Origin of the sequence: uncultured Bacteroides sp., assembly GCF_905207245.1 — a bacterium.
In the GTDB taxonomy this organism is placed as follows: Bacteria; Bacteroidota; Bacteroidia; order Bacteroidales; family Bacteroidaceae; genus Bacteroides.
This window is the reverse complement of record NZ_CAJLKP010000004.1, coordinates 1-57,671: the sequence shown is the minus strand read 5'-3', so window position 1 is coordinate 57,671 and position 57,671 is coordinate 1. Positions and strand designations below refer to the sequence as shown.

General features: G+C 43.0%; 33 protein-coding genes (1 of these 33 running past the window's edge). 14 read left to right on the top strand and 19 right to left on the bottom strand.

The features are described from left to right. From QZ135_RS02310 to QZ135_RS02260, 11 genes are all read right to left on the bottom strand, one after another. A protein-coding gene (locus tag QZ135_RS02310; RefSeq protein ID WP_009132002.1) for a DUF5107 domain-containing protein crosses the window boundary here: on the bottom strand, positions 1–29 show its 5' portion. Its footprint begins 1,786 nt before the window's first position; 29 of the gene's 1,815 nt are visible here — the first part of the coding sequence; it begins with the start codon at positions 27–29; its stop codon lies beyond the left edge, outside the window. 13 nt (positions 30–42) lie between these two features. Beyond that, positions 43–2,445, bottom strand: coding sequence for a beta-galactosidase (locus tag QZ135_RS02305; RefSeq protein ID WP_294605584.1), 2,403 nt, complete (start codon positions 2,443–2,445; stop codon positions 43–45). A 5-nt stretch (positions 2,446–2,450) separates the two neighbouring features. Then, the gene (locus QZ135_RS02300) at positions 2,451–3,845 is read right to left on the bottom strand and encodes a right-handed parallel beta-helix repeat-containing protein (protein ID WP_294605583.1); all 1,395 of its coding nucleotides are present in this window, start codon (positions 3,843–3,845) and stop codon (positions 2,451–2,453) included. A gap of 14 nt (positions 3,846–3,859) precedes the next feature. Next, a complete protein-coding gene (locus tag QZ135_RS02295) occupies positions 3,860–6,154 on the bottom strand; it encodes a family 20 glycosylhydrolase (RefSeq protein WP_294605581.1) in 2,295 nt (764 codons plus the stop codon). A 33-nt stretch (positions 6,155–6,187) separates the two neighbouring features. Beyond that, on the bottom strand, positions 6,188–7,717 hold the full coding sequence (locus QZ135_RS02290) for a right-handed parallel beta-helix repeat-containing protein (protein ID WP_294605580.1): 1,530 nt from the start codon (positions 7,715–7,717) through the stop codon (positions 6,188–6,190). A 25-nt stretch (positions 7,718–7,742) separates the two neighbouring features. After that, a complete protein-coding gene (locus tag QZ135_RS02285) occupies positions 7,743–9,158 on the bottom strand; it encodes a sialate O-acetylesterase (protein WP_294605578.1) in 1,416 nt (471 codons plus the stop codon). 4 nt (positions 9,159–9,162) lie between these two features. Next, positions 9,163–11,907 carry a beta-galactosidase gene (locus tag QZ135_RS02280; RefSeq protein WP_294605576.1) on the bottom strand — a complete coding sequence of 915 codons (2,745 nt, stop codon included), beginning with the start codon at positions 11,905–11,907 and terminating at the stop codon, positions 9,163–9,165. 18 nt (positions 11,908–11,925) lie between these two features. After that, the gene (locus QZ135_RS02275) at positions 11,926–15,366 is read right to left on the bottom strand and encodes a glycoside hydrolase family 2 TIM barrel-domain containing protein (RefSeq protein WP_294605574.1); all 3,441 of its coding nucleotides are present in this window, start codon (positions 15,364–15,366) and stop codon (positions 11,926–11,928) included. 187 nt (positions 15,367–15,553) lie between these two features. Next, the gene (locus QZ135_RS02270) at positions 15,554–17,959 is read right to left on the bottom strand and encodes a glycoside hydrolase family 2 TIM barrel-domain containing protein (RefSeq protein WP_294605572.1); all 2,406 of its coding nucleotides are present in this window, start codon (positions 17,957–17,959) and stop codon (positions 15,554–15,556) included. An 80-nt stretch (positions 17,960–18,039) separates the two neighbouring features. Beyond that, positions 18,040–19,593: a RagB/SusD family nutrient uptake outer membrane protein gene (locus tag QZ135_RS02265; protein ID WP_009132011.1), complete on the bottom strand. Its 1,554-nt coding sequence runs from the start codon at positions 19,591–19,593 to the stop codon at positions 18,040–18,042. Positions 19,594–19,611: 18 nt separating this feature from the next. After that, on the bottom strand, positions 19,612–22,689 hold the full coding sequence (locus tag QZ135_RS02260) for a TonB-dependent receptor (protein WP_294605568.1): 3,078 nt from the start codon (positions 22,687–22,689) through the stop codon (positions 19,612–19,614). A 217-nt stretch (positions 22,690–22,906) separates the two neighbouring features. Between QZ135_RS02260 and QZ135_RS02255 the strand changes: the two genes are divergently transcribed. Both QZ135_RS02255 and QZ135_RS02250 read left to right on the top strand, forming a co-directional pair. Next, positions 22,907–23,905, top strand: coding sequence for a nucleoside hydrolase (locus tag QZ135_RS02255; protein ID WP_294605565.1), 999 nt, complete (start codon positions 22,907–22,909; stop codon positions 23,903–23,905). A gap of 4 nt (positions 23,906–23,909) precedes the next feature. Continuing rightward, positions 23,910–27,830: a two-component regulator propeller domain-containing protein gene (locus tag QZ135_RS02250; RefSeq protein WP_294605563.1), complete on the top strand. Its 3,921-nt coding sequence runs from the start codon at positions 23,910–23,912 to the stop codon at positions 27,828–27,830. 51 nt (positions 27,831–27,881) lie between these two features. Here QZ135_RS02250 and QZ135_RS02245 read toward each other — a convergent pair whose 3' ends face one another. Genes QZ135_RS02245 through QZ135_RS02235 form a run of 3 tightly spaced genes read right to left on the bottom strand, consistent with a single transcriptional unit; the run spans position 27,882 to position 33,381 of the window. Next, positions 27,882–29,678, bottom strand: a complete 1,797-nt coding sequence (locus QZ135_RS02245; protein ID WP_294605561.1) for a hypothetical protein — start codon at positions 29,676–29,678, stop codon at positions 27,882–27,884. Positions 29,679–29,723: 45 nt separating this feature from the next. Further along, a complete protein-coding gene (locus QZ135_RS02240) occupies positions 29,724–31,925 on the bottom strand; it encodes a glycoside hydrolase family 3 N-terminal domain-containing protein (protein WP_294605558.1) in 2,202 nt (733 codons plus the stop codon). Positions 31,926–31,941: 16 nt separating this feature from the next. After that, positions 31,942–33,381, bottom strand: a complete 1,440-nt coding sequence (locus tag QZ135_RS02235) for a sialate O-acetylesterase (protein WP_294605556.1) — start codon at positions 33,379–33,381, stop codon at positions 31,942–31,944. A gap of 429 nt (positions 33,382–33,810) precedes the next feature. On the opposite strand from QZ135_RS02235, the gene radA reads away from it, so the two are divergent. From radA to QZ135_RS02175, 12 genes are all read left to right on the top strand, one after another. Further along, entirely contained in the window at positions 33,811–35,178 is a 1,368-nt protein-coding gene (radA, locus tag QZ135_RS02230; protein ID WP_294605554.1) for a DNA repair protein RadA, read from the top strand. A 35-nt stretch (positions 35,179–35,213) separates the two neighbouring features. Further along, a complete protein-coding gene (locus QZ135_RS02225; RefSeq protein ID WP_294605552.1) occupies positions 35,214–36,767 on the top strand; it encodes a hypothetical protein in 1,554 nt (517 codons plus the stop codon). Continuing rightward, complete coding sequence (locus QZ135_RS02220; RefSeq protein WP_294605550.1) at positions 36,764–37,450, top strand: hypothetical protein; 687 nt, start codon at positions 36,764–36,766, stop codon at positions 37,448–37,450. Before QZ135_RS02225 ends, QZ135_RS02220 begins: the two co-directional genes overlap by 4 nt. Continuing rightward, on the top strand, positions 37,447–39,051 hold the full coding sequence (locus tag QZ135_RS02215) for an FAD-dependent protein (protein ID WP_294605548.1): 1,605 nt from the start codon (positions 37,447–37,449) through the stop codon (positions 39,049–39,051). The genes QZ135_RS02220 and QZ135_RS02215 overlap by 4 nt, the downstream gene beginning before the upstream one ends. A gap of 289 nt (positions 39,052–39,340) precedes the next feature. Continuing rightward, positions 39,341–39,922, top strand: coding sequence for an RNA polymerase sigma-70 factor (locus tag QZ135_RS02210; protein ID WP_294605546.1), 582 nt, complete (start codon positions 39,341–39,343; stop codon positions 39,920–39,922). Positions 39,923–40,038: 116 nt separating this feature from the next. Further along, on the top strand, positions 40,039–40,983 hold the full coding sequence (locus tag QZ135_RS02205) for a FecR domain-containing protein (protein ID WP_294605544.1): 945 nt from the start codon (positions 40,039–40,041) through the stop codon (positions 40,981–40,983). 282 nt (positions 40,984–41,265) lie between these two features. Continuing rightward, entirely contained in the window at positions 41,266–44,562 is a 3,297-nt protein-coding gene (locus QZ135_RS02200; RefSeq protein ID WP_308757849.1) for a TonB-dependent receptor, read from the top strand. 15 nt (positions 44,563–44,577) lie between these two features. Beyond that, positions 44,578–46,206 carry a RagB/SusD family nutrient uptake outer membrane protein gene (locus tag QZ135_RS02195; protein ID WP_294605540.1) on the top strand — a complete coding sequence of 543 codons (1,629 nt, stop codon included), beginning with the start codon at positions 44,578–44,580 and terminating at the stop codon, positions 46,204–46,206. A 13-nt stretch (positions 46,207–46,219) separates the two neighbouring features. Next, on the top strand, positions 46,220–47,635 hold the full coding sequence (locus QZ135_RS02190; protein ID WP_294605538.1) for a sulfatase-like hydrolase/transferase: 1,416 nt from the start codon (positions 46,220–46,222) through the stop codon (positions 47,633–47,635). 270 nt (positions 47,636–47,905) lie between these two features. Continuing rightward, positions 47,906–48,172 carry a hypothetical protein gene (locus QZ135_RS02185; RefSeq protein WP_294605536.1) on the top strand — a complete coding sequence of 89 codons (267 nt, stop codon included), beginning with the start codon at positions 47,906–47,908 and terminating at the stop codon, positions 48,170–48,172. 65 nt (positions 48,173–48,237) lie between these two features. Then, positions 48,238–49,851, top strand: coding sequence for an alpha-galactosidase (locus QZ135_RS02180; RefSeq protein WP_294605534.1), 1,614 nt, complete (start codon positions 48,238–48,240; stop codon positions 49,849–49,851). Positions 49,852–49,863: 12 nt separating this feature from the next. Continuing rightward, positions 49,864–51,627, top strand: coding sequence for an alpha-L-rhamnosidase (locus QZ135_RS02175; protein ID WP_294605532.1), 1,764 nt, complete (start codon positions 49,864–49,866; stop codon positions 51,625–51,627). A 42-nt stretch (positions 51,628–51,669) separates the two neighbouring features. Here the strand turns inward: QZ135_RS02175 and QZ135_RS02170 are convergent, their stop codons facing one another. The 5 genes from QZ135_RS02170 to lpdA form a co-directional block, all read right to left on the bottom strand. After that, entirely contained in the window at positions 51,670–52,173 is a 504-nt protein-coding gene (locus tag QZ135_RS02170; protein WP_294605531.1) for a flavodoxin, read from the bottom strand. 17 nt (positions 52,174–52,190) lie between these two features. Beyond that, a complete protein-coding gene (locus QZ135_RS02165) occupies positions 52,191–54,227 on the bottom strand; it encodes an alpha-ketoacid dehydrogenase subunit alpha/beta (protein ID WP_294605528.1) in 2,037 nt (678 codons plus the stop codon). 18 nt (positions 54,228–54,245) lie between these two features. Next, the gene (locus QZ135_RS02160) at positions 54,246–55,553 is read right to left on the bottom strand and encodes a dihydrolipoamide acetyltransferase family protein (RefSeq protein WP_294605526.1); all 1,308 of its coding nucleotides are present in this window, start codon (positions 55,551–55,553) and stop codon (positions 54,246–54,248) included. A gap of 69 nt (positions 55,554–55,622) precedes the next feature. Continuing rightward, positions 55,623–56,372 carry a lipoate--protein ligase family protein gene (locus tag QZ135_RS02155; protein WP_294605524.1) on the bottom strand — a complete coding sequence of 250 codons (750 nt, stop codon included), beginning with the start codon at positions 56,370–56,372 and terminating at the stop codon, positions 55,623–55,625. Then, positions 56,372–57,671 (bottom strand): dihydrolipoyl dehydrogenase (gene lpdA / locus QZ135_RS02150; RefSeq protein WP_294605522.1); only part of this gene is annotated, 1,300 nt, incomplete at its 5' end. The genes QZ135_RS02155 and lpdA, both read right to left, overlap by 1 nt.

Sequence of the window (57,671 nt, the reverse complement as noted above, 5' to 3'; positions counted from 1 at the left end):
AACTTCAGGTAAAAATCTATTTGTTTCATATTCTATTCTTTTTTAATCTCCAATAGTAAAAGTTGCATAATATTCAGGAATAACCTGTATCTTATTCAGCCGACATAGCCCTCCTTTTGAGAAATCCAACCTGAGCCCTTCAGGTAAATCTTGCAGGTAAGTAGCATTAGCAAACAATTGTTGCAAGTAGAAATAGATGCCATCGCCCTGAACAGCTTCGGCATATCGCTTCAATCCTATCCGCCACGGGTTTCCATGATAGAAATTATCCGCCACCATCTCTCCATTAATAAATGCAGCACCTGTATCTCCGATATAATCAATAGAAAGAATAAGATCACTCACATCTCTGAAAGCACCTTCCGGCAAATGAACCAGAAAACGCCTCTCACTCGCCATGTGAACCTTGGGGAAAATGTGTACTCCTTTCTTGGTAAATGATATCTCACTGCAATACTTCTTTTTACTGATCTTCGCAGAAGTTTCAGTTATAAAACGAACCGCAGGAAAAGCAACAGCCTTCAATATGGTATCCGTAGATTGAATCCGTACTTTAGCATCTTCCTGCAGCACATCTGCGGAAGTTATCAGTAATTTCTCCTCCTTTTCCACCGTCACTTTACAGGCTGCTAAGGCTTGTTCCCTAGTTAAAGTTGTAATAAGAATCTCTTTCCCTGTTATAGATTTTAGTCTTACCGTGCTGTTAAATCCAGGTACTGGAATCAACTTTTTAGTCCCTCCTTTCACCGTATTCTCTGCGAATATATACTCCGACTTCATTCCTTCGGGTGCAAAAAAGAAATAATGTTTCTTTCCTCCGGAAGTAATTCTTGCCAACGGTTGCAGGGTAGCCGACTTCAATAAGATACCATCTAAATCCATATTAAAAGGAAGAATTATATTGGCATTCTTGGCTACCGTTACGGTTCCCTCCTGTGGAAAACGAACCGTTTCACCGGCCAATTTCAAAGTAAGACTGACATCTCTCAGATCTTCACGTTTACAATGATCCTGGAAATTCGTAATAAAAACAAATCCAGCATTTTCTTTTTTACGCACTGCATATCTAAGGGTATGAGTATTTGAAGGAGTGATCGTATCACTGTTTTCCGGTAACACCACTCCCATAGGTGCCAGCAAATGACCGAAATCATTCACAAAATGATGAATAATGCGCAATGAATGATAAGAAGCGCGCGTATGTCCGAATTCTCCGATAGGAGCCTGAAAATCGTAAGACATCTTTGGCACCCCTGAAGGTTCATCACTAAAGAAACCCTTCTTTCCCTGAGGAGTAATTCCACCATGATACATATAATAGCCTATGCCATTGGCGCCACTTCCTAACGAACGTATCATCAGTCCTTCACCTGCTTCAGCCGGAATGCTCGGTCTTCTACCATAAGTCATCTGAATACCGACTCCCATTTCCGCACAGAAAGAAGGATACCGGTAGCCTTCATATCGTACCGGAGAATAATCGGGAGTAGTGTGAATATCCCTGAATAAATAGAATGGAGACATACCTATATCCGCCCATGTCGGATAAGTATAAGCCGCCGTTACAGGAATAACTTCCTGAGGAATGATCGCAGCATTTCCCCACCCCGTAGCCGTATACAACGGAACTTCCATCCCATGAGACAGTGCTATCTCTTTCAATGTTTTCATGTGCTGATTACCGGCTTCAGGACTCTGGATATCCTGTTCTTGTACCGATACGCCAAATTTGGTATTTTGCACATCATAATCAGCAACAGTATAGTCAATAGGCTGATCAGGGTAGCGAATAGCCCAGGGAGCGGCAGAGTGTTGCAACTCATTTTCCAACTGAATACCAATGATACAACCACCATCTTTATAGAAAAATCCCTTCAGTTGAGAAGCAATGGCAGCATAAAGCCGATCTACATATTTCAAATATTCCCGGTCATTGGTGCGGATCAGGAACGGGCGCCCATAAAGCCAATCCGGTATACCCCCATTTCTAATTTCTCCGTGACAGAAAGGTCCTATACGAACGAGCGTTTTCATATTATGTTTCTGACAAAGAGAGATAAATTTCCGAAGATCTTTATCACCGTTCCAATCAAAAACACCTTCTGTTTCCTCGTGAATATTCCAGAAAACATAAGTGCAAATAACATTCACTCCTCCCGACTTAACCTTCAGTATCTGTTCTTCCCACTGTTCATTTGGAATACGGGCATAATGTATCTCTCCCATAATAGGAATGAAAGGAGACTCATTCAATTCCATATAATAACTATTTACAGATATAGAACCTCCGTCAGGAGCCACTCCACCCAAATCCAAATGACCGGTTTCTATTATTTTATCCGGTATATTCAGATTAATCCGATATGCAGACTGTGCATTTGCCTGGTAGCAATAACCACTTATAAAACTAAGCAGTGTCCACCAGAAAAGACTTCTTTTATACATAGCCCTCATTTTTTTAGGGATATCATATCAGTTATAATTTCTTTCAGCCGAAGTATATCTACACTTACAGGAAGATTATATCCAACCGACTCATAGTTTGCTGTTGCATCCTGAGGTACCCGAGGCTGTCGTTCTCCTTTTTGTCCGGCAGTTTCAGACCAAAATCGATTACCTTTATAAATCGCCATTCCTTTCGTTTCATCCCCATGCAAATGTTCTATTCCTCCATTAGTCAGAATAAACGTATTATTCGCAAATTCCAATCCCGAAGAAAATCCGGTATTAAAAGAGATAGAATACCCCTGATTACTGATAATTAAATTATCGTGTACCTTAGTTTCACATAAAGGAACATCTTTATTATACGGATCACACCAAACATAAATACCCGCATGAGAATTCTTAATCCCGTCATTAATACTCACATTATAGCGTACGATATTATTATTCCATTCTGTTGCGCCGCCAAACTGAAACAAGCCATAGCCAGCCCCCTCATTATTCATAGCAAGATTATACTGCATTAACGAATTCGTTATTCCTCCGTCAAAATCAAATCCGCCTCCGTCTAATCCTTCCGGAGAAGTCTTGTTGTCATGCGAAAAACAATATTGAATAGTTAAACGATCTGATTCGTATCCCCAAATTCCAACCGGTCCATTTCCGGACCTCGGCATATCCCAACCATTCCCCATAGCCTCACAATACTCTATTGTTGCATTGGTTGCATGGCCTACCAATATCCCGCTTCCGCTATGATTGTCCAGAATAGCAGGATTTCCGGCATTATTTTCGGCTACACAATGGCCTATATAAATATTATGCACAGATTTTGTTCCCCATTTACCAGTCACTTCAATACCGTTATAACCATTATCATGTACGTACGAATGAGTTATACGTACATCTCCTCCGCCAGTTACCCCAATGCCATTCATTTGATACCCGGAAGCCTCCACTCTATCAACCTCTATCAACCTCGAATTAACCACCTCTATGCCTGTCCCCGTATTGCCCTTTTTACGCCCCGAACCTTTCACCACTACATTCTTTACATGAATATTCTCACAGGCATCTATTACAATGGCAGAACTATGGACAGAATAAATATGTGAAACTCCCGTCCCGTATGAAGTGATAGTAAGCGGATTCTCAGATGTTGCCTTTACTCCCTTAACATGAATAGTTCCGGTTAATATCTGATTCCCTGCCAGATGAATACAATCACCCGGCAGGAATTTAACACCTTTCAAAGCATCCAAACTTTTAAATGGGGATTCCATACTACCATCAGCAACTTGACTATCGCTAAAAGAATCCACATAAAAATTTCGTATGCCGTTAGCCCAACCCGTTACACAGGTCAATAGCAATATAGAAAAAAATAACAATTTATTCATAACCACACTTCTTATTAGAAAACTTCTATTTCATCTAATGCAATCGAAGGCAAAGCATTCGGATAAGGGTAATCTTCGGGTAATTCAGTTTGCCCGTTTATCACAAGCTTCAAGTATCGTCCGTCTTTCTTGTCCGTCTTCACATAATTATGATAGATCTCTTTCTCTCCTTTGTATACAGGATATGAGAAGGTACTTTCTCCTATCTGCCGGAATTCCTTGCCATCTTTTGAAAGATAACATATCATAGACTTAGCCGGAAGTGTACTGTTTATAGGAGCAACCATAGTGCCGAAGCGAACTCCGGATACTGTTGTATTCTTCTTCAGATCAATCACAATTTCTACACCGGAAGCGATAGCCGCCCATTCGTAATTTGAGGGAGTAAAACCTTGCACACCATCCGTAAACAGAGTAGGTTTCACCGGATACCAATCCAGACTCCAGGCATCGGTGGAAAGTGTATAAGTACATCCCGTTGCTTTATTCACCAGAAAGTTCTTCACCGTCGGAGCTTCTAATATCTGATTATCTTTATCTGTCACCACAGCTTTCACACAAGTATTCTCTGTCAAATAAACCGGGCCTTCATAGATCTCCGATTCCACCGTAGGTTCCGAACCATCCAATGTGTAGCGAATATCAGCATCAGGGCATATAGTCTCAAGTGTAACCGCATACATTCCTTTCTCACTATCCCAACCTCCCTGAATACGAGGTCTGAAATATTCACGGCATGTATTGACATTCCTTTTCCGGAAAAAAGAAAACTCTTTCTTCAGATGAGAAATAAAAAGTTCCCGGTTTTTATTTCCAGGCTGGCTCCAAGCCACTTCTGCAATGGCAAGCAAGCGGGGAAATGCCATATATTCAAATTTCTCAATAGTAGCAACATATTCTCCCCATATATTTCCCTGAATCCCCATAATATGTTTAGTTTCTTCCGCAGTAAGTGCCTCTGGAATAGGTTCGTAATCATATACCTGTTCCAATGATATAAATCCACCGATAGCTAAAGGAGCAAATTCCGGATTCTCCTGATAATAATCCAGATAACAATAAGTATTAGGAGTCATAATCACATTATTACCCAATTGAGCAGCCTTTATGCCTCCCGCTTCCCCTCTCCACGACATTACCGTAGCTTTCAGAGGAAGTCCTCCTTCCAGAACCTCATCCCAACCAATCAGCTTTCGTCCAAGACCTTCCGCAATCTTCTCAACCTGCTGAATAAAATAAGCATGAAGTTCAAACTCGTCTTTCAGATTTTCTTTCCTTATCAAAGCCTGGCAATCCTCACATTGCTCCCAGGATGTTTTAGGGCATTCATCACCGCCAATATGAATATATTCTCCGGGAAACAAGCTTGCAACTTCTGTAAGAATATCCTTTATAAACCGAAATGTCTGAGGTTTGGGACAATACACCTGATCGGAAATGCCGGCTCCTGCCATCAAATCAAGTGAAGAATGAAAACTGCATGCATATTCCGGATAAACGCTCAAAGCCGCCAAGGCGTGCCCCGGCATTTCAATCTCAGGAACAATTGTAATTTGCCTGTCAGCTGCATATCTCACAATATCACGAATTTCATCTTGCGTATAGTATCCTGAATGTTCTTTTCCATCATAATGACGAGGATAATATTGATCCCAGGTGCCAATAGCCGAATTAGAACGTACAGAGCCTTTTTCGGTAAGACGCGGATATTTTTTTATCTCCAACCGCCATCCCTGATCATCGGTCAGATGCCAGTGAAAACGATTCAACTTATAATTAGCAGCCAGGTCAATAGCTTTTTTCACATCTTTCAAAGGTAAATAATAGCGCCCCGCATCAATCAAGAATCCCCGGTAAGAAAAACGAGGTGCATCTTTCACAAAGATGCAAGGAAGTGAAGTATGATTTTCATCCGCCAGAATCAACTGATTAACAGTGCGGAGAGCATAAAAAAAACCGGCAGGTGCAGATGCCTTAATTACCACTTTATTGGCAGCAACAGAAAGTTCATATGCTTCTTCATCCAAGGATTTTTTATCTTGCAGTAATATGCCGGCCTTTTTAGACTTGTTTGCTTGCAAACTCAAACCATAGTCTCCCAACACTTGCTCCATAAAGTTATCAATTATCTGATTTACTTCCAGATGTTTACCGGCATATAGAATATTGTTGTTATGAGCTAAATCGAACGTACCTTGCTTCTCTTGTACATAAGAAGGCTGAGGTATAATATTGGCACCCATGACAGCAGGAACTACCACCCAGAATAATGCCACTAGATTTGCTACACATAATTTGAATAAACTCATATCTAAAGTATTTTAATGATTTAAGATTCTATTTCAATTAGCTCCGATTATATCAAGTACTTTCAGTTCTTTACCATTAACAGGTACAGTTTTATCCTTTAAAAAATCAAGAAGAATATCCCAATTCTTATCTTCCGCGTTATACCAAAGTGATTTATTGAAAGTTCCTTCCTGCTTTGTAAAACCGGTGGCAGGGGTTTTCAAACTACCGATATATACATTTCCGAAATATTGGTTACCCACTGCCTTTTCCTCTTTTACAGCTACAGTCACCTCCGGAGCATAAATATAATTGTTCTTAAAGACATCTCCTTTCCCATAAGATGAATCATGCTTAGTGAAATGGAAAAGCGTACGGTCTATCTGTGGCTCCGGTTTTGGAAACAGGTAAAACAGATTATTCTCTACCAATGTGTTCTGAGTATATCCAGTGAAATGCATTGCAGGACTAAAATAGGCGTCTTTATGGCTGGCATTAGTCAGATAATTGCGTAGTCCATCATTTATACTGACATTGTAACGCACCTTGGTTTCAATATTCCCATTCACACACCAGGCTTCCGGCCAACCATCCGTACCAATTACCAACATGAAGCCGCCATCATTATTATAACTCAGATTATACTGGAATACCGAGTTCCGACATCCCCAGTCCGAATCATAAGCATACCCGTCTATGATAGATTTGTGATCACTTACTACATTAAACTGTACCAATGTATTATCGCTGCACCAAGGCCATATTCCATCGCAAGCTTCCGATTCGGGCAGTGTTTTCGGGCAATTCTTCATCACGTTATATTCTATCAATCCACCATCGCAACCAGCCAGAACAATACCGTCACCCGGCACTCCATCCAATACATTCTTCCTGACGACTACTCCCAAATTAGGATTCCACTGCTTCCTGATCCAGTACCCCCTAAACTTAATTCCATCTCTTTGGCAATCTTTCAGATAGCAATTCTCAATAGTCATTCCAACAAATCGATTCAGAATACTGTCATTATCCCGGCCATTCTGAATGCAAATTCCTATACCGCCACCTTTCTCTATCACCGTACTTCCATATACATCGTGCACGTACAAGTCATCAATGACCATATTATGTGATTCTCCAAACTTATCCAACTCTACCCACAAGCCCAGTAAACCAGCTTTCGGAACATCGGCTTTATTAGAAATTTCAAGATCGCGTATCACCAGATTCTCTGAGTTCAATATATGAACAGCAGCTGTATCAACTCCATTTCCTTTTATATGCGGTTTTTCCAATCCTCCATATTTGCCTAGTACGACAGGATTATTCTCCTCTCCACAACAGGAAAGCAAAAGTTTCTCCGTAAATACAGCACCGGATTTCAACAAAATACTGTCTCCACCTTTTAGAGTTAAAGACTGAAGCTTTGCCAAAGACTTAAAAGGAGTCCCTACAGAGGTTCCATTATTAGCATCGTCACCATTTACAGAATCAAAATAATAATTAGTCGTTGTCATCTGCGAAGAGCAGGAAACTAACATTGCAACCAAACCTCCACAAAGTATTGTCTTTATATTTTTCATATACATATTATTTTAAAGTTTATTATTACCAATTGTCTGTCCGGAAAGAAGATACCGGAAGCCCGCTAAGGCTGAATAGTTCCGGTTCTACATAATTTTTAAAGGCATATCTAACTGCTTTCGGATTCCTCACATATTTAGAAGACACTACTACAACATCTCTTTCTTCATCTACATACGCTTCAGCCGGATGAAAAACTTTACTCTCATCTGCTATTTCAAATAAATGCAGGGGCTTTCCATAACTCGTTAGTCCATAATATAAATCTTTTAAAAAAATCACAGCTTTATCCCCATCGACTTCCATCCTTTCAAAAGCCGGACTCTTATATTCAAATCCCTTCGTATCATACACTTCAGCTAATGCCATCAATCCTAAACGTTCGCCAACTTTCTCTTTGCGTACCGGATGAATTTGTTCTACTTCTCCCACATCCAAAATGACCGCCATACCACTATTCTCAATTCGATCCATACTTTTTCTCTGTTCATCACGCAGATAAGCACCTACATGCTCACCTACCTCACTTGGAACATTCCATGTAGTATAATCAAAAGGAGCTATTTGCGTGAAATAGAACGGAAAATTTCTTCCCCACTTCCGTCTCCATTCAGCTACCATAGCAACCAGCCGATCCGAATATTGAGAAACATTATATACATTTGATTCTCCCTGATACCAGATACAACCCTGTATGCCATAACCGACAATGGGGTTCAACATTCCATTATACATGGTAGTAGGTATATTGGCCTCCCACCCTGTAGTACCATCACTCACTTCCGGAACAGAAATATCACCCAGTGTCTGACAAGTTTCACGGCTCATCCAGGTTTCAACAACGGAACCACCAAAGCTTGCATTAATAATACCAACCGGAACCCCAAGATTCTCCTGAATAAAATGAGCAAAATACCATGCAATCGCACTACAATCTCCTACATTTTCCGGAGCAGCCACCACCCAATCCGCTTTTATATCCGTAAGTGGTTTATAACTGCCAAGTGGAGGCACATTTATAAAACGAATATTACTTTTTTGAGAAGTCAGAATAGCTTTGGTAGATTCATAACATTCTTTCAGCTGCATAGCCATATTTGATTGCCCACTTGCTAACCAAACCTCGCCTATATATATATCACTGAAAGTTATAGTCTTACCTCCCGTTATGGTTAATGCATAGGGACCTCCTGCTTCCGGTGTATGAAGCATAATTCTCCACGTACCATCTCTCCCTGCTTTGGCGGAATAACTCTTGTCGTTCCACGATGAAGTCACTGTAACTGTCGTCCCGGCATCTGCCCATCCCCATATCGGTGTGACCGTCTTTTGCTGTAGCACCATATTATCGCCGAAAATACCGGCAACCTTCAAATCCTTTGCCTCAACTGTTAAAACAGCCAAAGCCAGGAGAAACAAGATAATATTGAGTCGTTTCATTTTATCAGTCTATCTTTTGTAAACATTCAAAATCAAATTCAACCTTTTTCACATCAGCCTGCTCATCAGTTCCGTTTGCCGGTAAGTCAAAAAAGATTTTCTCGTCTTTATCCAGTTTATAAATCACAAGCGTCAACTCTTTCCCCTCTACAGAATGTTCCTGCCGGTTCAAACCTACCGTCCAGGTGGCATGACTGTTATAATCATCATCCGAAAGCATATATCCGTTATAGATTTCCGCCTTATCACCGGAATAACTGATACGCATATAAATATTATTCAATTTCTCCAATGCATCTGTCGGCACTTGCAGCCTCCACTCTTTGAATGTATTATAAGCAATACCATCGGCATATCCCGGTTTATCCACCACCATCGGCATCATCGGTTGCGGAAATTCCCGTGTAAGTGAAGGATTGGAGTAATACTCCGTCGCCAGCCAGGAAGAGTCGGTACTAAATTCAATCCTGTCATAATTATAGTATTCCACAATAACACGTGCAGCAAATTGCTTCTTCCCCTCAACAAATGGGAAACTTGCAAACAACAAATTGACACCCTTCCTGGCATATCCTGTAAGGTCTATTTCATTTAACTGGTTTGGTTTTATTTCCTGATTTACCCAAGTATCATTCAGATTGAGTATACATTTCGACTCCGGATACATAAACAAAGTGACTTTCTTGATCTTCGAAGGATTATCCAGATTGAATTCCTTAAAGAAGAAACGGCGATAACGCTGCTGATAAGGTTCAATCCCATGAAAGTTTGCTGTTTCCAACCATTTTACCTCTTCCAGGATGCCCTTAGGCTGAATACGAATATCCATTTGCGGCTGATTGAAAATAACCGCTTTCTGTTCAAATCGCGGATTCATACCCGTCTTCAACTTATAATAAGCAGCCTTCTTATCAGTAGAGAAAATATAAACATCTCCAAGTGAACTGTATAAATCCGCATCAGAAATATAGCATACCTTCTTTCCATCTTGTTCCAATAACCAGCAGTTATCAGCCTCTTTTTCTGTCAGAATGACAACATACTTTTCTTCTCCATTCTGCAATTGTACCTTAAGTACACAATCTTTTCCCGGATTCAGTCCGTTAACAATCCAACTATCACTTTCCTCCTTTATCTTAGCCCGATTTGCCTCCACTCCTTTCACAGTCGATTTATCAAAAGATAGCTCCACGGGAATTTGCCTGTTCTGGAAAAACAGATAGCAATTATCAACGCTTCCCATCAATTGTGCCGTGGCATAATTCAGGCGCATAGCATCAAGTTCCACATTCAAGGGCCAGATAAAGACCGTACTATCCTGCATTTCAATACCTTTCTGAGGAAAACGAAGCATTTTATCTTTCAGTTTCACCTCAAACTTCACACTCTTCTGTGCCTTCTTCGGATGATAACGGGAATAATTGATTCCAAACATATAGCCGGTTTCATTATTAGAGCGTACAGACACCTGTAACCCATCTTCTTCCCATTTCGGGATAACAGGCATCATGGGAGCCAGGTCTTTCTCAAACTCATTGACAAAGTAATGCAGTTTTTTCACCTTCTTATAAGATTCCGCTATTTCTCCTGATTCGCGGATAGCAGCCTGAAAATCATAAGACTTCACCGGCAACCGACTCCAATACCCAGTTTTCAATTGTTCTTCCTCAGTAGACCATAGTTTACCCGTAAACTGAGTGGCACCGGCAAAAATATAATATCCCAGCAGATTAGACCCCGAACCAAGTTTGGCAATCATCATACCCAGCCCGTCCAAAGGATCGATGCTGAGCCTCCTGTGATAGGTATTTTGTACCCCCACTCCCATTTCACAAGTAAAGAAGGGATACTTTTCGTACGTCATATACACATCTTGCCGCTTTATCTGATCGTTGCCGATATTCTCATTATCACGGAACGAATCGAACAGGAAGTTTCCCGGCTGGTATTCTTTTCCTACATGTTCCACCCATGGAGCATCTGCATATCCTCCCCATAAAGGAATCACCTCAAAAGGAGGAACAGAACCGTCTCCCCAGCCCGTAACCGTATACATCGGGACATCAATGCCATTTTCCAGAGCTGTATCTTTCAGCCACTGGATATGCGGTTCACCCTCCTTTCCATACCAATATTCGTTTTCCAACTGGATGCCTATGATATTCCCGCCATCTTTATAGTAAAGCCCTTTCAGTTGATAAGCTATCTGGGCAAAATAACGTTTCACATAATTCTGATAAACCACATCATTTGAACGGTCTTTCAGATATTTTTTCTGTAAGATCCAGTCGGGTGTCCCTCCATTACGCGCTTCTCCATGCGACCAGGGTCCCAGTCTCGGAACTACAAACAATCCATGTTTCCGGCATAACTTAATAAAACTGCGCAAATCCTTCTCATTCTCCCACTCAAACTGACCTTCTATCTCTTCGTGATGATTCCAGAACAGATAAGTAGAGATAATATTGATACCGCAAGCTTTCATTTTCAAGATACGGTCTTCCCACAAATCCTTACGAATACGCGAGAAATGCAATTCTCCCATAACAGGCAGGATCGGTTTCCCACCCAGAGTCATATACAGACTGTTGATTTCTATTGCCTTCTCCTTAGGCCCCGAATTTCCCATCTTCAGATGACCGCACAAAGGTGCTTCCATGACATCCGAAGCATCCAGCTTATAAACTTTCTGTGCCGATAAGTTTGTAAGCAGGCAAAATCCGATAAATAAGAAGCCTATTTTTTTCATTTGTATTACATTATTAGGTTAATAAACTGCTTCCATTGTTTGAGTACTCCACTGATCCGCCCAGCGAATAAGTGGTCTGTCTCCATCGAATTCAACCGGTAACCAGACATACCGTGAATTTATTAAATCCGTTTTATTCCACCTGTCAAACATAGCGACAAATTGATCCTGCATCCCTTCAATGGGGAGTACATAGGTACTTTGGGCATAAAATGTCTTATTGGCATCACGCCCCAGACAGGGGGTATCTTTCAGTTCCCAAACTCCCATCATTGAATCGGATACAGCCCATTTAGCTTTATTCGGGTCCCAACCGGTGCAACCGGATGAGAGCATATAATAGTGACCGTTTCGCTTAAAGACCGCAGGAGCTTCCCGGGATTGTCCGATAAATCTCCGGACATAAGTTCCTGAAGGTTTTGTATAATCATCAGTCAACAAACTGATATATAAGGTACTGTTCCATTCTGACGAACAGATATGATAAGCCTTTCCATCATCATCCTTGAAAATAGTCTGATCACGGCTGTCTGCCCCATTCGGTTTAAAAGAGCCCAGATAAGTGAAAGTTCCTGTCGGTGAGTCACAGACCGCTACCCCGGCATGTGCCTTTTCATAATCAGGACTTTCAATATGCATCCACATTATGAACTTACCGGTTTTCTCATTATAGATGACCTTCGGGCGCTCTATCACTTGCGAAGGGTGAAGATCTGAAGTCGGATCATCATCTACCGTAGGCAGAACCTTACCCTCAAATTTCCAGTCTGTCAGATTCTTGGATGAATAGCAAGCCACCCCTCCGGCTTCAGCCCGCCAACACTCCCAGGTTTTAACCCAGTCCAGGCGATAGGTAGAATCACCTTTAAATTCACCATACCAATAGTAAGTACCTTCATGGTAGAGAATACCTCCCCCATGTGCATTTATCGGATTTCCATCCGTATCTTTCCAAATACTGCCGGGAGTTACGATATCTTTTCCCTGTTGCTTAGCCGACATCCGATCCACCGTCTTAATTGTAACCGATGCCCCTTTCATCCCCTTTGCTGAAACATTCAAGGTTATTTCACCTGCATTTCCATCCGACTGCAATATAGCCATTGCCTTACCTTTATAGGTTTTAGGTGATAAGGAGCGGAAACTTTCCATATCTGTAGGACATGCATTTCCCGATCCCCTGATAATACCATTACCCACAACACTTAAAGCCACTTTCATGTCAGCATCAGATACTACCCTGCCCTCTTTATCAATCAATTCAACAGTAACATACGCCAGATCGTCCCTATCCACTTTAATCACCTTGCGGTCTGCGATTAAACGTATCTGCACCGGAGCACCGGTTGTTCTTAGAATAGCGCATGAAGATTCACTGCTGTCATAGGTAGCCACTGCTTTCAGTTTACCCGGCTGATAGTTGACTATAAACGTAGCCGTATAGTCTTTCTTTGAAACTTCTTGCTCACCCAGCAATTCATTATTAAGATAGAGTCTTACCTTAGGCGCACGACTATAAACATTCACTTTTACAGGTTTGCCTTCCAGCCCTTTCCAGTTCCAGCTAAGCGATTCGTTCTTCCACCCCCAATAGCTCACATCTTCTGTTTTCCCGGCAGCCGGCAAAGGCTGTACCGCCATTGCAATTTCCCTTTCCTTCCAGATAATATCCCGGTAATAGGATTGCGGTTTCTTTTCTCCACAGATATCAATATCTCCACACCATGCGTTATACCAGGGCCAACCCATAAACTGGGGATTCTTCTCACCTTTACTCAGTTCCAGTGTATGGCCTATTCCTGCTTCACCCAGATAATCAAGGGCAGTCCATACAAAATCACCAATGATATACGGATGCTTTTCCACCAGATTCCAGTTTACAGCAGCTTCCTGCGCAACAGTCTCACTACCATATATGATACGTGAGGGATCTTTCTGATGATCATTCTCATATTCGTACCACATATAATTGTATCCTGCCACATCCAAATGTTGCATGGCCTTTGCAGCATCTTCCTTCCACTTCAGTTGCGGATTATCCCAATAATCGTTGATAGCAGCAGTTACCGGACGTGAAGGGTCTAATTTTTTCACTATATTCCTCAATCTTTCTGCAATCTCCATACCGGCATCATCCGAACGTTCCTGAATTTCATTTCCGATACTCCACATGATGACAGACGGATGGTTCCGGTCTCTCAGCACCATTGCCGAAATATCTTTTTCGTTCCATTCATCGAAGAAACGATGATAGTCCTGAGGATTCTTTTCTTTTTGCCAATGGTCAAAAGCCTCATCAATCACCAACATACCTTGTTCGTCGCAAGCTCTGAGAAAAGCTTCCGCCGGAGGATTGTGAGCACATCTGACCGCATTATATCCATTTGCCTTCAACAATTCTATTTTGCGTGCCTCTGCCCTATCCAACGAAGCAGCCCCCAACAAACCATTATCATGGTGTACACAGCCACCTTTCAGTTTCAGGGGCAAATTATTCAACTTAAATCCTTCCTTTGCACTGAAGGAAATAGTACGGATGCCAAAAGGAACAGATATTTGATCCAGCACCTCATGCCCGGAACGGATCAAAATTTTCGCTTCATACAAATGCGGAGTATCAACCGACCATAGCTTCGCCTGTTTCACCGGCAAAGAGAAAGCAACCGTCTGCTTACCAGCCGCGTCGACACTCACTGTTTGCTCTTTCATTCCTACCTCTTCACCATCAGGAGAAATAATCGTAACCATCATATTTATTCCTGTATTCTCCGCCTTTTCATTAAACACATCCGCCTCTATAGCCAATGTAGCCTCATCACCGGTCACCTTTGCAGTACGTACGGCAACCGCCCATTCATCCAAATGAACAGAATCGGTCTTTATTAACCATACATGCCGGTAGATACCTGAACCGGCATACCAACGGGAATTTTTTCCCTCATTCGTTACCTTCACAGCAATAGTGTTCACTTCACCTGCCGGATGGCAATACGAAGTAATATCACATTTGAAGGACGAATATCCATACGCATTGAAATTCACTTTTTGTCCGTTCACCCACACTTCGGACTGCGCATAGACTCCTTCAAAATAAAGAGAATGAAGTTTGTGAGTATCTTTACGGTCAATAGTAAATGATTTTCGATACCATCCTTCACCACCTACGGTTTGTCCGGTAGCAAAACCTCCGGCACTTTCTTTGGAGAAAGGGCCTACCGATAAGCCATCTGAACCGGAAAGAGGTTCTACGCTCCAGTCATGTGGCAGATTTAATACCCGCCATTCCGAATCATCGTAAGATTCTTTTGCCGCATCTTCCATTTGACCGAGATAGAATTTCCAATCCTGATCAAACTTAATCTTTCGTACGGAACAATCCGTGCCCTGACTGCATGCTGAGACAATCAACGAGCTTACAATGACAAATACATATCGTTTTACTAATACTTTCAACTTCATATTATCTCCTATTTTCGTCAGACCTACTCCTTACATTCTCCTTACCTACTCCCTACCTACTCCTTACATGCTCCTTCTATATAACAAGGAGAAGGTAGGTAAAAGGTAAGTTTTACATCCGGTTTTGATATAATCCGGGAATATTCTTCATTACCCGCCAATATCCACTTTCCTATTGTAAACGTCTTTATTTACTTCTCTGATTTATAGTAATATCAGCCACCGGAAGCCCTTGTACCTTTGCCGTTACAATAACCTTACCAGACGTTTTACCGGAACGTACTACCAACAGGTTGCTTCCGCGCCACGTCTTCCGACTGCTGGCAACGAAACTTTCTATGCTCATAGGGTTGGCATTGCCCACTCCTTCAATCGTAGCATCTCCTTCTATTGAAAACTCTACCAATTCTTCAGCCAACTGATTTCTAATGCCTTTACTATCTACCAATTCTAATGTGATATAACTTAGATCATTACCATCAGCTACGATTTCCGTTCTGTCCGCAGATAATCTGATCTTTTCAACCTTACCGGCACTTTCCAATGTTGCAGCACCCACTTCTTTACCTTTATTATAACTTACGGCCTTCAATATACCATGAGCATAAGGGACTTCCCAGGTAAGCGTATTTTTCTTATCGGCAGTATTTTCTTGCTTTCCTAAAGATTCCCCATTCAGGAACAGTTCAACCTGTTCACAATTGGAGTATACAGATACTGTCATCTTTTTCCCTTCATATCCCGGGAAATTCCAATAATCTACAACATCCGGGAAATCCCATACACTCCAATCCGCCTTATCCGGATTCAAAGGGAAAGAAGGAACAGGAGGCGTCACTACAATATGGGATACCGGTGTCTCACTCCATAACGTTTCACGCAAATAGGATTGGGGACGACGTTCGCCCGAAAGATTCAAATCGCCGCAATTGGCATGATTCCAAGGAAAAATACGTTTATCAAGCGGATACCCACACCAGCCGATACTTGCCTCACCAATATAATCAAAAGCAGTCCAGATAAAATCACCGATCACCCATGAATGGTTTTCTACTCCTTTCCAATAATCATAAGCCTGGGATGCGTAGGACTCCGAAGCATAAATAATGCGGTCCGGGTGACGTTTAGCATCCGATTCATAACGGTTTAAACAGTAATTATAACCACAAACATCCAGAGTGTCCAGAAAATCATCCGTCGCATCAACAATAGAGTTAACTCCCGCCGTAACGGGACGCGTTATATCAAGCGCCTTCACAAAACCTGTCAACTCCCTGCATACCTCTACCACTTCAGCAGTTTCTTTGTTTTTGATTTCATTACCGATACTCCACATAATAACACAAGGGTGATTTCTATCACGTGCAACCATGCTATGCAGATCTTCTTTCCATAACTTATCAAAGTACTGTCCGTAATCATCCTTGTAATGACCTTGTCGCCACATATCAAAAGCCTCATCTATCACCAACATACCTAAACGGTCGCAGGCATTGAGCAAAGCAGTTGAGGGAGGATTGTGGGATAAGCGTAGCGCATTGAAACCAGCCGCCTTCAATAATTCAATTTTCCTTTCCTCTGCCCGGTCAAAAGCCTTTGCACCCAAAAGGCCATTGTCATGATGAATACATCCGCCTTTTAATTTCATGGATTTACCATTCAGTTGAAAACCATTCTCTGCACTAAATGCAATACTGCGTATACCTATTGAAATACATTCCTCATCTATTATTTTATTGTCTTGCAGAAGACGGTTTACAACTTTATATAAGTAGGGATTGTCTGTAGACCATAATTGCGGAGAAACCACTTCCAACGTATGTCCAACCTCTATTTTTCCTTCGTTATCCAATGTTACCTGTTGTTCTTTCCGAACTACAGTACGGTTCTCCTTATCTACAATCTGTGTTTCCAGAATCACTTTCCCGGTTGACTTTTCTGTATTTGCCAGAATACTTTGTACACATACCTCCGCTTTATTTGCTGTGGCAACAGGTGTAGTTACAAACGCCCCCCAAGTTTCAAAATGCAACGGATTGGTTATCTTCAGGAAAGTATGCCTGTATATCCCCGAACCTGTATACCAACGACAGTTCAGACCTTCATTCTTTACGCGAACAGCTATCAGATTTTTTTCTCCAAATCGCACATAGTCTGTTATATCCAGTTCGAATGCAGTATATCCATAAACATGATTGGCTACATGGCGATCATTCACCCAAATGTCTGCATTCATATAAATTCCATCGAAAGCGACAGCAATACATCTTCCTTTCTCAGCTGCATCCACATAGAAATGTTTTCTATACCAGCCAGTTCCACCTACAGTAAAACCTCCCGAAACCTCGGTGACAGCATCGGCAGTAAAAGGAGAGTTTGTTCCAGGAATATTTTCAATGCTCCAATCGTGCGGGAGGTTCACCAGACGCCATTGTGAATCGTCTAAATCTGAACTCTCACCTTCAACAATATCTCCACGATGGAACAACCACTCCTCATCGAAAGATTGTTCCCGAAGGGTAGGTTTCTTCTCACTGCAACTACTCAATCCCAACGTTATTAGCAAAAACAATAGGCTGTATATACTTCTCATATCATTACATTTAGCAGAGCAAAGGCCGGCCTTCAGACAGGATTTTCATCCGGCCAGCCTCTATCTGGAATTTATTTCAATTATTTACCACCCCATTCCGGTGCCTGGACCAAAGCTCTGTTATTATCTAACTCTGATTGAGGAATAGGCCATACATATCCTTTTGACGAATCGAAGATATGAGAACCTGCCCCACCGTCTGCCCGGCATCTTTCGTATGCTTTATCCATTTCTTTCCAGCGCATAAGGTCAAAATAACGGGTACCTTCCAAAGCTAGCTCCACTCTTCTTTCATGCTTCACCACATCGAGCAATTGGTCATAAGAGAGATTGGAGCCTTCGGCATCTTCCACCTTCGGCATCATCACATCGGCACGCTGACGCACCTGGTTCACCATTGACATAATTTCGTCTTTACCCGTATTTTGCTTAGCCAAGGCTTCAGCGCGCATCAACAGTACATCAGCATAGCGAATGACATACATATCCTGATTATCGGCAGCCCATGTAGTAGGCTGGTTTTGATATTTACGCATGAACAATTGGAATGGACTGTTCCAGGACCACCATGCGTCACTGACTTTGCCGTCATACGTATCACCATTCTTCGTCATCAGTGTATATGTCAAACGTGGGTCGCGAGTTGAATCATCATCCGGATCATAGATTCCCGAAGAAGTAATAGGCTTGCCATCCTTGCAATAAAAATCGTTTGCCAAATTCGGATAAGGCAACTGCCACTCCATCGGATAACCGTAGTTATAAGCTAAGAAACCACCCTCACCATTTTGTTGGTCGGTATTTTTAAAGCGAATGGCAAATACTATTTCTTTGCTGGCACCACCAGCTTCTGTAAACAGGGTACTGTAATTCGGATCTATCTCATATTGACTCAGGTTAATAACCTGTAAGGCAGCATCGGCAGCCTCCTTATACATCTCGTTGTACAGGTATACACGGGCTAGTAAGCCCAATGCGGCACCTCTGGTAGCACGGCCTCTATCAGCTGTAACGGGTAGCATACCTTCGGCAGTAATGTCTTTCAAGTCTTTGATTATGTCGGCTACAATTTCTGATTTCTGCGACTTAGGTACCTGGCTCGTTTCAGTAGTCAACACATTAAACACCTTTGGAACATCACGGTACAAACTGGTCAGGTGATTATAAAACAAAGCTCTGATGAACTTAGCCTCACAAACGATTCTTGTACCTGCTTCTTCACCTATTTTACCGTTCTCCAGCATTTGCGGTACTTTTTCAATAACATTGTTGCATCGTGCAATACCTGCATAAGAAGCATTCCATACAGCCTTAGTAACAGCTGCTGTGGGGCTCATGGTATTGGTAGTGATCACATCAGGTCCCACCCACGGAATCCAAGCAAAATAGCCGTTATCCGTAGCAAATTCCAGTTCACGCAAACTACAAGTATTTCCACCCGGCCAGCAGAATCCTAAGCTACCTTCACTTTGCAAAGCATCGTAGCAACCTACCAATGCTTTAGTTGCATCAGCCTCTGTATTCCAAAAGTTACCGTTAGACAACTCTGACAAAGATTCACGATCCAGGAAGTCTGAACAGGAAAAGAGAGAAAAGGCTAATGACAAAATAACTGAATAATATATTTTTTTCATGATCTTCTTTATTTAAAATTATAATGTAATGTTTAAACCTACAGAGAATGTCTTGGCATTAGGATAAGCATGACCGCGAGTATCGGTTCCATACTTTTCAGGATCATAATCGTCAATGCCGGTAATAGTCAGGATATTCTGTGCAGAAACATATATTCTCAAGCGTTCCAGTTTCGCCTTACGAATCCATTCTTGTTTGAAGGAGTATCCCAGTTCAATGTTCTTCAGACGCAGGTAAGAAGCATCTTTCAACCAGAATGAAGAGGGTTGGCTGTTATAGTCACCATTGCCCAGACGCGGGAAGTTTCCGTTAGGGTTAGCACTTTCAGAATAACGATCCAGAAATGCCGTCGTAACGTTACCCGAAACAGTAGGATAATCCATCACAATACGGTCCACACCGGCTACACCCTGGAAGAAAGCAGAGAAATCAAATCCTTTGTAAGCAGCATTCAAACTAAAGCCGTAAGTAAAATCAGGGAATGGATTACCGATCACTGTACGGTCGTAAGTATCCACCACTCCATCCGGTTTGCCTTCCGGACCGCTGACATCCTTGTAACGGACATCACCCAACTTCAGAGCACCACCGCCAACAGAATTCTTTTCATTAGCTTCATCCACTTCAGCCTGTGTACGGTACAATCCATCGGCTACATAACCATAATAAGAATTGATAGGATGTCCTTCCAGATTGATAGACCAGTCTGTAATCCATGAGTCTTTGCCGTGCAGGTCGAGAATCTCATTCTTCACTTTACTGAAGTTGACATTTGCACCAAATTTCCAGTCACCCCATTGATCATTATAACCTAAAGCAAATTCCCAGCCTTCATTCTTTACCGATGCAGCATTCACATAAGGTTCAGTAGAGATACCCACAATTCCGGGGATGGGCAATTGCAGCAAAATATCAGAAGTCTTCTTGTAGAAATAGTCAGCAGTAAGGGTAATCTTGTTGTTCAGGAAAGCGGCATCTATACCTATATCCGTAGTAGCGGTTGTTTCCCATTTAATGTCAGGATTAGCCAATGAAGAAATAGCCACACCCGAAACTTTGTTATCACCCCATACATAGTTATTACCCAAACCGATATACTGTGCAAACGGATAGTAACCAATCTCCTGGTTACCCAGTTCACCCCAGCTACCTCTTAGTTTCAACTGGCTGATAAAGCTATATTTCTCCATGAAAGCCTCTTGAGCAATATTCCAGCCTACAGATACAGAAGGGAAATAACCGGTACGGTTCTTTTTAGGTATTCTGGAAGACTCATCACGACGAAGGTTGAATTCAGCCAAATAACGATCCTTGTAATTGTAGTTCACACGGCCAAAGAATGATCTCAAGGCAGCTTCGGCAGCATCTCCCTTGGCTGAAGTACTTAAAGCACCGTTCAATACGGTAATATTGTCGCTCGGAAGATCTTCACCTGTTGCCGTGGTAGAACGGAAATTATTATATTGGTTAGACTGTCCCAGCAAGAAGTTGAAAGCATGGCCGTTCACATCAAAGTGATAAGTAATAAGGTTTTCGTTGATCCACTGAGTCTCGGAATAATAAGCATCGGTCAGGTAATTCTTACCACTACCTCCTACAGGGTTACCATACGAATCCTGAGGAATATAAGCAGGTTCAGCACCAATACTGTTCCATTGGTTATATTGATAAGCAAAGCTGGTCTTGATAGACAGGTTCTTGATCGGTTCTATTTCCAGGAAAGCCTTACCGTCGAAACGGCTGTATTTCTTCTTTGAGGTTATGGTAGTGGCATAAGCCGGATTCTTAATAGCCTGCATTTTATCGTTACCATCCACAAATCCCCATTCACCATTGCTGTATTTATAAGGTACCGAAGGACGGGAATGCCATTTCATCTGTTCGAATACATAGTAAGTACCAATGGTAGGTTCCTCTACTTCTTCATGGTTACCAGAAACATTCAGTCCTAAAGTGATTATGTCAATGAACTTGCTGTCAGCATTCAGGCGGAAGTTAAAACGGTCAGTACTTGTGCCTTCCATGATACCATCCTGTCCCATATATCCTACCGACCCCATATAATGAGAAGTTGCATTACCACCCGACATAGACAAATGATGGGTCTGGATAGGAGCAGAACGGAATATTTTGTCCGACCAGCGGGTATTGGCAAACAAATCAGGTCTCGATCCATCCTTCATTTGCTGAATCATTTCAGGAGTAAAATTCGTAGTTACATCTCCCATAGCCTCATTCTGCTCATTATAAAGAGTAGCCCAATCCCATGAATTAATATATGTAGGCAGAACCGTAGCTTTCTGTACACCATAAGATCCGCTGTAAGACAGTGTCTTCTTGTCTGTATTTCCGCGTTTCGTTGTAACCAGGACTACCCCGTTGGCAGCACGTACGCCATATATAGAAGCAGAAGCTGCATCCTTCAATACTGATATATTTTCAATATCATTCGGAGAAACACTGTTAAGGCTTCCTTCCACACCGTCAATCAACACCATAGGATTACTGTTACCAAAAGTGTTTATACCGCGGATACGGATTTCCACATCTCCCTCAGCACCGGGTTGCGCAGAGAAAGAGCTCACGGTAACACCACTCATTCGTCCTTGCAGCAAACTGGAAGTATTGGATACCGGAATGTCTTTAATATCATTGACTTTTACAGAAGATACTGCTCCCGTCAGATTGGCTTTTTTCTGCGTGCCATAGGCCACAACCACAACTTCATCAATCAACTCCGAGCTTTCTTTCAATACAATATTAATTTGCTGGTTTGCCCGGGCTATTTTCACGACTTGCGTTTCATAACCTATATAAGAAATCACGAGATTTTGTCCTACTGATGCCTGAATAGAGAAATGTCCGTCTACATCTGTAATCAGACCATTCGTAGTACCTTCTACTACTACAGAGGCTCCAATTATCGCTTCACCGGCAGCATCCTTCACAGAACCTTTCACAGTAACAGCCTGTTGTGTAATGGCTGATGTTGAAGAACCGAGATCTTTTTCCGTTGATGCGTAGGAGAGAGTTACTCCACCAAGGAATAGCAATCCGAAGATGATTCGTCTTTGCAAAACATGTTGTTTATTCATAATATTTTAAATTAAAAAGTTACTGATGCAAAAGTCCCTGTTTCTTTATAAACGGGATAACAGAAAAGCACAAAAGAATAACAAATTCCTGTATTCACTATTAAAAACAGGAATTTGTTATCAATCGGCACGATTCTTTTATTTTTAAGCGTCTTCAAAAAGAAGGGGATCGCTTATTTTTTCCTACTTTTGAATATTGAATTTTAATCAGTATGCTATGAATAGAATAAGATTTATTTTATACCCTTTCTTATTGCTTCTCCTTTGTGGATGCAGCCCTTCAAATAGAACTAATGCTGATAAAGTCCGATTGATTTTAGATACGGACTTGGGACCTGACTATGATGACGTAGGTGCCATGGCAGTGATGCATGCCTTAGCTGATAGTGGATATGTAGATATACTGGCTACTGTATCTTCTAATAAGTCCGAATTAACAATTCCTTGTATTGAAGTCATTAATACATACTTCAAGCGACCTGATATTCCTCTTGGCGTTGCAAAAGGAGAAAGTGCAGTCACATTGGAATGCCCGCACAACAAAAAATGGACTGAAGTTTTGCCTCAGAAATATCCCCACCGAATAGCGAAATCATCAGATGCCCCCAATGCCGTCAAGGTATATCGATCTATTTTATGCACGCAACCGGATAGTAGTGTCACAATCTGCACCATCGGAGCTTTCTCCAACCTAAAAGAACTGCTACAATCAAAAGGAGACGAATTTTCACCGGAAACAGGAGCAGAACTTGTACGCAGAAAGGTTAAGCAGTTAGTTTCCATGGCAGGGATATTCCCCGAAGGACGAGAATATAATGTATATTGTGACGCTTCCTCCTCCTCTTTCGTTGTGAACCATTGGCCTACAGACATTATCTTCTGTGGATTCGAGATTGGCTACAACATAATAACCGGTCGCCGGATTAGTCGGATGCCTGTAGAAAATCATCCTATAAAAGATGTGTTTTTACTAAGCATGTCCCAGGGAGAACCACAAGGTAGATGGAGTTGGGATCAGGCAACTGTTTGGGTAGCCATAAAAGGCTATACACCTTATTATATCAGTGAACGGGGAATTATATCTGTAGACTCTGAGGGTAATAATACATGGAGAGCTACAAAAACAGGAAAGCATATCCGTTTAATAGAGTCTTTACCTGCAAAAGAAATGGAGGATTTACTCGAACAATATATGATGTATTGCCCTAAACATTAAAATTATGAGAAAGCTATTATTTATATTCGTACTCTTTTTAGCTTCCACTGCCGGAGCACAGAAGCTATTGCATTATGATTTAGCAGATGGATTATCAAGTTCTGAAATCACTTCTATCTGTGAAAATGACTATTATATGTGGATTGCCACAGAAGATGGGCTCAACCGTTTTGACGGACATCGGTTCAAAGTCTATAAATCGGGAAAATCAGCAAACAACAGTCTTAAGAATAATAATATAGAAACCTTGTTCCTTGATTCCAGAGGCTTGTTATGGATTGGCTTTAAGACCGGAGGAGTAGATATATACAATCCGCGGACCGACCAGTTCACCCACCTCAATGAGCAAGTTTCCGAACCCATCCCTAACCGGATTGTTTCCATATTCGAAGACTCTGATCATAACATTTGGTTGGGAAGCTGGGAAGAAGGTATATGCAAATTAACTCCCAAGAATACAGAACGTACCAGCTTCACAGTCGAACGCAGCCATTCAGGAGCCATTGTCTCCAGTTTTGTGGAAAAGCCTAAAGGATATATATGGATCAGCACCTATACAGGACTTGTGATGTACAACTCCCGAAAACAAACATGGACAGACATTACTCCCAAGAACCAGACCATCACACAACTACACGACACCGGAGAAGAGAATACCCTGTATTACTCTTCATGGGATAATGCGCTCTATGAATTAACTTGGAGCCAACAACCCGAACAAGCCCGGACCATCCATCTACATAACAGCAATACCCCCATATACCGCATAGAAGGAGAAGCAAACAAACTTTTAATCGGTACCTGGGGAGAAGGAATAAAAGTATATGATAAAGAACAAGAGCGTATTTATCCACTACCCGGCACAGAACATCTGGGCACCACTTTTATCAATGCCATTTATAAAGATAGCCTTGATAACATCTGGATAGGTTCATACGGAAAAGGACTCTATAAGTATTCCTCCTCAGACAGGGGAATCAATCAGTTACTCTCAATTCGTAAAACACATTCTCCCATCACTTCTATCGCCCTTTTACAAGACAAAATACTGTTGGGAACCTTAGGCGACGGTATGTATCATTTCGATATGCGTACCTCTACTGAAAAGGAGAATTATAAAAGCAAAGACAAATTCAAGGACCATATCTTATCTATCGGGCAAAATAAGGATATTACGTTAGTGGGGCACGATGGCATAGGATTATTATATTCTTTCCAGAATAATAATTCGCAGGAAATTCAATGGAAAGAATTTACGGCAAGCACTGAATTAGAAAAGATTACGACTTTCTATATAAAAGACAATAAAGTATGGATAGGCACCAAACAAAACGGCCTGATGTCCGTATATCTGGACAAGAAGAACCAGCTAATAAAAGATTATATCCATTATGACTATTTCAGTCGGGACAGGATAAACGCTATCATACCTTATCGTGACAACCAATTGTTTATAGCTTCGCATAATGGGCTCTCCATCTTCAATGCATCAGACCAGGTCACTCTAAAAGATAAAATCATCGACCAGGAGATTGTGTACTCTATCATAGAAGATAAAAGTAATAAATGCTGGTGGATAGGAACATCAAACAATCTGTTGAAGATGGAAGTATCCAATGATTCACTGCAAGTTTCTACCGCATTCCCTACATACCCATTGCCGCAAGGGGCCATCAAGTCATTGTTGCTCGATGATAACCAGAATCTATGGTTCTTTATCGGTGAGAAGATATTCTGCTACATAAACAGTGAACAGCGCATCTGCGAACCGAATATCAGCTATTGGGGCAACTCTTCTATCCTTTCAGCCGAAAAAATAACTTATGAAAACAAAGAATATATCCTGTTCGGCAATACCGAACAACTCATGATTGTGGATGTGGAAAAGGCGCTACATCAGTATGATAAGACCAAACTCATATTGACTGATCTGGAGATCAACCACCAAAAGATACAGGTAGGCGATACGATAAACAACCGGGTGATTTTAAAAGAGAATACCGAATATATACCTTCCATCACCCTGTCTTATGCCTCCAAATGGATATCCCTGTCCTTTACTGAAATAGGGGAAGCCAACTACTGCAACAAATACCTATACAGGATGATCGGTTTTACCGACAGCTGGCAATATCTCGATATGTCCGTACCTCTGACCTTCTCACAACTCAACCCCGGCACATACACTCTGGAAATTATGAAATATAACGAAGAGTCAGGCACCAAGCCATGCTGGTCCATGAGTATTATTGTCGCTCCGCCCTGGTGGAAAACACCTTTGTTCTATTTCATTTCCTGCCTGATTATCCTGTTGAGCATCGCACTCATAATATATATGATTATCAGACACTACAGAAGAAAGAGTATACAAAAGATACAGGAGATGGAGACATTGAAGAAAGAAGAACTATTAAAAGAAAAGGAAAGTTTCTTCGAAAGTCTCGGGCACGACCTGATTACACCTTTATCTTTGATACTGGCACCTGCCAATGATATGTTGCGTGAAACCAAAGAAGATGATATTCAGTATGAAAGACTATCCATCATCACTAAAAATGCTGCATTCTTATCCGATCTGTTTTCTACAATCCTTGACTTCAAGCGAGTGGAATTCTCTGAAGTAAAGATAAACAATAGAAACATAGAAATCGTATCATTCTGCCGCATCATAGTGAATGCATTCAATTATCTGGCAAGCTCTAAAAAAATCCAGCTATCCTATCAGGCCAACATCCCCTCCATACATATATGGATTGACAGTGTAAAATTTGAAAGGATTTTATATAACTTACTGAGTAACGCCATTAAGTACACCCCCGATCAAGGCAGTGTATCGGTGGCACTGGAATATATAGATGGACAATTGAGTGTATTCATAAAAGATACGGGACCGGGTATCAATCAGTTATACCAGGCAACCGTATTCAATAAATTCTATAGGGAGCCCCAATACAATAAGGAAAACACTCCCAACGGATTGGGCATAGGATTATATGTCGTGAAGAAATTCGTATCAGTAATGAACGGCACAGTTTCTATTGACTCACAACCCGGACAAGGCACCACACTGTGCATCAAACTACCGGTAGAGAATTCAGAAGAATATCAGGAAACAACTGATATTACCGAATTTAAAGCACAAGCAACCAATATAGAGAACAGTGCCACCATATTACTGGTAGAAGATAACGAACAGATACTTAAATACCTTGCGGGCAAATTGGCGGAGCACTTCAACGTAGTGACAACCACCCATGGAGAAGAAGCCTTGAAATTAGTAGGTGAGTATCTTCCTGAAATCGTAATATCGGACATCATGATGCCCGGTATGGACGGCCTGACACTGTGCCGCCATATAAAGGAAAATTCCCTTTATGCCGATATATTCGTTATATTACTGACTGCCAAAACTTCATCTGAAGATGAACTAAGGGGGTATAAAGAAGGCGCTGACATCTATATCAAGAAACCTTTTGATACGGAAGCATTGATCAATCAGATCATGAATATCCTGAATACGCGCCAGAAACGAAAAGAACAACTCCTAAAGAACCTCATAGCCAAAGACAGTAATACCATTGAGTTCAATTCCAAGGAAATATTCCTGCAACAGGCCATGAAGGTGATAGAAGAGAATCTGGATAAGGCGGACTTCAACATTGAGGAATTCTCAATAGCCATGAATATCAGTAAGACAGTGCTTCATAAGAAGTTCAGAATGCTTATCGGGCAGACACCCAATCAGTTTATCCGGGCTATCCGGCTTCGAAAAGCATCCGAGCTATTGATAAACAGTGATTTGTCAATAGCGGAAATAGCCTACCTGACCGGTTTTAACCAAGCACATTATTTCATCAAGTGCTTTAAGGAAGTATATAATGAAACACCCAAGAGTTTCAGGGATCTGAAAAAAGGAGACCGATAACCTCAAGAAAGGGATGACTGTGAAACTGTTCCAGTCATCCCTTTTCCAATCTTATTTCTTATCAGCAGAATATTCAACCTCGTAAACTTCCAATAAGCAGTGTTCGCTATTCCCATCTATAGTGGTACAACTTATTTCCAACGGACGTCCTTCTTTTATATCGTCAGCAGAAACCTCTCCTACCGCCCATGACAAGCCGCACCAGATCATCTTATCATGCGATTTCTTTATCGGAACAGAACGCTTGCCCTGCTTTATTTCTATATCGAAGAAATGGTCCATTTTAATCCCGGTGGGAGGAGCACCGCCCCACGAACGGAATGCTTTTCCACGCTCATCCAGTTGCTGAAAGAGAATCCGTACAGTTTTCCCTTTCGAAGGAATGTAATGTGCCTGCAAGGTATGCTCATTTTTCTTTTGCACATCTATTTTTACCTTTTGAATTGTTGCAGGGATAACGATATCTTTCTCAATACCTAAATCATACTCCCGGGTACTGAACTTGCCGTATCCGACAACAACCATCTGTTCCGGCCCCAATTCCACAATATTCTTTTCTAAAACAGGCATAAAACCACTGTCCGTAAAAAGCACCCTACCCGTTCCTGTTGCTTCAGGCAACGTTACTTTGGCCTTCTCTTGTGATGCGTTTACCACAGTATAAAGGTTCCCTCCTTCAGCGGAAGCCATGTATCCGTACGGCAGCGCTTTGCCGGGGATAGTACCGAATGCTGAAATATTTCCATACTGCTGTACCTTCATATACAATTGCTGCACTTTAACCATCCAACGAGCATCATCGTCACTTAGCAAATCAATATTTCCATGACAGACATTCAACCAGCCTCCGCGTGCCATCGTCAGAATCATCATGCCTTTCCAGGCATTTAAAGCCCTGTTATAACAAGTACCCGTGGTACCAATCATAAAAGCACAGTTATCAATGCGCTGGACCGGTACTCCATTAAACAAGTATTGAAAGGTCATGTGATCCGAATACAAATCCTGTGAACGCCAGAAGTTCATCATCGGCACATCAGAAAGACGGGGATCACCGCAATACATCGTATCAAATATTTCCAGCCAACGCAGGTCTACTGTTTTTCGAAACGAAGTAACCGTATTTTCCATATCACCCCCGAAACCATTGTAGCCAATAAAAAGTACATCCGGATTCTTATAACGAAATTCTTTTATGGCAGAAATAAAGGTATTTTTATTCTGTTCCTCAATGTCAGTAGGCAACATCGTACATTTGGCATCAGGAGTTGCCGCATCAAAATAAGCAAAATCAAATTTGAACATCTTGATACCCATATCCGCGTACATTTGCAGGGTCTGCATAAGATGGTTCAAATATCCTCCTCTGAACAGACAAAGAGTTGTTCCGTCTTCCGCCACAGAACTTTCCCATTCCGGAATAACCTTCATCGTATTTGCCTCTCCGCCTATACGCAGCAGGTTCGTAGAAAACCACAAACCGGGCTTTATTCCTTCTCTTTTGCACGCATCCAGCCAACGTTTGGGACCTTCCGGCCAGCAGTCCGACCTCCACTTACGATATCCCTCATTCACATCAAACCAGAATGCGTCCATCATATAATAATCCACCTGTACACCCGATTTTTTCAAACGCACAATGTGATCCAACTCTTTCATTGCCAATGTCTCATCCAGAGGAATGTTATCAGATAATTCATCATAGGCGGACCAATTGTTATAGACAAATACAGGTTTGGTCAATCTAGCCGTTCTATTTTTATTCCATCCGTCAGATAAATTCTGCGCCACTCCAGAAAGGAATATGCACAACAATAGCAACAGGATATTTATTCTTATTCTATTCATAAGTCATATCTATTTTTATCAAAGACTGTTTATTCACCGGAAAACTTAGTCCACAACTTCAAAAGTCAGTTTCCGACCACCTACCGACACAATAAATTCACCCGCCTCCAAAAAGCGTTTGCCCGTTGCATCCGTATAGCTCAAATCTCTCATAGGATCAATCTCAAACCGAAAGACTCTGCTTTCACCGGCCTTCAACGATTGTTTTTCGAAGAATTTCAGTTCTTTCATAGGACGGGAAATGCTACAAAACGGATCGGACACATACCATAGCACGGTTTCTTTTCCTTCCACCTTACCTGCGTTAGTCACTGTAACCTCGGCTGTAATCTTCTGATTCTTCTTGATTTTCAAGGAAGAAAGTTTTGCATCAGAGTAAGTAAAGGTAGTATAACTCAATCCATACCCGAACGGATACAAAGGTTCGGTAGGAATATCCTGATAATCCCCCATCGCTTCGAACGGACGGGCAGACTGCCGCATATTATAGTAGACCGGTATCTGACCTGTAGACAGAGGGAATGTCACTGACAACTTTCCGGAAGGATTCACCCTGCCCGATAAAATGCCTGCTAAGGGAGTTCCTCCCGCAACGCCGGGCTGCCACATCTCAATGATAGCTTCTACCTGAGGTTCCAATCTGATCAATTCAAGAGGGCGACCACTGGAAAGCACAAGTACAATAGGCTTATTCGCCTGCTTCAAATGCAAAAGCAACTTTTCCTGAATATCGGGCAAAGCAATTGTAGAGCGTGAAGCATTCTCTCCACTCCACTGTTTGGACTCACCTAAACATACCACTACTACATCGGATGCCTCAGCCGTTTTCAAGGCAGCGGAGAAACCCGATTCATCATTTCCATCCAATGCACAACCCTGCTCATAATCCAGCCGCACTTTATCACCAAATTCTTTCAGCATTCCTTCATAAATGGTCTCCACATCTTCGGCCTGACCTTTAAAAGCCCAAGCACCCAACAAATCGGAACGATCCTTGACCATAGGTCCTATCAACGCAACTCTTTTAACCGTTGAAGAAAGAGGCAACAAGTTCTTTTCATTCTTCAACAGCACCATTGATTCTTCTGCCAGACGCGCTGCCAAAGCAATATCCTCTTTCTGCAAATAACGTTCCTGCTCGGCCAGCTCTTTCGTATAAGGTTCATCAAATAAGCCCAGGCGAAATTTGACTCGAAGTACACGGGCAACCGCATCATCTATCTGCGAAATTTCTATCTTCTTTTCAGTAACCAACTGCTCTAAATATTCATAATAAACATTGTCACGCATATCCATCTCCACACCGGCATGGAAAGCCTTATACGCAGCTTCTTTGCGATCCTTGGCAACACCCTGATAAATCAGCTGCTCTATTGCATTCCAGTCGGATACGACAAAACCGTCATGCTGCCACTTATTCTTCAGAATTTCAGTTAAGATGTAATGGTTTGAAGTAGCCGGTACTCCGCTAATGTCATTAAAACTGCTCATAAGCGTGGCGGCACCTGCTTTCACACAGGCCTCATAAGGCGGTAGATAGGTTTCCCACAAGGCTTGGGGTGATATATCCGTATACCTGTAATCCCGTCCGCCTTCGGATACACCATAACCTACATAATGTTTCAGGCAAGCTGCGATAGAATACGGATCAGACAGTTTCTCGCCCTGGTAACCTTTTACCGATGCTACACCAAATACTGTATTCAGGTAAGGATCTTCTCCATAACATTCGGAAATACGTCCCCAACGGGGATCTCTCGCCACATCAATCATAGGAGAAAATGTCCAGTCGATACCCGACAATACAGATTCCTTAGCAGCCATCCCGCAAGCCTGAGTCACTAAATCAGGATTAAAACTACAAGCCTGTGCCAATGAAATCGGATACACTGTACGCAACCCGTGAATCACATCAAATCCAAAGAGAATGGGTATCCCCAGGCGAGATTCTTCCATTGCCTTACGCTGAATCCGGTTACGCAACTTCGGATCGGTATGGAGATAAATCAGCGAACCAATCTCCGCCGGAAGATTTTTCACCTCCGTACCTATATTATTGGGATTATCATTCTCCCCAAATGTATATTGATTCAGCTGAAGCACCTTTTCATGCAATGTCATCCGATTCAGCAAATCTTTCACTCTGGTTTCAACAGGCTGTCCCGCATCTTTATAAACCGGTTTCTGCGACCGGACAGATAACCACGGAAGTAAAGCCGATACGAATAAAATCAATAGTTTTCGCATAGTATCATGTTATTAATTAATCCCAATCATCAGTGCGGAAGGAGGATACCGGCAGACCGCCTGTACCAAATAATTCCGCCTTTACAAAATCCTTAAATGCATATCTCACAGCTTTAGGCTCTGCCACATACTTGCATGTGACTACCACAGTGCCTTTTTCTTCATCAATATAGGCATCCGCCTTATGGAATACCTTATTGTCTCCGGATATCTCAAACAGTTCCAAAGTCTTTCCATAGCTGGTAAGCCCATTAAATTGATTGTCAAAATGAATAATAGCCTTATTTCCCTCAACCTCCATTTTGCTGAAAGTCGGACTTTCTGCTTCAAATCCTTTCATTCCATAGGTTTTAGAGAGTGCCAGCATACCCAAACGGTCGCCCACTTCTTTTTTCCTCCTCGGATGGATCAGATATCGCTCTCCTACATCCAGCAGTACTGCCATTGCAGAGTTTGGAATTAACGTTAGGCACTGTCTTTGCGCTTCCCGTTGATAAGCCGAAACTTCCGGCCATTGAGGTGTGAAAAAGTTCCACTCTTTATAATCGTAAGGGGCAATCTGTGCATAATAGAAAGGTACTTCTCCCAATCCCCATGCTTCGCGCCATTTATTTACCATGGTAGCAACCGACGGAGCATAACGAGGCACATTGAAAATGTTGGATTCACCTTGATACCAGATAATACCTTTTATGCCATATCCCACCAGCGGATGAATCATACCATTATATAGAACCGTAGGCACATTACTAATCCACGGAGAAGTTTCATCACTCAATGGCGGTACGGGGATATCATCAAATTGTTTACAAGCTTCCGCATTCATCCACGCTTCGATGTTGGAGCCTCCATAACTGGCATTGATAATACCGACCGGCACATCCATATTGCGCTGTAAGAAATCTGCAAAGAACCATCCCACAGCCGTACATTCCGCTACATTCTCCGGAGAAGCCTTCACCCATTCGGCCTCAAAATGTTCCAATGGTTTATAGGCCGCTAAAGTAGGTATATTAATGAAATGTATTTGCTTTTTTGCTGAAGACAATATGGCCTCTGTAGATCCCAGTACCGGCTGGCAATAATATCCCTTCAACGGCATGCTCATGTTGGACTGTCCGCTTGCCAGCCATACTTCTCCCACGAACACATTCTGAAAGACTTTTTTCTTATTGGCAGTGACTGTCACCTCATAAGGTCCTCCGGCAGCAGGCGTAGGTACAGCTATCTTCCAGATTCCTTTAGAATTAACAACCCCTGTATATTCTTTATCAGGATTCCATGAAGTGGAAATAGTCACTTTCGTTCCCGGTTTTCCCCATCCCCAGAACGGATTATTTATTTTTTGCTGCAACACCATATTGTCACTGAAAATATCAGCAACCTTAAACTCCTGCCCTTCAGCAAAACATGCCAAAGCAAAAAGGAATACCAGATTTAATAATACTTTTTTCATCTATCAGATTTCTATTTATTTATGAATATAATTCTTTCGTAAGTCCACGCAAATATAGCGCTATAGGGTAAGAAGTGATAACATAAAACCACCCAATAATAACACAATACTCCACAATATGCTTTCTCGCTGTTCTAATCTGTTATAATCCACAATTTAAGCTCTACAAATACTCTGTCAGCCCGAAAAATTTTCGGACTATTCATAAAACTTGATACCTGAACAGTTCTGGTCAAAAGCTCTTTTCAGCCGTACCCGGTTCGCATTTCCTTCGCTTCTATAGAAGGATGAAAATAGCGAAGCAGATACGAAGAGAGTACGAAGGAGGTATAAAGGAGGTACGAGGTGGAATAAATTGTCCTGTTTTTCTGCCTCGTAAACAGCTAAATTCGTATCTTTGACAAATCATTCAGCAAGACATTTTCTTATATGGCAAAAGAAAAAACAGTTTATGTATGCACTAACTGCGGTCAAGACTCTCCGAAATGGATAGGCAAATGTCCGTCATGCGGAAAGTGGAATACGTATGTAGAGGAGATTGTGCGAAAAGAGGTAGTGAACAAACGTCCGGTATCCGGAATAGAAACCGAAAAGCCAAAGCCTGTCATTCTCAGCGAAATAGAAGCGGATGACGAACCACGTATCAACTTGCACGACGAGGAACTGAACCGGGTGTTGGGAGGCGGATTGGTTCCCGGCTCTTTGGTACTCATCGGCGGTGAACCGGGTATCGGTAAATCAACGTTGGTGCTGCAAACGGTGCTGCATATTCCGGAAAAACGCGTTCTCTATGTTTCCGGTGAAGAAAGTGCCCGCCAGTTAAAGCTGCGTGCCGACCGTTTGTCACAGAACCCCACCGATTGCCTCATTGTTTGCGAAACGTCATTGGAGCAGATTTTTGTTCATATAAAAAACACACGCCCGGATTTGGTTATCATCGACTCCATACAGACCATATCAACAGAAAGTATCGAGTCATCGCCGGGCAGCATTGCACAGGTACGGGAATGTTCGGCAAGCATCCTGCGTTTTGCCAAGGAGACGCACACGCCGGTGTTGCTTATCGGGCACATCAACAAGGAAGGTAGCATTGCCGGGCCGAAGGTGTTGGAGCATATCGTAGATACGGTATTGCAGTTTGAGGGTGACCAGCATTATATGTATCGCATCCTGCGCAGTATCAAAAACCGTTTCGGAAGTACGGCGGAGCTGGGCATTTACGAGATGCGGCAGGATGGATTACGGCAAGTCAGCAATCCGTCGGAACTACTGTTGAGCCAGGATCACGAAGGGATGAGCGGCGTAGCCATCGCCTCGGCCATAGAAGGGATACGTCCGTTCCTGATTGAGACACAGGCATTGGTGAGCAGTGCGGTGTATGGTAATCCGCAACGTTCGGCCACGGGATTTGACCTGCGGAGGATGAACATGCTGCTGGCTGTGCTGGAAAAACGGGTCGGTTTCAAATTGGCGCAGAAAGATGTATTCCTCAATATCGCAGGAGGATTGAAGGTGAACGACCCGGCAATAGACCTGGCAGTTATCAGCGCCATTCTTTCCAGCAATATGGATACGGCTATCGAACAGGAGGTTTGTATGGCGGGGGAAATCGGTTTGTCCGGAGAGATACGTCCGGTGAATAGAATTGAGCAACGCATAGGAGAAGCGGAGAAGTTAGGGTTCAAACGGTTTGTATTGCCTAAGTATAATCTGCAAGGGATTGACACGAAGAAGATTAAGATAGAACTGATACCGGTGCGGAAGGTGGAGGAGGCGTTCCGGGCACTGTTCGGATAAAGAGAAGAAGAAAGAAACAAACAATTAATAATACTATGATGAAAAAACAACTACATTATCTTTCACTATTAATCCTACTGTCGCTCTGCGGTTGCGAAGTAGCATTGCACGACAATTACGTGAAAACAGAGCCGCTTCCACTGGAAACTCCTATCGAAATAAATCTGGATGCAGAGCTAAACGATAATGGAGAATTCATATTAGTAGAAGATGTTGGCATAGGCTTTCGGATAAATACACCGGAGTCCAGATTCGTCTCTGCCTCTTTTTATATTGACGACAATCTGGTCTATGAATCAAACAGTTTGCAAGGCTGGTTTAAAGTTTTTAGAAGCAGTCTGGCAGAAAACTGTCTGGTGAAATGCAAGATTATTACAAAATCGTTAAGTCAGGGAGAAAGCATACGCGATCAAGCCTATGATGGACAAACGTATGTAGGTGAAATGAGTTGGCCTGCCCGCTTCGTCGTCCCTCAATTAACTTTCTATCAGCTACCCGAAGATATTTCACTGGATAATATCACGATTCGCTGGACATTCAACCTTTCAAACTATTACTTCAAAGTGATAAGCGATGGAGAAATTATGATTCCAAAGACTAAAGAAACCAGTATCACCATACCAACTCCTCCCTTTGGCACACATAAATATATGGAAGTACGGGTAGTGGATGAAGCCGGTAATGATTTTTTCCTTTCTTCAGCAAATTGGTATTACTATTCAGGACCTGGTATCCGCCTGAAAGGAGGACAAATGAGAAGTGTGTACAATTCCTACTCCAAAACTTTATATACCAGCGAATACGGGGAAGTGACTTCTTACTCCATCCCTTCCCTGAGCAAAATAAGCGAATATAATGAAAGCAGAACCAACGGAACTCCCATTGCCGCAGCGCCCAACTCTGACAAGATAGCTGTGGATTATTCCGATTTGGTTTGTATTTTCTCCGGAAAAGATTTAAAGCTTATTGCTGAGATTGATTATCCAGAAGCGTCTTATGCCCCCCAAAATATCCTGTTGACATCAAACAACAAGCTGATATTGTACTATAGCTATCTCTCAAAGGTTTATATTTATGATGCTGACAACGGGCAACTTGAGAAGATCATATCCCTGTCCGAAACCAATTTCTCCCCGGAAGACTATCGTAAACACTGGAACTACCAGATGAGCGAAAGCTACTTATGCGAGCCTATAATAAGCGGATTCTACCTCACGCCTTTGCAAAATTTCGAGAAGGGGAAATCGGTTTTCTATCCTCAGGATTATAATACTTACTCCTTTCATCCGGTTCATCCCCATGAACTTATAGTGACAGATACAAATAATAAAGTTTTTACCCTGGATTGCCGGAGTGGAGAGATTATCCGCACAATTGCCAAAGGTAGAAACTATACTTTCTGCAACATTGATCCGGTAACCGGAAACTACTTGTTCCAGACTGCTTCTCATATTGTTATTACAGACGAGAATGGAGAAGAATTATTCCGGCTGAAAAGTGAAGCCAGTAATCCTTACCTGACTGACAATATTCTGATTTGCTGGAATGGAACAGCCCTGAATGTAGAACCTTATCTGGAGAAACCATGAAAAAGATTATAATAGCATTAGCCTGCATGGCACTGGCAATAACCAATATGCAAGCACAGGAATTTACGCTGGAATATAACATCGGTTATGGGTTATATGGCATGTCCGACCTAAAAGGTGCACTGAAAGATGCAGCCGGCAGTGGCCTGAAAGGAGTCAAAACGACCGATAATTTTCCGGGAAACTTTACGCACAACTTCCGGGTTGGTATACAGCAAGAACAACATCAGATAGGCCTCACCTACAGCCATCAAAACACAAGCGGGCAGAATCATCTTGCCGACCCTACAGGAGAATATAAACTAAAAATAAAGAATACCGGAAACCAACTGGGAATATTCTACCGTTTTCACTGCCTGGAAGGAAAAATCAGCCCATACTTCGAACTGGCTAGCGGAATCGTTTTCAATAACTGCAAGATGGAGGAATACATTCGCGTAGACGCAGAGGTACAACAAGAAAAAAGCACTCTGGTCGGCGTCAACTTCTTTTTGCAGCCTGCCATAGGACTGCGCTACAAAATCACTACCTTTGCAGCCATTATTGCAAGTGTCGGTTACGAATGGGACCCCACCGGCAAATTACACCTGAAAGGGAATAAAGATATGAAGAGTTCTTATTATGCAGACTGGAGCGGGCTACGTGTCAGCGCAGGCATTGTTACTTATTTTAAAATGAAATGATACAAGAATACCAACTACGTGTGCTGCCCGAAGTAGCCGCCAACGAGCAACGACTGAAAGAATACCTCGTACAGGAAAAGGGATTGAACGCCCGGGACATCACCGCCGCGCGGATACTGAAACGCAGCATCGACGCCCGGCAACGGACCATCTTTGTCAACCTGACCGTACGGGTTTATCAGAATGAAACGCCCAAAGATGACGAGTTTCAGCACACCACCTATAATAATGTGGAAGGCAAACCGCAAGTCATCGTAGTTGGCGCCGGTCCCGGCGGCTTATTCGCGGCATTAAAGCTTATTGAGCTTGGGCTACGCCCCATCATCGTGGAACGCGGCAAAGACGTGCGCGAGCGTAAGAAAGACCTGGCACTCATCAGCCGAGAACACACCGTAAACCCGGAATCTAATTACAGCTTCGGTGAAGGAGGTGCGGGAGCTTACTCAGACGGCAAGCTCTACACCCGTAGCAAGAAACGTGGGAATGTGGATAAGATACTGAATGTATTCTGTCAGCATGGCGCTTCTACAGCTATATTGGTGGATGCACATCCGCATATCGGTACGGATAAATTGCCGCGTGTGATAGAGAATATGCGGAACACCATTCTCGAATGTGGCGGAGAAGTACACTTTGAAACCCGTATGGATGCCTTGATTATAGAAGGCGATGAGATAAAAGGTATCGAAACCCATACAGGGCAGACTATCCTCGGTCCTGTGATTTTGGCAACAGGACATTCCGCACGGGATGTGTACCGTTGGTTGGCCGCCAATCAAGTAGAGATTGAAGCTAAAGGTATCGCAGTGGGAGTACGTTTGGAACATCCTTCAGAATTGATTGACCAGATACAATATCATAGTAAGAACGGACGGGGGAAATATCTACCTGCCGCCGAATACAGCTTTGTGACACAGGTAGACGGACGAGGGGTATATAGTTTCTGTATGTGCCCGGGTGGTTTCGTTGTTCCCGCCGCCAGTGGTCCGCAACAGATTGTAGTAAACGGAATGAGCCCCAGTAACCGTGGCTCACGTTGGAGCAACTCAGGAATGGTAGTTGAATTGAGACCAGAAGATCTGGAGAACGAAGGATTGAAGATAGGAAATGGAGGAGCTGCCACACAGGATGACAGTGTTACCTATCCTCAACTCAACATGATGAATTTACAGGAGGCATTGGAATATAATTGCTGGCAACAAGGCAATATGCGTCAAACTGCTCCTGCACAGCGAATGCTGGATTTTACACGCAAGAAGCTGAGTTATGATTTACCGGAAACTTCCTATGCTCCGGGATTAATATCTTCTCCCCTACACTTCTGGATGCCATCGTTCATTACAGAACGACTCAGCAAAGGATTCCAACAGTTCGGACAATATAGTCGTGGTTTCCTGACTAATGAAGCGGTAATGATTGGTGTGGAAACACGAACCTCTGCGCCTGTACGCATTATAAGAGACAGGGAAACGTTGCAGCATGTGAGAGTGAAAGGATTGTTTCCATGCGGAGAAGGAGCAGGATATGCAGGTGGTATTGTTTCTGCCGGCATTGATGGGGAACGATGTGCAGAAGCAGTAGCTAACTACTTCAAGCTATAACAATTGTTTTCTTTCACGGTAACGTCGTTTACCCCAAATGGTAACTTCATTTACATGCCGGGGTAAAGACCGTTACATGCCGATGTAAAGAGCGTTACAATAAGGGGTAAAGGTCGTTACATACGGCGGTAAATGCTTTTACATAAAGGAGCAACTTGTCGGTAAATGCAGTTCGCTGATAGATAGCACATTAATAAAATATCATTATCAAAGCAAATGATTTTCCAACAGTGCATAAAGTTATATGGATGTTTATTGCTAACTTTGCTATACCTTTTTAATGTACATAATGAAAAGCACAACTGACATACCAATGAGCAATGCTATCGTAAATTCTTTTAATGAGATATACACTTCTTATTACAAGAAGTCATTCTTCTTTGCCAAATCATATGTTCATGATGATTTGGCAGCAGAAGATATTGCTTCTGAGTCGTTGATTAAATTATGGGAGAAACTAAAAACAGAACAGATCGACTATATAGAGCCTCTCCTACTTACCATATTGAAGAATAAAGCTTTGGACTACCTAAAGCACGAAGAAGTCAAACGCACGGCTTTTGAATCTATGGCCGATTGGCATCAACAGGAACTTTCTATTCGTATTTCAACTTTAGAGTCATGCGATCCCAATGAAATATTCTCGGATGAAGTGGAAAGTATCATCCGGGAAACATTGAAATTAATCCCTGAACAAACCCGACGGATATTTCTACTAAGCCGGTTCGAGAACAAGTCCAATAAGGAAATAGCCGAACTGATGGGGATTTCCGTAAAGGGAGTGGAATATCATATATCAAAAGCATTAAAGGCATTACGGATCACCTTAAAAGACTATCTTCCCCTGTTTTATTTTTTCTTCTATTATTAGAATCCCCGTGTTTCTACGTCATTCCAGAGTGCAAAAATGAGATTTCTTTCATTTTTTTCAATCTCCATTTAGGGTTGTCTTCTACTTAGTCGTTAATATATAAAATAGCATAAAGCATGAATACTGAATTACTCCAGAAATATATATCCGGCAATGCCACCGAAGCCGAAAAGCAGCACGTCACCGAATGGATGCAAGAAAGCCCGGAGAATATGCGTGAATACATGGCACAACGCAAGTTGTATGACATTGCATTATGGCGCACAGCACCGATTGCAGAAGAGAAAAGGCAACCCAAGAAGATATTCTCATTGCGCACACTATGGATAGAAGCGGCAAAAATCGCAGCAATATTTGCAGTCATTCTACTGGGTACACACTTTTGGTTCGAAAAACATTCTATAGAGCAAAGTGAATCACTTCAATCCATACACGTACCTGCCGGACAACGAGCCGAACTCATGTTGGCAGACGGCACTAAAGTATGGCTGAACTCGCTGAGTACATTGACTTTTCCGGGAAACTTTACCGGCGATATCCGAAATGTGAAGCTGGACGGTGAAGGCTACTTTGCAGTGACTAAGAATACAGAACAACCTTTCATTGTAGAAACAAACAAATGCAGCGTCAAGGTATTGGGTACAGAATTCAATGTAATGGCGTATGCAACAGACAGTATCTGGGAAACAGCACTGCTGGAAGGAGCAGTAGAAATCTTAAGCCCTGGTGCTACCATGAATGGGATGAAGTTGGAACCGAATACAATGGCCAGTTTGAAAGAAAACCGGCTGATTAAAGAACGGATTAAAGACCCGGACCACTTCTTGTGGCGCGAAGGCCTTATTTGCTTCAATAACGTATCCGTAAAGGATATGCTGGAAAAGCTAAAGCTATATTATGGAGTTGACATCGTTGTAAACAATACTAAAATACTGAACAATCGCTATACCGGCAAGTTTAGAACCGGAGATGGGGTTGAACATGTATTAAAGGTATTAAAGCTGAATAATAAATTCACCTACAAAAAAGATGACGAGAAGAATGTAATCACCATTAATTAACCCTCTAATACAATTTTGCCTATGAAGTAACACACCCCGAATAAAAAGAAATGGGACAGTGCGCCAACACCATCCCATGGATAAGTCAATTATGCATTGACTGCTTTTCCCTAATAATCTTAAGTATAAACCTAAAATTAGTAATGCAAATATATGAAAAATATATTGTATCAGGAATCTATTGTAGAAATTAAACATTTATTCCATATTATGAAAATCACAGCCTTAATCTTGTTTATATTTGTCGGAACTGCCTTTGCCACAGTAACTTATTCCCAGACGATGAAAGTGACTGTTGTGGCAGATAAGATATCGACAGATAAAGTTATCCATGAGATAGAAAAGCAGACAGATTATTTGTTCGTGTACAAGGTGAACGAAATCAATCTGAAACGCACTGTTCAGGTAAATGCAGAGAACAAATCGGTGGCCGAAGTGCTGAATAAAGTGTTCGAAGGAACTGATATTTATTATGCCATGGAAGGCAAGAACATCATGCTGATGAGTAAGGCAAAGGCAGGAGAAGGTAATCAGCAGGCCAATAAAATAAAGGGAGTTGTGAAAGACAAAGCCGGTATTCCTATTACCGGTGCAACAATCATTGAAAAAGGAACTGCAAACGGTACAGTCTCTGACCTTGACGGAAACTTTAGTCTGCAACTGAACAGCCAAGGAACGATAATCATTTCTTATATAGGCTATATCACACAAGAAATCAACGCAGACAAAAACCAAGAACTTATTATTGTATTAGAAGAAGACACTGAGACGCTGGACGAGGTAGTGGTAGTAGGCTATGGTGCCATACAGAAACGTTCGGTATCCACCGCAATCTCAACTGTAAAAGGTGGAAAGATTTCTGATATGCCGACATCGAATATATCGCAAAGTCTTGTAGGTATGTCATCAGGCATCACTTTACAACAAATCAGTGGTGAACCGGGTGCCGCACCGGCTATTCGCGTTCGTGGCTCCGGCTCTATCAATAGCGGAAACGACCCTCTATTCGTCATTGACGGCTACCCGACAACAGACGCAGAACTTTTCAACAACATCAACCCTGCGGATATTGCCGACATCCAAATATTGAAAGACGCGGCTTCATCTGCAATCTATGGTTCCAAGGCAGGTAACGGCGTAATTATTGTCACTACCAAACAAGGTCAAACAGGAAAAGCCAAAGTTAGTTTCTCCACACAGGTGGGATGGAGCGAAGCTCAAAGCTATGTAGATGTACTCGAAGCCAATGACTATATGGATATGATTATTGAAGCCCGTACAAACAACGGAACCATTCAAGACTTTCCTCAACTGGTTCAGATGAGAGAGAGCGGAAACTATACGAATACGAACTGGCAGGATGCCATCTTCCGCAATGCACTGAATTATAGAGGTAACACCACTATAACAGGAGGAACAGAAACCTTGAAATACAACTTCTCTGCAAACTACCAAAACGAAGATGGTATTTTACTGAACTCTTACTATCGCAGAACGGGAATAAAAGGAGGATTTGAAGCTAATCTATCCAAAAAGGTAAAACTTGGCGTAAACTTGAACACGACTTATAGTAAGAAACGCATTCAGCAGCCAACAGGTGGAAATACCGAAGATGTAACAGGTGTAATCGCCCAAGCATTATCAATGCCACCTATACTTCCTGTTTATCAGCCTAATGGGGATTATACTCAAATAGCACAGCATTATGCCGGCTTAGGCCTCAATAATCAACTCCGAAATCCCGTTGCGAATTTGATGGAAAATCGGAATGACGCATGGTCCATCCGCACGATGTCCAATGCTTATCTTGAAGTGAAGCCTATTAAGGGATTGACATTGCGCTCATCGATAAACTTCACAACCAACTCTGCCAAGAAAGACTACTACCAATCCGCTTATCTGCTGGGCAAGAAGTACACAGGCAACAAATCTACACCTGATTTAACCAGCATTGATGGCTATCGTATGTCCGGTTTCGGCTATAACACCTATTGGTCTACTACGGCGACTTACGATGTCATGTTCAACGAAAAGCATCACTTGAATGCCATGATTGGATATGACTTCGAATACAATAGCGACTTTGATGTGCAGCAGGATGATCGGACAGACTCCGATAACCCTATCGCCTATAACAATACATCCATCACCAATGTAAACGGCGCGGCACTGTGGACAGGGTCTTCCAATTACTCAAACTATGTGTTCGATGCCATGTTTGCACGTGTAGTTTATGACTATAACTATAAATACGTTTTTTCGGGTTCTGTCCGGCGCGACCGTTCCAGTAAGTTCGGACCGGACAAACGTGCCGGATGGTTCTACTCCGGATCATTGGCATGGAACCTAACGGAAGAAGAGTTTATGAAAAACATAAGCTGGCTCAATATTGCCAAACTCCGTGCCAGCTATGGGGTGACAGGCAATGATCAGATAGGCAACGACTACGCATGGATATCCAGCATTAGTTCCGACCCAAATGTGGTATTCGGCAATACAGCCATATCTACCTACTACCCCAGCGGCTATTCAAACAGGCAGTTAGGATGGGAAAAGAATAAACAGATAGATTTAGGATTCGACATCGGCATATTTAATGCTCTTAATGTCGTTGTGGATTTCTATAAGAGAACCAGTGACATCGTGATGCCGGCTAATATCCCCAACTTCAACGGTATATCAGGCAGCGTCTACATGAATGCCGGACAAATAGAGAATAAAGGTATAGAAATTCAAGTCTCCGCTACCCCATTCAAAGGAGAATTTTCTTGGGAAACAACACTCAGTTGGTCAAAGAACAACAATAAGATTCTGTCGCTTGCCAATAACCAAAACCAACTTGCCAACGCAAAAGCAGGTACCAAATGGAGCAATGTGATAAGGAACTACGTAGGACGACCAATGGGTGACATGTATATGCTCAAAGTAATAGGAACATTTAACACAGAGGAAGACTTGGCCAAATATGCCACAAACGGTACACAAGGCATTGGCGACTTAATTTTTGAAGACTACAAGAAAGATGGTACTATTGACGTCAATGACTATCAGTTGGTAGGAAACTATCAACCGGACTTCACCTTTGGCTGGAATAATACTTTTAAGTATAAAGACCTTGACTTGGCTGTTACTATCGACGGGCAATGTGGCGGTAATGTAATTTATGCGGCAGCACGCGCCTTCTCACTGAACCGCTACGATGACAATGTGCTGGCAGAGTCCGGGCTGGGGCGTTGGATATCACCAACTAATACCGGAAACGGTACATCGCACAAAGCCGGTACTAACAACTTGGGCAGCAATATCGGACCCTCCACAAGATACCTTTATGATGCGGACTTCCTGCGTATCCGCAATATATCCCTCGGATATACATTGCCAAAGAAGTTCTGTAAAACAATAGGTATAGAGGGGTTGCGCATCAGTGCCAATGTACAGAATCTGTGGACTTTTGATAAATATCCGGGGTATTCCGTGGAAGCAAACTATGAGGGAAACTCCGCCACAAACAATGGTGTGGACTTCGGTGGGTATCCCATCTCACGCACCTTTACTTTCGGCCTTAATTTTAACTTTTAAAAATAACGTAGTAGCATGAAAACTTTCAATAAACTAATATCACTTGCAATCATTTCCATGACAAGCCTTGTCTATACTGCTTGTAGTGACAACTTTTTCGATCGCTATCCTACCGATTCCATGCAGATGGAAACTTATCTGAAAAACGATACCGAATTGCAAAATATACTCTTCAATGGTTATTATCATTTGCAGGACATTACCTTAAATGTCAACTACGTCAATAGCCTGGCTACGGACGAAGGATACGACTACAAGAAAAACAATTCTGTGGATCATATCAACCTGAACGAAAGTACATGGGACGCAACATTAGGAATCACCAGTGAGATATGGGAACATTGTTTCAATATGATAAACCGCTGCAACAACGTACTCCTGAAACTGGACAATGCTACTGCAGCAAACAGGACGCAATACGAAGGTGAGGCCAGCTTCCTCAGGGCCTACGCTTATTTTACGCTCGTAAGGCTTTTTGGACCGGTACCTATTACTAAAATGCCAATTGAGGACTACTCCACCCTCTACAGTTATGGACGCAGTAGCGTGGACGAAGTCTACAGCCTAATAAAAGAAGATTTGACAAAGGCCATAAATAACCTTCCCGAGAACTATTCCGCCGACAATATGAAGGGACGGGCAACAAAAATAGCAGCCTATACCATGCAGGCGGATGTCTACATGACATTACAAGATTTCACCTCGGCCCAAAAGTCTATAGAAAACATACTAACCTATGCCAATCAAAATAGTGAACGACTTGGTTTGGAAAGTGATGTCCTACGAATCTATGCCTCGAATAATCCCATGGGAAAAGAGATCATTTTTGCGGCGCAATACAACAATGGTGCAACGGTGGTGGCCAATCCGCTGATGGGACGCTCCATTCCGGCTGCTACGCCATCTACCCAGCCCGCCTATATCTATCCGGACGGGACAAAATCGACCATTACCACTTCACAGGGCACCAGTTGTATGCTGATGACATGGGAGCTTTACAATGAATTTAAAGCTAACAACAATGACCAACGTTTCCAAAAGTTAGTCTATAACGGAATTTACACAAATGAATATGTATCGGTAGCCAGCGAAGAAGTGGATGTAACTCAAGAAGGATACACTTATCTCCCTGTCACATTGAAATACTTCGATTTCGGGAATGAAGGTATGACAACCTGCGCATGCGGCAACGACAACATTATATACCGCTTTGCAGATGTATTGTTGATGTACGCTGAGTGCCTGAATGAAACAGGAACTCCCGAATCTGCCTCCAACTACCTGAATCAAGTGAGGGCGCGTGCCGGACTGGCCAATACAACAGCCACTACACGGGAAGAGATGGATATAGCCATCGAAAATGAAAGAATGTTAGAGTTATGTTTCGAGGGGCACAGGTGGTATGACTTGGTTCGGAAAGGAAGAATTACGGAAGTGATGGAAAAACACTTTGCCCACCGTACACAAGGACTCAATCCCACTCTTCAGTCCGGTAATAATGGCATGACCGTAAGCAATGCATCCGATGTCACCGGCACTCCCGGCACATGGAAGTGGACGGGTTCATCTGCCGCTATCCTGTTTGGGATTCCTTATGACCAAATTCAACTATCGGGAGACTGGAAACAGAACGAATTATATTAACAACCTATAAAACATGAAAAAGAATCTTCTTGCCAGCAGCCTATGTGCTGCTGGCATAATATTACCGCAAATAATCTTTGCCAGTGACAAGAATGGAGAAGTAAGCCCTGATAAACCGAACATCATTTTCATCTTAGCTGATGATATGGGATATGGCGACTTGTCCTGTTATGGAAATCAATATGTGAAAACTCCGAATATTGATCAATTAGCCGAAACAGGAACACGGTTTAACCAATGCTATGCAGGAAGCGGCATCAGTTCGCCATCAAGATGCGCATTGATGACAGGCAAAAACACAGGAAATACCCGTATAAGGGATAATATGTGTACAGCCGGGGGAATTGCCGGAGTCAAGATAAATCCGAATGGTGATTCTACCATCGTCCGAAGAGCCAACCTGTTGCAACAAGACACGACCATCGCCACCGTACTGAGTGCGGCAGGCTATCGGACTTGCCTGGTAAACAAATGGCACTTGGACGGATACGACAAAGAAGCCTCACCTAATCATCGCGGATTTGACGAGTTTTATGGATGGACTATCTCTACCGTACACAGCAATTCTCCTTATTATTATCCCTATTACCGTTTTCACGGCGACTCGCTCATTCATATCCCTGAAAATGCAGATGGGAAACATGGCATCCACAACAATGATTTGAGCACCAATGATGCCATTGCCTTCATTCAAAGAAATAAAGACAACCCATTCTTCCTCTACTTAGCATTCGATGCTCCTCATGAACCGTATAACATTGACCAAACCGGATGGTATGAAGGACAAGAAACATGGGAGCCGGACACCAAGCGATACGCCTCGCTAATAACTCACATGGATGCTGCCATCGGACGGTTATTGGATAAACTCGAACAACTCAACCTGCGGAAGAACACTCTGATTATTTTTGCCTCGGACAATGGAGCCGCCATTCAAGCCCCCATTAAAGTTTTGAATTGCAACGCAGGTTTCAAAGGCCGGAAAGGAATGCTCTACGAAGGAGGAATCAGAGTGCCTTTCATCGTGAACCAACCCGGGAAAGTACCTGTACAGACACTTGACAACATCATCTATTTTCCTGATGTAATGCCTACATTAGCCGCATTGGCTAAGGGGACAGCATACTTGCCAAAACATATCAATGGCATAAACATCTTGCCTCTCTTTTATGGAAAACAGGTTGATACAGACAACCGCTTACTATATTGGGAATTCCCGGGTAAACAACGTGCCGCCAGAAAAGGAGATTGGAAATGTGTAACCATCAGACCTAACCAACCTTTAGAATTGTATAACTTGAAAGAGGATCCGGAAGAAACAAACAATCTTGCAGAAAAACACCCGGAAATGGTAAGAGAATTCGATCTAGAAATGCAAAAGATGCACATACCTACCCCAAACTGGCCTCAGCCAGGAGAAGTATTCTGACACTTATTGAAATAGCAAACAAAAAATGAGGGCTTAAAGTGCCCTCATTTTTTGTTTAAGGTGTATACATCACCATTATGAGCTAAATTATACAGGCATATACTAATTTATAGCTTGCTAGTACCTTCTGTACAAAAATACAGTTTTTTGAACTGGAATACATTCCCTAACCTTCTTAAAGTTCCGACATTTGGATAATGATAAATATCAATCATAACCATATGATATTAATCAGTTGAATTTATTCGACTTGAATCTTTTTATATAATTATGTACTCAATAAAAAACATTCTTATTACTTTACTGTCAATGCTTATTCCAGGCAGTGCAATTATGGCACAATATCAGAATGTGCAGGAGAAGGCCCCTCTGGTAAATGTACCTTTAGCTCTTTTCAATGGCATCACTACCAAACGGATGCATCAAGGACGTATGCAAATTATCCTCCGCAGTAATCGGAAAGCAGGTGAAGTAAAACTGGGAGTAACTTCAAACAATTTAAAAGGAACCCTTCGGCTAAAGACAGCTATGAATTAAGGAAGGCAGACATATACAAATTCAAATTAATTGATTAACTTTCGGACATAAAAGTAAGAATATTCATGAAAAGACATTTAATGACAGGGGGGCTTCTGGCTCTTATACTCGCTACAAGTTCTTGTACATCAACCCACGAAGAAAAGACACCGGAATCCTTTCCACCACCTCTGATGGGTTGGAGTTCTTGGAACACCTACCATGTGAATATCAATGAAGAGTTGATAAAGAAACAAGCAGATGCTTTGGTTGCTCATGGGTTGAAAGACGCCGGTTATCTATATATAAACGTAGATGACGGATTTTTCGGCTGGCGAGATGAAACCGGAAAGATGCATGCACATCCCGAACGCTTTCCTAATGGAATGAGACCTATATCCGACTACATCCATTCATTAGGTCTGAAAGCAGGTATCTATTCGGATGCAGGCGACAACACCTGTGGTTCTATTTACGACGATGATGCCAACGGAATAGGCTCCGGCCTCTACGGGCACGAGCAGCAGGATATGGACCTTTATCTGAAAGAATGGAACTATGACTTCATCAAGATAGACTATTGCGGTGGCAGAGAATTAGGGCTTGATGAAGAAAAGCGCTACACAACCATTTGCGAAGCAATCAAGAATACCGGACGCACCGATGTTTCCATTAATATTTGCCGATGGGCTTTCCCTGGTACTTGGGCAAAAAACATGGCGCGCTCCTGGCGCATCAGTCCGGATATACGTCCCCGCTGGGAATCCGTGAAGAACATTATCCGAAAGAATCTCTATTTATCAGCTTATGCCGGTGAAGGGCATTATAATGATATGGACATGCTGGAAGTCGGTCGCGGATTGAAGCAGGAAGAGGAAGAAGTACATTTTGGAATGTGGTGTATCATGAGTTCGCCCCTTCTTATTGGTTGCGATATGACAACCATTCCTGAAACTTCATTGGCTTTACTGAAAAACAAAGAATTGATAGCACTGAATCAGGATCAGTTAGGACTACAGGCCTACGTGGTACAGCATGAGAATGAAGAATATGTATTAGTGAAAGACCTTGAGCAAAAGCGGGGACTTGTGCGTGCCATAGCTCTGTATAATCCATCGGATACTGTATATAATTTCGATGTTCCTTTCGAAAAACTGGAGATGGGGGGAACGGTAAAAGTCCGCGATGTAATACAATGCAAGGATTTGGGAAATATGACAGACTGCATCCGGTTATCAGTTCCTCCACATAGTGTTGCAATATGGAGATTGGAAGCAGAAAAGCGCCTTGAACCGACTCTTTATGAAGCAGAATGGGCCTATCTGCCTTGCTATGATGACTTGGGAAAGAAGCCTAAACAGATATTCTATGCCGCATCTCCGGCTTGTTCCGGCAAGATGAAAGTATCAAATATCGGAGGCAGTGAAGAAAATATTGCCGAATGGAAAGAAGTGTACAGTGAGAAAGGAGGCGAATATGATATGACTATCTATTATAGCTGCGACAAAAACAGGAAACTGGAAGTATCTGTAAATGGAACAAAGACAGAAATAAAAGACCTGAATAGCAGCAACAAAGAAAAAGTAACATCCGTAACCATTCCTGTAATTTTAGTAGCCGGTAACAACGTAATCCGTATGGGAAACAACTTCGGATGGGCACCGGATATTGATTGCTTTAAGTTAAGTAAACGACAGTAATAAAGAATTTATATGATAAGAATAGCAATAACAGCAATAGCTTTATGCGTAGCAGGAGTAGCAAAAGCCCAAACTTACATTCCTCTCGTTTTTGGTGCAGACAGCCTGAACATCCATCCAGATGAAATAACACGCCTATATATACCTCCCCAGAAGGTCATGTGGATTAGCAATGACTCTTTAGTCAACAATACAGAAGTCCTGCTTCTCCCTGGGACCGGGCAAACAGAACTTGGTAGGAGGAATATGTGCTCCATGCATACCACAGAAAGTGATACCGCCTCTATCCTACTGGACTATGGACGGGAATTGCACGGAGGCTTAAAACTTGTATTGGGTTCGGCAAAGCCCTGGCGGCCCGCCTCGATACGCATTCGTTTCGGAGAATCCGTAAGTGAAGCCTGTAGCCAAAATGATGGCGGCAAACGGAGAAAGGGATATTCCACAAACGACCATGCCATGCGTGATATGACTATGCAGGTTCCAAGTGACGGACAAATAGAAATAGGAAGCACCGGATTCCGTTTTATCCGTATCGACTGTCTATCCCCCAATACAACTATGTACCTGAAAGAAGTACCCGCTATTTTCCGCTACCGGAATATCCCTTATCTGGGTTCATTCCGTTGCAACGATCAGCGTCTGAATGATATATGGATGACAGGAGCATACACCGTTCACCTGAATATGCAGGAATATTTATGGGATGGCATAAAGCGTGACCGCCTGATATGGCTGGGCGACATGCACCCCGAAGTAGCAACCATTATGAGCGTATTCGGGCATAACGAAGTAGTAAACAAGAGCATAGACCTGGCTTGCGAGCAGTTCCCCCTGCCCCAATGGCTGAATGGAATCAGTACTTATTCGATGTGGTATCTGATTATCCAGCATGAATGGTACATGCATAATGGAGATATCGATTTTCTACGTCACCACCGTGCTTACATAACCAGAGTAATCGACCGTATTGATGAGTGCGTAGACGAGGAAGGCAATGAGAATCTGGCAAAACAACGTTTTCTGGATTGGCCGTCAAGTCCTAATCAGCCGGGGGTTGAAGCAGGATGCAGAGCATTGCTTGGCTGGGCCTTGAAAGATGCAGAGATATTATGCAATCTACTGGAAGAACAGGAACATGCAAAAAAATGCCGTGCCATCTCCAAGCGACTGAAAAAGCAGATAAAACAGCCTAACGGTTTGAAACAAGCAGCCGCACTGATGTCCATCGCAGGATTAATGAAACCTGAGCAAGCATGCAGCGAAGTGATCTCAGTAGGTGGCGCAAAGGACTTCTCCACTTTTTATGGTTATTACATGTTGCAGGCCCTTGCGCAAGCAGGCGAATATCAACAGGCTCTCGACATTATCCGCCAGTATTGGGGTGGAATGTTAGATTTGGGAGCAACCACTTTCTGGGAAGATTTCAATCTGGACTGGACACATAATGCAGCCAGACTGGATGATTTCGTCCCCGAAGGCAAAGACGATATTCACGGAGACTTTGGTGATTATTGTTATCCCAGTTTCCGCCACAGTTTCTGCCATGGATGGGCTTCCGGGCCTACTCCTTGGATGACACAGCATATTTTAGGCGTCGAGATAGTGGATGCAGGTTGTAAGACTCTACGCATCACTCCTCATCTTGGAGATTTGGAATGGGCGGAAGGAACTTTCCCCACGCCATTAGGCGTGGTCTACATCAAGCATGTGAAAGGAACTGATGGAAAAATAGTTTCTACGGTCAAAGCTCCCGACGGAATAAAGGTATTATAAGAAATAGTTAAGGGGCTTATTAAAAGAGCCCCTTAACCTATATCAGAATTCTTCTTTCAACTGTTCGCACCAATCAGCAATCCGCTTATCCGTCAGCTTCGACTGATTCTCTATATCAATCACTAACCCACACCATTTACCATCGCGCAAGGCTCTTGAATGATTAAACGAGTATCCCTCTGCCGAGGTGAACCCTACAAGCGTAGCTCCCGCCTTCTCAAAAGCCTCAGCCAGGATACCCAGTCCGTCCACAAAGTTATCGGGATAACCTATCTGGTCACCAAGTCCGAAGAGGGCCACTTTCTTACCTTTCAAATCGAGGCTTTCTATTTCCGGCACCATTTCATCCCAGTAGGTGGGCAGTTCACCGTCAAACCAGGTGGAGGCACCCACTATCAGGTTGTCATAAGCCTGGAAATCATTTTGCCAAGCCTTTTCTATCAATATCATTTCCACTTCTTTATGCCCAAGTTTCTCACGTATCTTTTCAGCTATATGAGAAGTCTTGGCAGCATTCATTGCATAAAATAATCCTATCTCTTTCATAATTACTTCGTTTTTAATTAATATTCCAACAGTTTTCTGGCTACTTCATAAATCTTATTTGCATCCGGCAGAATAGCGCGTTCCAGTATCGGATTAAAGCCAACCGGGGTAAAAGTGGAACCTACCCGCTGCACCGGCGCATCCAGATAGCGGAATAAATCCGTACCGATACTGGCTGCAATTTCACCACCGAAGCCGGCAAACACTTTATCTTCGTGCACAATTAATGCCTTACTCGTTTTCTTCACCGATTCATAGATGGTTTCCTTATCCAACGGGATAAGAGAACGGATGTCAATGACTTCCACACTCCAACCACCTTCTTTCTCTAAGCGCTCGGCCACATTCAAGCAAAAGTGCGTAGTGTTACCATAAGTAATGATACTCAAATCAGAGCCTTCACGGCGGATACGCGCTTTGCCAAACGGAACTTCAAAATCATCGGGAACGATAGTTGAAGCTTCCACCGAGTTATATAAAGCCTTAGGTTCGAGGAATAAAGTGAAACCTCTGGAGCGCATACTTGTGCGGAGCAGTCCGGCGGCATCATCAGCAAAAGAAGGACAGACAATCCGGGCACCGGGCAATGTAGCCAAAGCTCCCTCAATATTCTGCGAATGATACAGTCCGCCACCGATATATCCACCGGAAGCCAGGCGCAAAGTCACATTAGGCACAAACTTTCCGTTACTGCGCCAGTATTCATGCGTACACTCCACATATTGCTCCACGGCAGGCCAGAAGTAATCGGCAAACTCAGCACCTTCTATCACTACACGAATTTTAGGGTCAAAGCGGCTCATACCATTGGCCGTGCCCACAATATAGTCTTCAGCAATAGGCGCATTGAACACACGGGGCTCACCGAATTCCTGTTGCATGCCTTTAGTCACATTGAAGACACCACCTTTATCCCTGTTTGCCACATCCTGCCCCCAGATAAAAGTATCGGGATTATGACGAAACTCCGCTTTCAACGTTTCATTGATGGCAGTTACCATAAATTTCTTCTCTCCTTCCGTCTCATGGTGTGTTCCGTCCTTATATTTTTGCGGTTCATAAGGTTCCGGCAACACATAGTCGAAAATGGTTTTCGGATCGGGGTCAGGAGCCGTGAGCGCTTTGCGATTAGCCGAGATAAGCTCTTTCTTCGCCTGCTCTTCTATCTCCTTCAGTTCTTCTTCGGTGAGGCGTTTGTAGCGTAACAGCATCCGGCGGAACTTCATCAACGGGTCAGCCTCTTTCACATAAGCCAGTTCATTCTCATCCCTATACAATGTTTGTTTATCGGAATTGGAGTGCGAACCGATACGGACACAATTGGCATGCACAATAACCGGAGTCCGGTTCAGCAAGGCATGTTCACGGGCTTCGGTCATGGCATTCATGGAGTCGAACACATCTTTTCCATTGCAATGGATAATCTTCAGGTTCTTGAAACCTGAAAAGTTATCCGCCACTTTACGGGCTGCGGTCTGGTCTTTCTTCGGAACGGATATGCCATATCCATTATCCTGCCATACAAAGATAACAGGCAGGCGCTCGAGACTGGCACCGTTGACAGCCTCGTAAACAAATCCTTCGGAAGAAGCAGACTCACCATGTGAGGTGATGACCACTCCTTTGTGGTTGTAGTACACCATGGCACGGGCCACACCGGCGGCATGAAGGTCGTGCGTACCCGTTGCCGAAGAGATGTTCTCTATGTGCCATTCGGGTTTAGCAAAGTGATTGGACATGTGGCGTCCGCCGCTACCGGGGTCGGTAGCTTTGGATATGCCATTCAATATCAGTTCTTCAGCCGTCATTCCGGCAGAAAGGGCGGTAAGCATATCGCGATAGTAAGGGAAGAGAAAATCTTCTCCTTTGGTGAACACCTGTCCGATGGCTAATTGTATTCCGTCATGTCCGGTATACGGTGCATGGAAGGACCAGCCAAGAGATTGCAACAGATAGGCAGGCGCTTTTTCATCGAGTGCACGTCCCAACGTCATCAGGTAATACCACTTCTTCAGAAGCTCCACATCTGTGGTTTTTATATCATACTTTTTCATTTTCGTCAAGGTGTTAGTTTATTCTTTCCAGTTTTCCAGATACTCCTTTATATAATAGAGGAAGTTGCCGCCCAATGAACCGTCCACCACCCTGTGATCATAGGAAAGGGATAGGTACATCTTATGTCGTATGGCAATTACGTCACCTTCCGGTGTTTCTATTACGGCAGGTTTCTTCTCGATATAGCCCACGCCCAGAATGGCTACCTGGGGTTGGTTAATGATAGGCGTACCGAACAGGGACTTAAACGTACCGAAGTTGGTTATCGTGAAAGTACCTCCGGAAATATCATCGGGCATCAGTTTGTTGTCACGGGCTTTGAGAGCCAGAGAGTCTATGGCTACAGCAAGTCCGTTCAGGTTCAGCCGATCGGCATCGCGGACAACAGGAACAATCAGGTTGCCGTCATTCAGAGAAACGGCAATGCCGATATTGATATGCTTCTTAAACAGGATGTTGTATCCCTCCACCGAAACATTCACTTGCGGATAGGCAACCAATGCTTTTGCCACAGCCTCGGTAATGGCAGGCATATAGGTGAGTTTCACACCTTCCTTCCGGAAGAAAGCATCTTTATTCTTATCACGCCACTTCACAAGTTTGGTTACATCTACTTCCACCACATTGGTTACATGAGGAGAAGTATGTTTCGACATTACCATGTGGTCTGCTATCACCTTACGCACGCGGTCCATTTCTTTCACTTCCACGCCCTCTGTTGCCTGAACATTAGGGGCAGGAGCATTGTGATGCACTTCGGAAGTAGTGGCAGAAGCCGGCTTCACAGCAGACTTTATAGTAGCAGCCGCATTACCTCTTTGCTTCCTGACGATATAATTCCTGATATCCTTTTTACTGACGCGCCCCTGGTATCCGGTACCCGGCACAGTATCCAGTTCTTCCCGCCGGATACCAAACTCACGAGCCAGCAGAAGAACGACGGGAGAATACCAACGTGCTTCTTCCGATTGGACAGCTTTCGCCTGGGGAAGTTGTTGTGGCGAGGCAGTTTCCGGAGGAGCCACCTCAGCTTTTTCATTTATAATTTCCGGGCTGCTTTGAAGCGGTTCTTCACCACCTTCATCGCCCATATTAACGATGGCAACCACCGTGCCCACAGCTACGGTATCTCCTTCTTTAAATAAAATCTCGACAACTTTACCTGCCACCGGAGAGGGTACTTCCGCACTGACTTTAGCAGTATTCACTTCAAACAAGACATCATCTTCTTTAACGATGTCACCTACTTGTACCGACCACGAAACGATGGTACCTTCGGTTATACTTTCGCCTAATTTAGGCATCTTTATTTCAAATCTCGACATATAGTTAAGTTTTAGGTTTGGGGGTTATTATGTATATACAACAAGTAACTGAATAGTAAGTTTTTTAACTTAGGCAGAAGTTAATGCGGATTTATGATATATCCACTCCTGCGAAGCATACTTCTCCGCCTTCAACCGTTCGATGGCTTCCAAATCTCCGGCGGAGAAGCGGTAGATACGGTTATCGTCATCATCTATGAATGAATGGAAAAGCAGATGCATAAAGCGTTTGACATCCATAGGCCCGGACAAAAACTCTTTTACGTTAGCCACCTCGCTCCGCACAGAAGGTACGGCACGTAAGGTGCGGGAACCCGGCAAGCGGTTCTCTGCATCGGGCTGACCGCTCAATGCACCATTCAGCACATCCAAATCGGTGGAAAACAACAAAGTACAGTGATACATCACCCGGTCTTTGTGTATGCACTGCGCACTGCCCGATATTTTCCGTTCGTCCACATAAATGCCCAGACGCTGGTCGGCATATGCCGCGATGCCCACCTTCTCAAGGAAGTCGACCACCAGTTGCAGGTAATATTCAAAATCCGGTTGCTTCCTGGTTTCAATAAAGCTCAGGTTGATGTTTCCCCGGTCGTGATACACGGCGCCTCCACCGGAGAAACGGCGTGCCAATGCTATTCCTTTTTCGTGCAAGAACGTTTCGTCCACCTCCGCCGCCACACTCTGATGCTTTCCTATCACAACGGAAGGTTCCGACTGCCAAAGCATAAAGAAGTTGCCCCGCTTCTGCTTCAACAAATACTCCTCTGCTGCCAGATTAAAATAAATATCCGTACAGCGATTATCAATGCAGAACATTATGCAAAGAGTGTTTCATGGAAGATTTCGCCGACCGTCGGGTGTGGGAAGACAGTCTTCTGAAATTCTTCTACCGTATATCCGTGCTGCACGGCAATTCCGGCAAGTACAATCAACTCGGAAGCCGGATTGCCCAGCATGTGGCAGCCTATTATCCGGTCGTCATCATCCAGTATCAGTTTGCAAAGCCCGTTTCCCTGTTCATTCTCGGCTACGAAACGGCCGGAATAGGCCATCGGCAATTTCTGTACATGATAACTGATGCCGGCGTTTTTCAGTTCTTCTTCGGTCTTACCTACACCGGCCACTTCGGGATTAGTATACACTACGCCCGGCACACAATCATAATTCATCCGGTCTGCCACCTCCAGAATATGATTGATGGCAACCTCACTTTCGCGAATGGCAGTATGTGCCAGCATAGAATGTCCGGTGATGTCGCCACAGGCATATACCCGCGGATGGGAAGTTAGCATGTGTTCATCCACTTTCACACCGTTACGCAACAGTTCTATGTTCAGTTTATCCAAGCCCACTTGCAGCAGGTTGGCTTTCCGGCCTACGCTGACCAATATCTTTTCAGCCTCGATGAGCGACGTTTTGTCATCCTTTTCAATAGTGACTCCTTCGGGACTGACCTCAACCACTTTTGTATTCAGATGGAATTTAACTCCGTGCTTCTGATATTCCGAACGCAACATACCGCTGGTTTCTTTATCCATAGCGCCCAGCACTTCGGGCATCATCTCGACCACATACACCTGTACGCCCATACTGTTGAAGAAAGAAGCAAATTCCATCCCGATGACGCCGCCACCGATGATGACCAGTGAAGATGGCAGCACAGTGCTCTCAAGGGCCTCTTTCGACGTCCAATAATCAACCCCGGACAGACCTTTGATAGGCGGGATAACCGTATCGGAACCGGTACACACCAACAGATAGGTTACTTCGTACATCTCCCCCGCTGCCGAAACCAGGAAGCGTCCGTCCGCTTCGCCCGCAATCACAGCTTCGTGAGGCACAATGACAGCACCATAGGAGTTGACCGTCATCTGCACACCGCCGGTCAACTTTTTCACAATCTTATCCTTGCGGGCAATCATCTTCTGCATATCGAACGCCGAACCGTCGGGCACAGAAATGCCATACTTCGATGCGCTTTTCATATTGTCCCACAACTTGGCGGAGTAGAGCAGAGTCTTGGTAGGAATACACCCCTCATTGAGACAAACTCCACCAATGGCTTTCTTCTCAAATAAGACTGTTTGCAGTCCGTTTGCAGCCGCTCTTTCGGCT

What these genes read in the sequence shown, in the direction of transcription:
- QZ135_RS02180 (WP_294605534.1), top strand. Translation starts at nt 48,238, where the DNA reads ATGAAAAGACATTTAATGACAGGGGGGCTTCTGGCTCTTATACTCGCT.
- QZ135_RS02195 (WP_294605540.1), top strand. Translation starts at nt 44,578, where the DNA reads ATGAAAACTTTCAATAAACTAATATCACTTGCAATCATTTCCATGACA.
- QZ135_RS02200 (WP_308757849.1), top strand. Translation starts at nt 41,266, where the DNA reads ATGAAAGTGACTGTTGTGGCAGATAAGATATCGACAGATAAAGTTATC.
- QZ135_RS02280 (WP_294605576.1), bottom strand. Translation starts at nt 11,907, where the DNA reads ATGAAAAAAATAGGCTTCTTATTTATCGGATTTTGCCTGCTTACAAAC.
- QZ135_RS02260 (WP_294605568.1), bottom strand. Translation starts at nt 22,689, where the DNA reads ATGAATAAACAACATGTTTTGCAAAGACGAATCATCTTCGGATTGCTA.
- QZ135_RS02290 (WP_294605580.1), bottom strand. Translation starts at nt 7,717, where the DNA reads ATGAAAAATATAAAGACAATACTTTGTGGAGGTTTGGTTGCAATGTTA.
- QZ135_RS02210 (WP_294605546.1), top strand. Translation starts at nt 39,341, where the DNA reads ATGAAAAGCACAACTGACATACCAATGAGCAATGCTATCGTAAATTCT.
- QZ135_RS02295 (WP_294605581.1), bottom strand. Translation starts at nt 6,154, where the DNA reads ATGAGTTTATTCAAATTATGTGTAGCAAATCTAGTGGCATTATTCTGG.
- QZ135_RS02285 (WP_294605578.1), bottom strand. Translation starts at nt 9,158, where the DNA reads ATGAAACGACTCAATATTATCTTGTTTCTCCTGGCTTTGGCTGTTTTA.
- QZ135_RS02185 (WP_294605536.1), top strand. Translation starts at nt 47,906, where the DNA reads ATGTACTCAATAAAAAACATTCTTATTACTTTACTGTCAATGCTTATT.
- QZ135_RS02275 (WP_294605574.1), bottom strand. Translation starts at nt 15,366, where the DNA reads ATGAAGTTGAAAGTATTAGTAAAACGATATGTATTTGTCATTGTAAGC.
- QZ135_RS02175 (WP_294605532.1), top strand. Translation starts at nt 49,864, where the DNA reads ATGATAAGAATAGCAATAACAGCAATAGCTTTATGCGTAGCAGGAGTA.
- QZ135_RS02270 (WP_294605572.1), bottom strand. Translation starts at nt 17,959, where the DNA reads ATGAGAAGTATATACAGCCTATTGTTTTTGCTAATAACGTTGGGATTG.
- QZ135_RS02265 (WP_009132011.1), bottom strand. Translation starts at nt 19,593, where the DNA reads ATGAAAAAAATATATTATTCAGTTATTTTGTCATTAGCCTTTTCTCTC.
- QZ135_RS02300 (WP_294605583.1), bottom strand. Translation starts at nt 3,845, where the DNA reads ATGAATAAATTGTTATTTTTTTCTATATTGCTATTGACCTGTGTAACG.
- QZ135_RS02160 (WP_294605526.1), bottom strand. Translation starts at nt 55,553, where the DNA reads ATGTCGAGATTTGAAATAAAGATGCCTAAATTAGGCGAAAGTATAACC.
- QZ135_RS02235 (WP_294605556.1), bottom strand. Translation starts at nt 33,381, where the DNA reads ATGAAAAAAGTATTATTAAATCTGGTATTCCTTTTTGCTTTGGCATGT.
- QZ135_RS02205 (WP_294605544.1), top strand. Translation starts at nt 40,039, where the DNA reads ATGAATACTGAATTACTCCAGAAATATATATCCGGCAATGCCACCGAA.
- QZ135_RS02190 (WP_294605538.1), top strand. Translation starts at nt 46,220, where the DNA reads ATGAAAAAGAATCTTCTTGCCAGCAGCCTATGTGCTGCTGGCATAATA.
- QZ135_RS02220 (WP_294605550.1), top strand. Translation starts at nt 36,764, where the DNA reads ATGAAAAAGATTATAATAGCATTAGCCTGCATGGCACTGGCAATAACC.
- QZ135_RS02170 (WP_294605531.1), bottom strand. Translation starts at nt 52,173, where the DNA reads ATGAAAGAGATAGGATTATTTTATGCAATGAATGCTGCCAAGACTTCT.
- QZ135_RS02155 (WP_294605524.1), bottom strand. Translation starts at nt 56,372, where the DNA reads ATGTTCTGCATTGATAATCGCTGTACGGATATTTATTTTAATCTGGCA.
- QZ135_RS02255 (WP_294605565.1), top strand. Translation starts at nt 22,907, where the DNA reads ATGAATAGAATAAGATTTATTTTATACCCTTTCTTATTGCTTCTCCTT.
- QZ135_RS02305 (WP_294605584.1), bottom strand. Translation starts at nt 2,445, where the DNA reads ATGTATAAAAGAAGTCTTTTCTGGTGGACACTGCTTAGTTTTATAAGT.
- QZ135_RS02215 (WP_294605548.1), top strand. Translation starts at nt 37,447, where the DNA reads ATGATACAAGAATACCAACTACGTGTGCTGCCCGAAGTAGCCGCCAAC.
- QZ135_RS02250 (WP_294605563.1), top strand. Translation starts at nt 23,910, where the DNA reads ATGAGAAAGCTATTATTTATATTCGTACTCTTTTTAGCTTCCACTGCC.
- QZ135_RS02165 (WP_294605528.1), bottom strand. Translation starts at nt 54,227, where the DNA reads ATGAAAAAGTATGATATAAAAACCACAGATGTGGAGCTTCTGAAGAAG.
- QZ135_RS02225 (WP_294605552.1), top strand. Translation starts at nt 35,214, where the DNA reads ATGATGAAAAAACAACTACATTATCTTTCACTATTAATCCTACTGTCG.
- QZ135_RS02240 (WP_294605558.1), bottom strand. Translation starts at nt 31,925, where the DNA reads ATGCGAAAACTATTGATTTTATTCGTATCGGCTTTACTTCCGTGGTTA.
- radA (WP_294605554.1), top strand. Translation starts at nt 33,811, where the DNA reads ATGGCAAAAGAAAAAACAGTTTATGTATGCACTAACTGCGGTCAAGAC.
- QZ135_RS02245 (WP_294605561.1), bottom strand. Translation starts at nt 29,678, where the DNA reads ATGAATAGAATAAGAATAAATATCCTGTTGCTATTGTTGTGCATATTC.